Below are 53046 nucleotides of genomic sequence, written 5' to 3' on the forward strand. Positions count from 1 at the left end.
TCGCTATGGGGGATGGGGTGGAATTGTTTGTATTTGTGCTGTTACGCGATTCGGTGAATTCTGGATGCCATAGCTGTTTGTTTTCGTATAGTGTTTCTACTGATACTTTTGCTGTTTTGGCGATCGCTTGCGCCATCCCGCGAATTGTTTCTGGCATTTCTCCTGTTTTATTTAGCTCGTTTACGGTTGTTCGGATGCGTTCGAGTCTTTCGGCTTGTTTCTGGGCTTTTTGGGTTTCTGTATTTTCTTTTTCGTTTTCTGTTTGTTCTCCCTTTTTACTACCCCATGGGAAATGATGCTTCGTACACCATTTGGCGATGTCTTTGGCTTTTTGTTCTAGTCTCTTAATGTCTCCGCAAAATTTAATAAATCCTGCGGCGGCTCTTGCTGTTTTGATGATGTATTCGGCGATCGATTCGTCATCTTCACAGCCTAGGAAGACGCGGGCGTATTTGCCCATTAGATATAACAGTTGGTTGGATTGTCCCTGTCCTGTCCATCCTGCTTCGATTTGTTTTTCTAGGTCTTCTCGCCATTTAATTGGTTTGCGGTTGTCTTTGGGGGGTTGATAGTTGGCTTTGGCTTCGGAGATCGCCTGTTTTAATAGGTCAATGTCTTGATGTTCTTGTACGGTCAGCCATGTTTCGACAAATTGATTTAGATCTCGTCCGACGATCTGGAGGTCGTTGTCGAGTTGGTAACTGCCTGTTTGCAGGGGCAGTCTATGTCCGTTGTATTCTGAGTCGTATTTTTTTGTGTTGGGGAAGCTTTCGATTACTCCTGCGGCGATTTCGCAATTATTTTTTTGCAGGCTGGCTTTGATCGCGCAGGCGATGCCGAAGCTGGGTACTTCTTGCCATAGGGGATAGTAAATATGCAGTCCTTCGCTATGCGAACTCTGCACGATTAGGGGTCTGACTAGTCCTATGTCTTCTAATGCTTGTAGTACGGTTTTAAATTTCTCGTAGTTGTTGCTGGGGTGGTAGGGGCTGCCTTTGTCTATGTCGAGGAGGGCATATTCGGTTTGGTTGCCAAATCTTACGCCGATCAGCGTTTCGTTATCTGCCCAATAGTCGTACAATCGCCTTCCTGTAATCGGATAGCGCGTTTCGGTTTTCCATTCTGGTTTGCTCGTCCGATCTACATTTTTGGCATAGATAAAGTTCCACGAATAGGGGAAAAAGCTGGCAAAGGTTTGCGCTGCTAATTCGGTGGTGGTTAATGAATTTGGTTCTAAGCCTTTAGTCGTAAATTTTGAATCGACAGTGTTGCAAATACGATCTTTATGTGAGGTCATGCTTGTTGACCTCTTTTTTGCTTGTCACGGGCGATCGCTTTCCCGATCTGCCGAGGCAAGTCTCGCAAATTTAATGACATCTAGATTGTCCTGATTGTAAGGGTTGTAGGGGCTTCAATCAGGAAATGAGCAGATTTTTTGGGTCTATTTCAACGCTTCAATTCTAGTTTTTTGCTGAATTTTAAAAATTCGCATAAAAAACTGTTGCTAAACTTATATCTTGCGTTAAGATATAGTGAAGCGCTGAACAAAATTGCCTCGTCAAAGCAACATCTGTCCATTTCCGGATATTCAATTTAAAAACCTTCGGGTCATCAAAGAGCTAGTGGCTGGAATCACTGGCTTTTTTGGTGTTGAAGGAAAAAACTAGTTTAGTAATCTCCTATAGATAAAAAGCGTCACATTAATAATACACACTAAGCATACAGCGATCGCAGAAAATCTGTTGCATTAAATTTCAAAATTTTATTGTAGTTGGGGTCGATCCCGAGTCAGGATTGCCATAATGTCATCTGCGGTAATATTTTTGAACAAGGAGTACTTTCAGTATCCATGCCATTCTGGTTTTTACCACTTTACTGATTGCAATGACTTCATAGTGTTTAAGATAAGTTAAGAATTTCACTACCGTTAGAGGCTGAGCTAACAAAGACATTGATGCATCATCATGAATAATGTGTAGCCATAGCAATCTAAGAAGCACTGCAACTGGTGCAATTGTTATTGATGACAGGCGATCGCTAAACCGTAAGTTCTTCACAAAAAATAAGAGACGGTGCGATGCGCCGCTTTTACTTTTGTAGTAATAATTTTGCTAACTCAGAAAAACCAGCAAACTCAGAAGCATGGGTAACGTATTGGGGTAAATGCAGGATCTTGTCTTGATAGTGAAGCACATTTGCCACGCCGACCGAGATGGGAAATTTTACAGGATTAAACATAGCCTCGTCATTAGGGCTATCGCCAACAGTTAGCACTTTCTGTGAATTGAGTTCAGGAAAATGATTTTTGAGTACTATCTCTAAGCCAGTTGCTTTATCTTGGTGCGGTGGTTTGATATGACATTGGACATTGCTGTACGTGAAACTCCAACCCATTTGCTGACATTGTGAAGAGATTACTTGAATATCATCAGTCGATAAATCATTGACATCAAAAGTCCAATCAGTAATACGGAATTGATTATCAGTGGAAGTCTGAAGATGAGGAAATTTCTGCTTAATGTGATGGAAAGCATTTTCCAGTAGAATGCGATGTCTAGATAGGTTAGGAATCGAAGAGAGCAAATTTTGATGACCATTGGGCTGTAAAAACAAACCACCATTTTCCGCGATCGCCCCTGCCGCTGGTAAATAATTCACCAAAGCACTGACCCACCCCGCCGAGCGACCCGTCACTAATAGGACTTTGATTCCTGCTGATTGTAAATCAAGAAGAGTCGATATGAAATCGGAGGAGAATTTTCCATTGTGGGTAAGAGTACCATCAACATCGGAAGCAATTAAACGGATGTCGGACAAATCAGCTTGATTGAGATTGAGCAGGGTCATACAGAAGAAATGAAACTACAACCAGAATACAGCCAACGTGAAACTATTGGAAAATCTAGCGATTCGCCAATGAAGCTAAAACTACCATAATGGAGTATTGACAATCCCAGAATTTGTACCAACAATATTCTCAAACATGAATCCAGAGAAATTGATAAAATATACTCTCTAGATTGTCAATTTCCCCAATCTGTTGTATTCAATCCTAAGCACCTAAAGAGGAACCAATGAGAAACAATATCCAATCCAAGATTGATGCAGGCTATACCTATGACGAACTACTGAGCGAAGGACTAGCCAGCTTTGATGACATCGCCCGCTATGAATCACAGTATTCATTGTATGACGAAGATGCAGAACCAAAGCCCAAAAAGGTGAAAGTGAAACTGAAAACTCAAGCAATCAAACCGAAGAAAGAAGCAGAAATTGACTTTGACTTCTAGCGAGAAATTACAACATGGAATTTAGACAGATCGACCTGAAGACAGGGCAAGAGTTACCCTTGCCTCCGAAAACTGTTGAGCATAGCTACCTCGAACTGAAGATCGGAAAAGATATTGAGCCGAGTAAACTTGCTGTTGGCAAGATGTACGACGGCATTACCGAAAAAGACATTGAGCGACTTCAAGAGCAAGGACTGTACCTAATTCTTGCCAATGGAAGAACCGCTTACTTTGGCGATCGCGCCATCGCTGAAAAAGTAAGTACAGAAATATTTACTAATCATAGCGATGCTGTCGCCTATGGCAGTTTGCCAGTCTCCGAAGCTAAGACCTCTATATTTAAAGAGCAAGCCAGAATCCTAATTATCGATGATGAAACTCTGAATAAAGAACCAGCCACAGGAATCTACCAAGCAGACTGGGGAAAGGAACCCATTACCCTGAACAACGGCATTACTATCAGTGACAAAGCGATGGGACTCATCGCCAGCAAACTAGGAGACTGCTATAGCCTGATCTCACCAGACTTAGCATCCCAACTGCAAGCTGAATCAAACCGTCCATTTCAATATCGAGCTGCCGTACCTGAATGGCAGGGTGTCATCAAAGGCACATGTCGAGCCAGCTTGCTCTGTCAAGTCCTAGAAGTCGATGGAATTATTGCCAAATCGAGCATCAAAGGCGACAACAAAACCACCACCACAGGCATCCATGAAGTCAGCCTATTCTGGTCAAGAAAAGAAGATGCCAGATTCACCGAACAAAAACTGGGTACTCAAGCTCTCGTCTTCTTCCCCGAAGGAGTGCAAGCAGACGTACTCCCAAAGCTGAAAATTAAAGCCGAACGACTCGCCGAAGCCCAATCCGATCCGCGTAAGGTAGCGCAACTGTATATCGAGCGCCATGAAAAGCGCCAACAGCAAAGGCAAGAAGAAACAGCAGATCGCGATAAGATTACACAAATCATAGAGCCAGAACTAGCACTAGAACTGGGATTGAGTCCACAAGAAAACACAACAGCCAATGAAATTGACCGAGAGCAGGTAGCCTCACCTAACGAAGGATACCAAGATTGGCTTTATGACATCCTCAAAACTGACCTGATTGAAGGTGGTCATTGCCAAATATTAGAAATGGAAGACATCGCCAAACGACTGCGAGAATTCCTGCAAAGTGAATGGCAAGAAGTAGCCACAGGCGGCGTTTACGTCCCTAGTGGCATCGCCCAACCCCACAACCAACTGAAAGAAGGCGAAGTCAGTTTTACAGGACTACCCGATGGAGCTGAAGTTGCTATCTATCGCAGTCCTGTCGCCAATGCCGCCAACTTTGACGTATTTACGAATAACCTTACGGTTCTGCGTGAATTAGATCCCGAAGCCTATAGGCAGAGAGGAGTCTGCTACCTCAATCCCAACGATGCCAAACGACTAGTTATCGACTTTGACGGCGATCGCGTGGGGATAATTCCCAGCCAACTAACTCCTTTACAGCAAGCCAGTTCCCAGAAAATTATTGAGCAATATCCAAACCTAATCCAAGAGATTATTGACAAAAATTTACCAGAGAATAAACCAATTCAAGTCGAAAAAGAAAAGAAGATTCCCCGCGATGTTGCTAATGGATTTGCTACCCTAGCCAGTGCAGCCGTGAACGCTGCCGATAATCCCACAGGAAGAGTTGCCAATCTAGGCATGAGGCTAGAAGCCTTGCGCTGGGAAACCCAATATATCCAAGAACTCGAAAAAACCGAATACTTGCAAGACATTGGCAAACACTTCCAAAAGCTACTTGCAGAAGACCGAGAAACTAAGAAACCCTTTCGTATTCTCAATGAATCGTGGCGCGACCAGATTGTCGAAATCAGTCAAATTGCCAGTACCATCCAAAACCTACCCGAACCAGAAAAAGCGACTGCTGTAGCCCAAGGTTTAGCCAAAACCGAGAGATTGCTGTGGAATCTAGAAAGCTTAGCAGCAGTGAACTTACAACGTGCTGTCGATACGCCCAAAAGTGCCAGAAAAGTCAATGAAGATGAATTTCAATTCTGTCAGAAAGTCGCCAAATACAAACAGGTGGAATGGATTAAAGACAAAGACAATAGCTATGCTTATATCGGCACTGAAGGCATCAAAACCAATACCCAAGACCCAGTAGGCTGGATGGTGGAACAAGCCAACCAGATTTACAAAGAACATAGTTTGATTGGCGATCGCAACTACAATCGCTTTGACCATATCTTTCCCAAAGACAGCCATACCGCCGCAGATAGTGAATGGGCAAAGGGCATCGCTACGCAATACAACAAGCTCATCTCTGAAGCCGCCGCCAGTCGTAGTCGTCTAGAACATGAAGAAGGCATAGCCCTTACTGCTACTTCTAGCAAAGGCAACAAAATCGAAATCGTCAGTGTAATTAGTACCGACCCCGATGGCGAGTCCCCAATCTGGGAGATGGCAAGGAAAGGAGAAACCGTCGATATCCAGATAACAAAGAATAAGGACTGGAAGACCGAAAAACAATATCCCTATAAAGCCGTCGCCCTAATCGATCAAGACAAAATTGATGTGGGCTTAATCTCCCCAGCCACCTTAGCCGCCTATGGTAAAACCATCGAAAAGGACAAAATCTTTGGCAACCTCAAACTAGAATTCCAACTAGGAATCTCCAAAAACGACGTTGACGACAAATTTGCGGCCGCCGAGAAATATCTAGAAACTCAACGCGATGCAATTCCAGAAACCGAACGCGAACGCCGAGCCGCCGCCCTATGGTATAACAACAACCGCGCGATCGCAGGCAAGATGTTTACGGAAGTCGTAGCCAATCGACTCCAAGAACTACAGGTAGAAAAAATCAAAGTAATTGGCTTACAGTACGAAACCAACGAACTCAAAGATAAACAATGGCAACCCCACGAATCCCTCAATTGCCGAATGGCAATCGAAGCTAATCCCCAAAGTCCGATCTATGACAAGAGGGTAATTCAAGTCCAGACAGGCGACCAATGGAAAAATATGGGCGTTGTTCACAATGACGCAGCCTATATGCCCATTGGCAGTCAGTTCACTGCAAACATCAATATTTCCGCCAGCAAGAAAGATGCAGACTTAGCGATCGACAAAAGTACGCTCAAACTACCTGAAATATGGCATGGATTATCACCAGAGCGAGTCAAAGAAGCAGTCAACCTCGATGCCATTGTGCCGCAATTGAAAGAGGCGATCGCTAAGGCATCCGCAAACCAACCGACCATGACTGAATTTGTGGAAAGACTTGCTGATGAGAATGTTGGTCTAAAAGCGCAAGTGCAAGCAGGAGGCAGAATTAATGGGATTACCTATCTCTATGAAGGACAGGCTGTAAAAGCAAGCTTAGTCGAGATGACATGGAAGAATCTTGCCGCGATGGGAGTAAAGTACGATCCTCAACGAGATCGAGAGGCTCTGGCTAACCCAATTGCTATCGCCACGACAGAGACTAATACTCAAGCTGAAAGCCCTATGGAGACGCAGAAAAGCACTGATACAAATCCCCTCGAAAAGATTGAATCGCAACTGCGGGAATCAGTGCGTAGCCATTTTGGCAAGGATAAAGCCATGGCAGAAATCGCCACTCAATTTATCGGTAAAGCTGCCACACCAGAAACGGTTTATTCCAGTACGAGATTATACGAACAAGCATGGGGAGAACTGGCGAATACAGGCAAATATAAATCTGAAGATGCGATCATGGTCAGTGGGTCAGGACCTTGGCGAAGAGAAAGAGACGAACGCACCAAACCACAGATTGAGCAAGATCTGCATCAAGTATTTACCAGCCATTACCAACCATTACTAGACCAAGCGATCGCCGCAGGTAGCCAAATATTAGTGGGCAATGCTAAAGGAACAGATCAACTAGTAGTGGCATATTTGCAGGAAAAAGGCTATGCACTCAACTGGCAGCCCCAAGGCTATTACCAAGGTTCAACCTCACAGCAAGAGAAATCATTACATTCAGAACAGCCAGTAAAAATCACAGGAAAACCCGTCAAGATGGTTTATCCCCTCAAGATGCATGGAGAAGTCAATCCCTTGCCAGTCAACACCTGTATCGAAGCCATGCGCGGACATGGTAGATGCCATACGACTCGGAGATATGAACCCTATGTCGCCTATGGATTTAAGGAAGGCGACATAGCGATCGCGATCGCAGGAGAGCAGAAAGTCGCCTTTAAAGTGGGCAAACAGTACAAAATCACCCCAGAAATGCTGAATGATGCAGCCTATCAACAGCAATGGTCGCAGATGGAAAAGCATAGCGCCAAGGAACTAACCACATTTCAAGGACATAGCAACACATGGGGAATGCACTTTCAGCCCTTGGGAGACTATGTGGATGGAAAGATCGTGCCATTCCCGATAGAACCGATCAAATCCGATAACAGCATCGTTACCGATATTCAGCAACTAATGGAATGGAGTCGAACTGCCGAGTATTTGGGCAAGAGCGAGAAATATATAGACCGAATTCAAGAGCTGATAGCAGGCGAGAGCATCACCGAAAAAGCACAGCAAGCAATGGACAAAGATCATCAGTCATTAAGCCAGCATGTCGCCACGCAATGGCGGGAAATCTTAGCAATCAAAAGTGACTATGTAGAATCACAAGATGGCAAACTTGTATTTGAGCGCAAGGGCAACGAAGGTAAATATCGAGCCACATGGGAACAGGACACCGATACACTGACATTGGATACTAAAGTTGTGCATGAAGACAAATTTCAATATTCACCATTGTTGGTACAGCAAGGATTAGAGGTTACCCATAGTCAAGTAACCGTGAAAGATGCAAAAAACTGCGATCGCGCTCTTCAGTTAATTGCAGAGAGTCAAAAGGAATATCAGGAGTCCCGATAACACAGATATTATGCCCAGATTCATTGTTTATGGAAAAACAGTAAGAGCGCTTACGCTTAAAGTCCGCGACCAATGACGTAGTAGGAATAACTACCGTGAAAATAGCAATAGGCGCGATGACAGGCAAGACACAGGTGCAGGTATATCGTTCGAGAGCCAGATGTCTGAAGACCACAAAACAGCAAATCGATCTTGCCAAATCGATGCAAGCAAAAGTAACAGACTTTGGCAATGGAACAAAACTGCTGACCTTCAGAGATGGCACAAAGCGGACAATCCAAAGCAAGGATTTACTCCTAGATGCAGTACAAGAGAGCGTTCAGGAATTAGGAGAATACCTCGCTAAACATCCAGACCAAATCTCAAAAATAGACCCAAGCATCTTGGAAATGTTGACCTATGCCGAGTATTTCGTCAAAGCCGCAATGAACGAATACACCACAGATCCGCAACATTGCCGCGAAGTTGCAACAAGACATCTGGAAACCTTATCCGAAGACTATCCCCAGATCTTCTCTAAAAAAAACGCAGCAAGAGAATTGAACTAAAAATCAGTCTAGCGATCTCGCTTAAATTCGAGTGAATTGACAAAGATCTGACTTACCAATTCCCACACAAGTATTGAAGAAAATCAACAAATTATTAGGAAAAACTATGAAGCCACCATCAATTTTTAAGATCGCCATCGAAGCACTTGTGACTGTGAGTCTGATTGCATTACTGGGATTATTGACCGCACTAACCTATGCCCTACTATCATTTCTAGGGACTGAACCCACTGATCAATCCCTTCTAACTTCTCAAGGGCAAACACCTGAAGCCACAGTCAAGCATCTAACAGCCACAAAACCAGAGCTACCAGATGCAATGGAAGCTTTACCATTAGCAAAAGCAGCACCAAAACTGAAAGCTACGGTAAAGGAAGTAAAGACTGAAATCATTGCCGAAGTCGCTACCAAGCCACTCACGAAAATGACCGTTCAAGAACTAAGACCCCTAGCCAAAGAACGCAGAATCCCTAACTGGCGAAAACTGAAGAAGAAAGAATTGCTCTTCTACTTAACCGCCTAGTTTCAAATAGCAATCTTGTCAATGTAGATATCTATCAAAAAGAAATCTACATTGACAAGCAAGAAGAACGCTAGCGCGTAAAGTCCGTGAGCGATTGTCAACCACAAATTAAAATCAGGAGACTAAAAACATGGCTCGTCAACTAAGATTCGATACCCCTGAAGAACTTGCCGATAAAATCATTGACAAGCTGAGTCAAGCAGAACTGCACGTAACCACCAGAGCCTTGATTGTCCATATCAACGCGCAAATCCCAGTCAAGGAACTGGAAAAGACAGTCGCAGCCAGCAATGCAGTAGTTGAAACATCTCGCAAATCCAAAGCCCGTAAACCACAAGTTAGCACAGACAAGATGTGGCTGTATCAAGCAAAGAAGGGATGGGCTTTGGCGAATATCAACCTGCCAATTGAGAAAGTGATTCAACGCTTGCAGAATCATTATGGCTGCAAGATTCTGGCAACCAAAGAAGGCAAGATCAACTTTCTGCCATCAAAGCCCACAACAATTGACGAACTGCAAAAGAATGGATTTGTCGTTTATCGCCAAGACCTGAACAAGAAAGCAGCCTAGTCCCCATCTAGAAACGAAAATCAAAAGCGACTAGATCCAAATCGTTGGATCTAGTCGCTAAATTACTTTGAGAACAAAAATAAATGCTAACGATCGCCAAGACCAACCTCGCCACAGGAGAGATCGTCGATAACGAGCTCCAATTTCGGGACACCCTCCTCGAAGCCCTGCATCCAGACATCAACCTCAGCATCGGCAACATTTCCACCTACTTACAAAAGATTGCCAAAGCCGAAAGCATCGCTAAAACCAGCAAATCCGCCAGCAAACGCAGTACAGCAACTAAAAGCATCGCACCCTTGAAGAAACAAGCGATCGCCGCCTTAACCAAAGGGCTAGGCAAATACCAACTAGCAGGAGCGTCGGGAGCCAGAAAACATGGAGACTTCTTCTTCTGCCAAGGACTAAACCCCTTTGCCACCTATTTCCCCAGTGCGATGGGACAAATCAACTACGGCTCCATCCTCATGACCGAATGCCTGAAAATCTATAGCATCGAACGAGTAAACATCCTCATTGTCCAAGACAAAGAACATCGCACCGATGACTGTCACGGCAAAATCAGCCATGAACTTCTAAACCAACTGCGCCAAAGCCAAGACTTTGTGATCCCAGCCAACACCCCTTTCCAGTTTCGAGCAGGAATTGCCCATCAATGGGTTGCCAAAGGAACCTTACAACTCAGCCTAAACTGTCCCGCAGGAATTGACTTAATCCTGCCTCTATCATGTTTCAAAGGACACAAGCCCAAACTAGGTATCCACAAACTCGCCAATCTGAAACTTGGAATCGTTAACTTTGCCCAAAAACGTAGAGTCAAGACCTCCTATACCGTCTGGCAATGGTTTAGTCAACAAGCGATCGCCCAAGATGTCTTGCCCACCACTCAACAGAAAGCGGAAACCCTAGTGGCTGCCCAATCAAACATTCAACAACTCTGCCAACTGATCCAAACCGAACAGTGGGTGAAAACAGATGAACCTGAAGAAGAACGCGAAGAAGAAGCCGACGGCAAAATCCTCGCGGAGATCCTCAAACACGACATTCACGGACAACTGCTAGAACATCCCTATGTGGTACGAAAGATTGAAGACTTAGTAAGAAGACGTTGGTTAACCCTTGCTACCAGTGGCGGCATCAACTTCTCTAGCTTCATGGCGCAGCCCTATCCCGAACTAGGAGAACTAGAAATGTGCATCCCTGAAATGCCCGAAGGCGAATATGTCGGCTTCCGCTATCCCATCCGCGATCAGAACGACTTGCAAATCTGGACAAACAAACACTTTAAAGGACTCAACCAACAGGGAACCATGTATGTCAACCCAGACATCGCGCGTGACTATTGCGGTATGGACTTTGATGGTGATACTTTCTGCGTGAAATCAGTTAAGAAACTACCAGAAATCGCCAAAGAAATTCGTCAGCACCACCTCAAGCCCACCACTTACAAACCCGACAAAGTACCAGTGCAAGGCACATTAGCGGAAGTCGCCTTAAGATCTACTGAAAACCAAATTGGATTGATTACCTATTACCTAGCCACAGCATGGGCAACAGGACAGCATCAATATATTGCAGGTTTAGCCCAAGAAGTCCAAGTTGCTGTAGATCGGCTCAAATCCGACCTCAGCCATAATCAAACCTTTCTCGATGAAGTGGGCAAAAGCCTACCAAAGTTAGATTGGCTGATCGATCGCAAGATGCAAGGAGTCTATGGTAGCTACTACGACGCTAAACAGAGATGTAAGATGCCCGCTAGACCAATGGAAGCAAACGGAGAATACACCGATGCAATCTCTCTACTGATTCAATCAGTGAATACGATCTGGCAACCCGTAGATTTACACGAACGTACCCTACTCGAATTCCGCGAACTATTTATCAAACCGAGTGAAACCCTCTACAAAAGAGCGATCGCCCGTCGCGATGAATATACCAGCAAGATTAGGGAAGCGATGAAACTATCAAGCGATCGGGAATCTCGCAAGAAAATCCTCAGAGCCGCAGTGCAATGGGCGAAAGGACTAGGTGAGAAGCTACGACAGAAAAGTGAGCAAACAGCGCAAACCTGTGCTGCCGCTATGTGGCAAGCCAGTCACAACGGCGATCATGGCACTGCAAGCGTTGTCTTCAATATGTTCCTACCAGAGATCTGCGATCGCCTCCATGACAACCAACTGATGCGTTTGCAAGTAGTGGGCGCACAGTATGGAGAACTCGCATCAACCAAATGGACAGGAAATGGAGAACACGCCTGTATTCCCATTCTTGTATCTCAACGCCAAGAAGATGGCAGATATCAAATTGAAGTCATCCGTAAAAGCAGGAAAAAGCCATACCTGCTAGGACTTGTCGCCAAAGACTCCGCCAAAGTATTGGTTGGAGAATACACAGCTTCGCTGAAAACACATCAAAAGACCATAGTTTGTGAACTGGTCGCTGCATAAAAGCAATACATCCTTAGGCTATAGGTCAAGGATGTATTGCTTTTATCTTTGCGTAAAGTCGTCTAATCAGAAGAGCAAGGTAATGCGTCATGAGCGATGGATTATACCTTTCGGGCAACGTGAAAAGCTGATATGTAATAGAGCGTCAGGTAATCACGATCATCTTGATGAAGCATCCGATATAGCACTTCTCTCAATTTTGTAAATAGATTATTTCTAGTAGTCTCTTCCAGCGCAATATATGGCGATAAGGTACTCAATAGCAAGAGATAGTCATCAAGGCTGTATTGAACTTCGTTAACCATAGATTCATAAGATAAATCTTCAAAATATCCTGAACTTAGAATATCTTGGCTAAACTTCTGGAAATGATCTTGATGTGTAAGCTGATCTTCATATCTAGCATAGATAGGAACAGAAGGAGCAAGGGTCTGATAAACTCTGTCAACAATTTGGTAAGTTGTATAATCTAGTTGAGGAGGTGTATTCCATAACAAAACCAAATATCCATCCGCCTTTAGGGCTTCAAAGGACTTGAAGTAAGAGATCGCAGGATCGATCCAATGCCAAGATGTTGCTGCTAATACTGCATCAAATTCATTCTTTGCAATTTCCCATTCTTCAAAGGAAGTATTAACAATTTTCACTTGCGGATATGCCGCACAGTTTTGTCTAGCTAGTTGGAATGCTTCTAAATTTGGCTCTAGACTAAGCAAAGAGAATCCTAATTCAGCAAAAGAAACTGTAGCGATCGCAGGTCCGCAACCAATCTCAAGAATATTTGATTTGGGGGGCAATCGTGTTAGTTCAATAACGCGAGAAATAAGTTCAAGAGCATATCGGGGTCTCACCCGATTATAAGCATCAGCCACCGAACTATACCAAGTTCGCTTGGAATCTATGCCTTTTCCAACATAATCTTTAGTTACTTCTGCCCAACTTTTATGATTAGGATTTGCGAGAATATCTTCTTGGAACGAATTGGGCAAATTAGTCATAAAATCCACTTGGCGGTTAGTAACGATCTTATGGGGTCAGCTTACCATCTGTGAGAACAACAATGAATTATGACTAATGTATTTTTGGCTAGCGCTTGTTCGCAAGAACAAAAACTAGTGAAAAAGCCAAAAATGTACCAACCAATATTTGAGATCACGCCAGAAATTGAGCAGCATTTTGATAGCCCCCTGCGAGTAAAAGCCGAAGCAACCGTCGAGGCGATCGCCCTAAGTAAATCAATATCATCAGCAACAGCAGAGCAACAAGTCTCTCTTGCCAAAGCATCAGGATGGGGAACCCTCACCGATATCTGGGTAAAGACTAATCATCAAGGAAATACATGGCAGCATCGATGCCATGAAAAACTGAGCCAACTATTGACCCAAACTGAAATCCAAGCCGCAAAATCTGCAACCGCAACCGCTTACCAAACGAGCTTTGAAGTCATCCGCGCCATGTGGGATCTTCTTAGCAAGATCGGCTTTACGGGTGGAGCGATCGTTGAGCCAGCGTGTAACACACTCTCCTTTATGGGATGTCAGCCCGCGCTGATGAGAGAGAGATCGCAATGGGTCAGCATAGAAATAGACCCAATCTTTGCCCAAATCGCGAGATTGCTATATCCAGAATCCCTGATTTACGCACAGGGATTTGAGACAGTGAGCCTAAGTGACAACAGTTTTGACCTAGCGATCGGCAATGTTCCCTTTGGCAATTACAAACTCTACGATCCGCGCTACGCCCACCTGAACCTAAGCATCCATAATTACTTTCTAGCCAAATGTACAGATTTAGTGAGGGAAAATGGGTTGATAGCCATGATTACCAGTTGTTTCACCCTTGATGCAGCCAATACCAGTTTTCGGAAATATCTAGCCAGTAAGTTAGAGCTAGTGACCGCTATTAGATTACCAGATATAGCTTTTAAGAGGTTTGCCAACACGGAAGTGGTTGCGGATATCCTTGTTTTCCGCAAACTCACAGAAACTGAGCTGAGAGCCACGAATCAGAAAAACTATCAATATCCTGATTGGGTAAAGACAGTTCCATCAGGCAAACATACAGTCAATCAGGAGCCAATCATGATTAACCAATGGTTTGTAGAGTCAGCCTAGCGGCTGATCTAGAGAGTAACCACACCAAAACTACCGAGCGAGTCAATCCTATTAAGGATTGACTCGCTTTTTTAATTGAGAACAAACCCATGTCTATAAGCCCATTCAAATTCCGCAATATTCTCGGAGAACTGACCGTATCAAAACTATACGGCGGAGAGCACTTAGGAGTAACAGCCCCAGCAAACTTTGACCTACGCAAAGAGATTAGCAAGATTGGAAAAGCGATCGCTAAATTCTATGAACCAGCAGTAACTCAAACCAAAATAATCCAGATCCCCCCACAGTTACAAAAAGTGCTGCCAAATGCCTTTTGTGAACATGAAGGACAAATCTATCGGCGCACCGACTATCAGCTAGAACTAGTTGCAAACCAACAACAACGCATTCGCGCCGCCATGTCTGTGGCAAAGATCCTCGACCTAGTGCTGAGAATGCAGCAGTACGAAGACGAAAAAGAACTAGCCAAACTGCGCCAAATTCTCAATCAAAAATATGATGAGTTCGCAATTAGATTCGGGCATTTCACCAGCAAGGAGAATCTCAGCATCTTCCAAGAAGATCCCAACTACTATCGATTGAGAGCATTAGAAATCGACCGAGGCAAAGCAAAAAGCCCCGCTAAAGCCCCTATCTTCCATCAAAGAACAGTCAGAGCGACCCCAAGATATCGTGCCGATAATGCCAAAGATGCCCTAGTCCAATGTCTGGATGCCAAAAGCTTTATCGACTTGGATTGGATCGCTAACCTCATCGACCAAAGCATTAGCACTGTTATTACAGAGCTAGAAGGCGATATTTTCTACAACGGCACAATGCCACCAGCAACAGTACAAGAAACCACCAATGCTGAATGGATTACCAGAGAAGAATTTATCAGTGGCAACGTCGTCGCCCGACTCAACAAAATCATCGCATGGAAAGAAAGCGGAGTACCCAATTGGCTGAACATTGATAAATACCATCACACAATTAGCAGCAATCAACCTGTCCCCTGTTTACCTGAAACCTCAGACGTAGATATCAAAGTACGCTGTGCGGTAAAGCTAGGCATCAACGTCAATGCGATGACACCAGACGAGCTAAAACTGCTGTTACACAACACGATCCGCGTCAGACTAGGCACAACATGGCTCCCCGAAGATGTCATCAAAGAATTTAGCGAACAACTACTGAGCCATGCAGGAACCAGCACCGTTAAATTCCATCATGACCCCGCCAACATTTGGGTAATCAAAGGTGACAGCAAACTTGTGAGTTCACCTCAAAACAAAACCGAATGGGGAACCCCTAACCACACTGCCCTTGAATTGATAGAACACGCGCTCAACCAAAAAGACCCAAAAATCTATGACCATATCCAAGACAAGCATGGCAATGTCATCAGCATCTTGAATGTGGAAGCCACAACAGTATCACGGACAATGCAAGACAAAATTCAAACCGCTTTCAAAGCATGGATTTGGAGTGAAGGCGATCGCGCTGAACAGCTATGTCTGCACTACAACCAATACCACAACCTCTATCGCGATACCGTGTATGACGGCTCGCACCTAACCTTCCCCAACATGGCTCCCGACTTCGAGATGCGAAGTCACCAGCGTAACTTTGTGCGTCGAGTGGAACGGCAAAGAGCATCTTTCGCTGCCCATCGGGTCGGTTACGGTAAAACCGCCACGATGATCGCCGCAGGCATGGAACTAAAACGCAAAGGTATGGCGCACAAAGTTATGCATGTAACCATGAAATCGATCTTGCCAGGATACAGCAAAGAATTTCGTCGACTGTACCCCGAAGCCAAAATTCTTGTACCAAACACTCAAGAATTCGCCAAAGATCGCCGCCGCGTTCTGCTGAGTCAAATCGCCACCCACAACTACGATGCAATTATTCTCACCTATGAACAATTCTTCAACCTGCAAATCAGCGAATCAACTGAACTGATGTTTCTCGAGGAGCAAATGTCGGCGATTAGTTCCATTTGCGAAGCAACCAATAAAGATGAATCCAGACAAGTATTTCGCAGTCTTGAAGTGATGCGGAAGAAAATCTCATTACGCATCCAAGAAATCGAAACCAGCGATCGCAAAGACCGCGTGATTTACTTCGAGCAACTGGGTATTGATGCGCTCTTCCTAGACGAAGTACAGCAAATCAAACGATTGCAAATCCTCACCACCCAGCACAATGTTGCGGGCATTCCCACAGGTTACAGCCAACGCGCCCATGACTCCTTCATGAAAGTGCGATACCTACTAACCAATGGTAAAAGAGTAATCTTTTCCACAGGCACACCCCTGAGCAACACGATGGCGGAAATGGATGTGTGGATGCGCTATCTGCAACTAGACCTGCTGCAACAGCAAGGACTAACGCATTTTGACAGCTTCTGCTCAAGATTCTGTGAAACCAGCACTGCTCTAGAAATCAGTCCCACAGGCAAACTGAAATCGAAAACCCGCCTACGTGAATTCGTGAATATGCCCGAACTGATGGCGATGTGGTGTCAAGTCACCGATATCCAGACCTCCCCCCTTGCTGAAGTCAAAACCCCTAAGCCCCATTACCATGTGATGTCCTGCAAACCATCATTAGAGCAAATTGCCTATATGGACAAACTCTGCGATCGCGCCGAGGCAGTGGCAAAACGTAAAGTCAAGCCCGAAATTGACAACATGTTGAAAATCACAGGTGATGGAGCCAAAGCCTGTATGCATACCAAATTGGTATCACCCAATGCAAGCGAATGGATTGATAACAAACTGCTCGCCTGTGCGTGGAATGTCTGGCAAATCTGGACGATTACCTCGATCGCCAAAGGCACTCAAGCTATATTTTGCGATCGCAATGCACCTAAGAAAGACAGGTGGAATAGTTATAGCTATATCCGCGATACCCTCGTGATGCTGGGTATACCTGCCGACCAGATTGCCTTTATCCATGATTACGACACGGATACCAAGAAGGCAAGACTGTTTGAAGCCATCAACGAAGGTAGCATCAGGATTGTCTTTGGTTCCACATCAAAACTGGGAACAGGTGTCAACATGCAAAGCAAACTCATCGCCTTGCACCATATCGATTGTCCGTGGCGACCATCGGATCTCGAACAACGAGAAGGCAGAGGAGTCAGACAGGGTAACGAATGGAGCGATGTGTTTATCTTCCGCTATGTCACCGAAGGTAGAAACAACCAAGCAGGATTTGACTCGTTCCTCTGGCAAGCGATTGAGAATAAGCAGAGGATGATTTCGCAGGTGATGTCGGGAGATCGGACGCACCGTACCATCGAAGATATTGATGAGACTGTTCTAAACGCTGCCCAAATGAAAGCGATCGCATCGGGCGATCCGCTGATCATGGAACGGGCAACCCTCGAAGCCGAATTACAAGGACTAGGAATGCAATTGCAAGCCTATAACGACAGGCAATTTAGGGACAAATCCAAGATTCAGTACCTCACTGACATGGTAAATACCAACCATCCTGCCCAAATTCAACGCATTCAATCCGACCTAGCCATAGTCGCCCAAGCAAATCTGAAGCAATTTATCAGCGATCGCGGAGTGATGATAGATAAAGCCGTGCTCATCGACCATCACATTACCGAACAAGTGCAAAGGTTGAAAGAAAGCTATCGATTGACCCATGTTCAAATCGGACAATTTGCAGGACTGAATGTATTTCTGAACAGATTTGGCTCAGAGGTTAATGGGTATATTGGCATCAGCATTAATTCAGGCTATGAGTTTAATGCAGAGTGTCAACAGCCCCATAGTTCGCTGTTGCATGTGGTGAGAAATGCGATCGCCGCTAAGCTAACCACAGCGCAAGAAAATCTAGAACGCGACCGACAAGAACTGCCAATACTGCAAAATCGAGTCAGTCAAACCTTTGAGCAAGCGCAGGAATACGAGCAGAAATCAAATCGGCTAGGATTCCTGAAGGAGATGTTTGATGCGATCGCCCATGAATCCCCTGTAGACGATAGTGTAGCTGACTATGGTTTAGAAGGAGAAGACTTGGAAGAATCGCGAGAAATCTTCTGGGAAAGAGACTCTAGGGCATCTCAATTAGAGCCACCATCAACAGCGATCGTGGAAGTACTGAGGCAGAGACAGTTTGAGGATTGGGTATCAGGTGAAACTGAGAACTGGCTTGAGCAAATCGCGCAGCTTGTGGGAGATCTTGATATTCCAGTGAGTGGTTTGCAGTTTGCCGAGTCGAATGTATTCAAGCCATTGTCTGAATTTACAGTAGTAGGTAAACAACTTATGATTCCACAAAGGAATGCAAACGAGCAAAGAGAACAACTAACATTGTTCTAAAATAGAAGTTTTAGAGGGTGTTTAAGGCGTTTTGATTCTGTTTTATCCCTCTAATTCTGGGGTAGAGGACAAAAAATGAGTTTAACTGAGGATTTCGGTATAGGCACTTCTTAAACACACTCTAATACATCTGATACCCAAGACAAATACATGGAAAAAGCTAATTGCTGTCCATTATCTAATCGATTTGCCCAATCAGATATTTCTTCAAGATTCATCGATAATTGGAGCTTCTCATCTCTACTACAATCAGCCGATGGTAAAATTTGTTTGTGCATCTCTATCAATATCTTCATTGCTGTAACTAAATGGGTGCGTTTTTCTTGTTCAATAGGGGATAGCTCGCTAAAGCAACTTATAATCTCAGTTTCTACATTAGATATGGACTGAAAGGTTTCACTTAGAGGCGTGGCTAGTTGCTGAAGATACTGCTGAAGTATCTCATGTCCTAACTCGTCTAGTTCTGGCAATCTCTCAAAGTCTCGAATATGGGAAGCTAAGATTGATAGAGACGAAATAAGTCCCATTAGCGTTTGTGCAGTTTTTAGCCGAGAATGGCTCCATGTTGAAAGTCCTAGTTGAGAGAATGCATTCGATGGAATTACGACTGTTAGAAAATTCCACCGATTTAAATCATGATCAGGATCTACAGAGAATAAAAGCGATGAAAATCGCCAAGCTGTTCCATCCAGAGATTTACTTTTTATTAGTGGCACAATTACAATGTTTGACCATGTAAAATCAATTGCATATCGCCGTGACTCATTACTAGGAACTGAGATGATTGCCTTTTTTATTGCAATTACTACTGTTTCAATAGCACCATAGACTGCAAAGGCATTTTCACTATCAATTTTTATCCAAAGTGTGTGCTCATCTTCCCACTTTACATCTTCAGAAAAAACACTAATTTGGATATCATTCGATGAAATTGATCTTAATTCTTTGTTAATACTTTTTCTAATCTCTTTTACTTTCTCGCAGAAAATTTTTTGACAATCTTTTTTGGAGCTTAAAAATTTCTGATCGGGATGAAATGCAAAAAAATACCAGATGTTCCATACCTCTTTGAAGGTTTTTACTTCTAGAAGTTTCAAATGTCTCAAGCTGTCCTTATTTACAAACTGAAATAGGAGATTATCAAATTCATCTTGAAAATTAGTTAAACTCTTTAATACATCTCCTAAATTTACTGTAGATAGATGGGCTATCTGGCGTAAGTTTTTATTTACAAGTTTTGCTAATTCTTCAAGTCTGTGATAATCATTACTCTTATCTCTAATATGGGGATGAAAATTTAGAATCCATTCCGACTGCTCAAAAAAATTGGAACAATGACTGACATATTGACTAAAGACTTTGAGATAAGGCTGATATTTCTGGAGAACTAGGTTCTGAGATTCTTTTTTCTGAGTTCCTTTGACTTTAACATTCATATCAATACGCTCTGAGACAAAACCCCACTCATCAACAGCACAACTTGGTAGCAAGGGAGAACACAGTAAACTTTTTTTGCAACTATTCCATAAGGCTGATTTAATATCATCACCTAGAATTCTTATCTTTTTCTTTTGCCTAAAGTAATTTTCTAAGCCATTTCTAAGTTTCTGTAGTACCTGTATTATCTCTTGTCGTAACTCAACAACAATATTTGCATACTCTTCTAGTGTCTGAGTGCGAAGATCCCAGTCCCCCAAAGCCATAAAATTAGAATTGAGCGAAACTAAATCCTGTAATAAGAAATCAGAATGCAGAATGTCTTTTTCTGTCTCATCATGCAATTCAGCATTAATCCAAATCAAATGTCCATATCCTTTACTTCTATAGCGCTCACGATCTGGGAAAAAACGTCTGATTAGTTCCAATCGCTTCATTGATGCGCTCATAAAACTTTTTTGAATATCTTGTTGATCTATTTGAACTTCAGAAAATGTATCTAAACTAAATAAATCAACGATAAAGTGTATACGAATCTTTTGCCCATCATCTTCTAGTAAGACTGTTTGGGTTTCCTTTTTAAATCGTTTTATTAATCTTATGTAATTTGTATTCAGCCATGAATGATAATCTGCTTTATTTATATAGAATAAACCTAATGCTATATTTGCTAGAATTTCCAAAGATAAAGTATCAATAACAGAATTTAAATCCATTTGAGCCAGCCAATCAGAAATTGGCAAAGATATTTGCAAGTGTCCCACCCAGACAAGAACTTCTGCCATTTTTGTCCAATCCAGATCACTTTGAGGCGATATGGGTTGCTTATTTAGATGTAATAACCATTTAGAAACACGAGTAAATATTTGTTTTTTGTTTGTTTGACGACTTCGGAGAGAAGCTATGTGAGCAAGTCCATCTTCAGGCATCAAATGAGATAAGTCCGACACCCACTCATCAGCTATACCTGTTTTAGCATCTGCGATATCAAAGTCAAGTACTAGTGACCATCCATGATGAACTTTTTCATAAGCCTCCAAAATTAATTCCTTATTTGCTTCAACATATTCTTTGATGCCAAGCCAGATTAAAGCATTTATAACACCAGCGATCGCAGTCCATTGTCTAGGTTGATAATTATCGAGAACGGACAATAAAGGCTCTAATTCAAATCGATGACGTGAAAAAGCATAAAGTAAAAAACTACCCATATCTTGTTCAAAAATGAAAGTAAGGCAGGTGCTTGCACTATCCGCCCAAGGATAAAATGTTGGATCGGTCAGAATATCAGCCAAAATTGTTGAACGAATAGGATGTAAGCCTCCTACGATTGTTCCACCTTCACTGGTTCTCAATAAGTATTCTTCCTCTAGAAGTTCTAGTGTTCGTTGTGGTGAAGGTAACTGAAGAAAGCGTACTAGTTCTCTTAGCTTTAAACGCGCTTCAAAAGCAGAAGCTACCGAAACGAGTCTAAGGAGTTCAAGTTCCTTATCAGAACATTGACCAGATCGTACTTCATCTTGAATTCGCCTGATTTGTTGCTGTAATCGTTCTCGTAGAGAATCACCTTGAGTTACGAGATAAACAAATTCCATCAGTGGTCCACGGCCACCAAAACGATTCCAAGCATCCTCAAAATCGAGAAATCGATCTGGTGTCTCTACCTCAACTAAAAACTTGTAGATCTCTTCTGCCTCTACTCGATCAAATTTTAGCTCAACCTCCGCAAACTGAATTTCTGTACCAGATATGCTAGCTCTACGAAAGTCTTCTTCTCGAACTGTAACTAAGATTTGGATATTTTTGTGAGACGATAGCTGCTTAACAAGTTCGTCCCAACCTATATCGTTCGGTGAAACATCTAGGTATACCGATAGCGGTATACCAATTGCCTTTGCTTGTCCTGAAAGTGCAGTGGCAATGTTTACAGCCTGTTGACGGTTCTCAATAAGTCGAACTTGAAACCGCCATTGATCTGGGAAAAAATCATGCAAATACCGATACGCAATTGTTGTTTTTCCTTGACCAGAAGCCCCATGAACAATAACAACTTGCTTTTCCTTAAACTTTTGAGCAATCTCATTGAGTTTGCTAATGCGAGGTTTATCAACAGCCGCAAGAATATGATCGTACCGTGCTGAAATTCCACGATAGAAATCATTCGATAGTTTTTCTCTTGTTTGAGTATCTACATCTTTATTTTCAATTGGAATAATCGATCTAAACCACTCACTATGATAGGCATTTCGCTCAGAAATAAACCTTCCTACATCATTGATTCTTTGAATCACATCTTTTCGAGTGATCTTGCTTTTGTTTTCCGCACAGCGATATAGCCAAAAATTGAGCATATCGAAAGCAGGAATTGGATCGATTCCAGTACACAAATTTCCCAAAGTATTAAAAATTTCTTTTTCTAGCTCTGACTCCACCAACGAAACGATCTGTAAATGATCAATAAGTATTCGAGCTTTTGCTTCTGATAAAAAGCCTTTCTCAGATATTTTTCGCGTAACTGCTACTCTGTGGGAGCTATCTTCTCGCGTAGCTTGAAACAATTCAACCCCAATTTTTCCAAAACTAGCAATTCTAATGCTCATTTCAGGATAGTCACAGAGTAATTTGTCGGCTCTGTAGACAAAAGAATCAGCCTTCTCTGGAGAAAGCATTGAGAGAGTCAGATCAGTACCATAAGCTTTAACCTGAATAGTCTCCAGTAGATGATCGCTCATATCCCAAATAGCAAGATCTTCTGCACCTTCAGGTTGGAATATTAGATCCCCTCTCTCGTTAGGTTCAAGGACACGAGCAAGAGTGTAGAGAGTTTGGAGTCGATAACCACGATAGGCAGGTGTTGCATCAGACATATAAGAAAATTCTCATACATTGCTTTAATATATCTAGAGAGCAATGCTATTACAACAGTAACATTTTTCATTTTATAATTTTTTCTTGCTATGAAAGCTTTTCACTCAAGCTCTTTCGTAGTTATTTAATTTCAGGAAGTAAATTTGCTAAGCGTTAATATTTGAAAACTAGTCTTAAGGTTTTACGATAGACGGGGAAACTGATGGGGCAATGAGTAGATGTGTCAAAATTCCTTAGCAGGAGTTTTATTGAACATTAATTTGAGGAAAAGGATTGAAACAATGAGCTTGAAATACAATCTGTCAGATTTACCAACTGGAAGTGAATCAAGGCAGAGCCATGTAGAATTCATTCGCGTGAACCTAGAGCTACTGCTAGCAGTAGCATGGCATGGCTACGAAAGCGAGGGAAGAGGAGCGATCGTCATCGATGTCAGCAAATCCAAAGAATCGCAAATCGGCATCAGCCCCTATCAAAAATGGCTGAACTCCGAAAGCTATGGCTGCTACCTAAGCCAATCCACAGCAGAGCGCATCGCCACCGAATCAGGATACCCAAATCCATTTCAAAAGGAAGAGAAGAGGCAAATCAAAGAGTACAAGCCAGAAAATCAAGTCGTAGTCTGCTTTATCCGCACCGATGGCGGCTTTAGCTCCTATGTCATCGCCCATCCATTCCTGACCGCCAAACAAGCCTACGAAGCTAATAAAACTAGGCTTCAAGCCGAATTCGCCATAAATAAACCCGAATAACCCCAACCCCAATATTCAAAACCCAACAAGCCTCTCGATTTAGATCGAGAGGCTAATTTGTTATGGAGTCAAATATGACTATCCAAAGATACAAAAGCGTATTGTGTGGACTATTGCTATTAGCGATCGCCATCCATCCAGAGCAGCATCACGTAGAAGAAAAGCATCCCAAAATCGTCCATATCCAAACTCGTCGCCAGCGCAAATATTGGCGAAAGAAGCAGAAGAGTATCAGTGCGTAGAAGCGATTGGCTGTTAGCGATTAGCCAAAAGCTAACAGCTATTTTCGAGATCCAAAAATATGACAAATAGTTACCAATTCGGTGAATCTTTTAATCTCGCAAAGATTGAACCAGAAATCCAAAAAGCAAAAAAGCTAATCGCTTTTCTACAATCCAAACTCGGCAAGAGTATCAGAAAAAAGAAGACCTCTATCGATCTACAAATAGCTAAAAACCATTTGCAGATACTATTACGCGATTGTGAAATAGCAACAAACGTAAAGCCAATTATCAAGGAGCAAAGCTTGAATGAAAAATATCAAAGGCAACATCCATCAAATCAAAACCATGCTGAAGATTTGCAGCAAATATCATTGGGAATTGAAAAAGATTATTAGCTCTCGGAGCAAAGAAGGCTCTTACCTATTTGTAGGAGATATTCGAGCAGAATTCAAATGCCATCACGATCGACCAACTCACGCCAAATTTGACCCATCATTGACAATTCGCAGTGACGGTACGGTAGATCTCAACGAAAACCTGTTTAAAGATTCTCCCTATACACAAGAGATCAAGAAACTGCTAGAAGCAGCCCATGTGAGTACCGAACCAACCAGAAAACTAGGGTCGGGAATCAAGTAAACAGAAGTCAATCAGAGCCATCCCAAGCCCCAAAGCAATCGCTACCGAATTCACTACTACCAAACAATCGCCTAGCGGACTGCAAAAGGCGATCGCTCATCTATATCTAAATTAGAGGATAAAAGCCATGAACACAGCAGCGATGATCGCGACCCAGCAAGCATTGATCGACAAAGGAGCCGAATACTTAGGCGACCTAATCGCATGGTCAATCAGTGCCGAGACCAGACTAAGTGAAGCCACCTTGAAACGAGCCGCCGAGCAAGTCAACCTTGACTTCAGCTACCTTCCCGAAAGCCCCAACAAACTAAGCGCCTTCAAAAATGCCCGCACCAAAACTCAGACCCAACTGAGCAACCACAATCTCTTAATCCGTCAAATCTCCAATAACGGCGTATTAGTCTATGGATTCGTACTAGAAAACAAGAACGAGAAAGACAAAAAGCTGCGGTACAGCCAACTCGCCTCCTATAGCTTTGATAAAAGCAACGAGACGAGCAATTGGAACCGAGAAGACTGGAGCCATGAAAATGAATCCCTGATTGATATGGCAAGAACCACCTTCGACAAATGGTATGCATGGAGCCAAGAAATCACCAGCAAAGAAATCCGTGCCATGCTGACGGAGTTCGTCAAAAAAGCAGGAGTGCCATTTCGAGAACGAGGTGGCACATACTTTGTGGCAAGAAGCTATCGGTTAGAACTAACCGCCTTCCGTGAACTGCTACCCCTGATTCACAGAGAAAACAACATCCGATGGATGCCGATCGCAGGCATCGGCGATATGGACATCATTGCAAGGCAATCTCTGGAAAAAGAAGTGCAATCGATGTCCAGTTACCTAGACGAACTGCTAGACCCACAGAAAGTATCAGAGACAAAAGGCAGCACCCTGAAAAACCAACTCAAAGTATATCGGGAAGTAGAAGACAAAACCAAAATGCTATCCGAGCTATTGCAATTTCGCTCCGATGCACTGACCGACAAACTTGCCAAACTGCGCCAACGTTGTCTGAATGTACTGGACGAAATCGCGACCACTACAGCAGTTGAAATTTCAGAAGAGCAGCCCAAACAAGTAGAAGAAATCATTTCTGAACTAGTAGAAACCAACCTAGCAGAAATAGAAGAAGTTACCGAAGACAACCTATTCGATCTCGGCTTCTAGCGAAGGATCGCGGGAGTAGCCAACGCGCTACTCCCCATCACAAAAGATAAGAGGAACTCAACAATGATCGCAACCGAAATCGCCCAGACAAATGGACATATCACAGCATTGACCGTAACCCAAAAATCATCATTAGCAAAATTGCAACAACTGCGAGAAGAATTGAAAAGCGTGTACCTAGACCGCAGCGAAGCGATCGACCTAATCTTGGTAGGACTGCTATCGAAAATGCACGTTTTCCTAGGAGGCAAACCAGGCACAGGCAAAACCGAACTCGCGAAAGCCGTTTCTGATGCAATCACAGGAACCACCTTCTTTCATTACCTGATGACCAAAACCACCGTCGCCGAAGAAGTCTTAGGAGCGCCCGACCTCGCCGAACTGCAAAAAGGCAAATTCGTGCGCGACACCGAAGCCATGTTACCCGAAGCGCACCTAGCGCTCATGGACGAAATCGGCAAAGCAAATAGCATTGTCCGCAACTCCGCATTAGGACTGATGAACGAGCGAGAATTCCTCAACGGTAAAACCAAACTGCAATCACCATTAATCACCATGATTGGCTGTTCCAACGAACTCCTAAATGGAGAAGAAGACGGAGCATTCTGGGATCGGCTGAGCCTGAGATATATGGTCGATCATCTAGGCGATGAAGACCTGAGAACCTTACTGCTCCGAAAGACTAGCAACATTACAACTCCTCAAATCACCACCATGCTGAGCCTAGCAGAACTAGAGCAAATGCAAACCGCTGTGAAAAACGTGACATTCCCCGCCCCAGTCATCGACTCCCTGATCGACCTACAACGGGAACTGAAGAAAGAAAACTTCATCGTCAGTACCAGAAAATACGTGCAGATTGTCACCATTCTTAAAGCCTATGCCTATTTGCAAGAAGAACCCGAAGTCAGCGAAGACAGCTTTGAAATTCTCAACCATGTGATCTGGAATCATCCTAGAGAACAAGCGCTGATCAGAAAAATCGTCGCCAAAGTTGGCAACCCCGTGAATATCCAAGCCCAAGAAATCCTCGCCGCCATCACCGAAAAGCTATCAGACTTGGGCAACTGTCCAGTTTATGGCACCAAGAAACAGCAAGACGATTGGGCAACTGAAGGCTCTGGAGTATTGTCCGATATGCGAAACATGATCGACAGACTGCAAAACTTGATTGCTCAGCACCCGAACAGGGCAAAGAAAGCCCAACAAGCGATCGCCGAAATCGAAGCCAAGAAGAAACCATTACTAGCGAAAGTCAGTGAAATCATGTACGGCGCATAGAAACAATCAACAGAGAGCAGATTACCTGCTCTCTCATCTTTTTCAACTTAATAGAGAATCAAAATGCAAGAACCCTTAGTGTATGTGATCCCGAAATGGACAGAGTTATGTGTAGATGACTTCAAAGAAAAATCATCCAGACTGAGCGAAGTGATTGAAGAAGGCGAAAGCAAAGTCTACAACTTTGAAACCTTTGTCAGCGAAACCTATCATCGCCTGTACGATCGCCAACCCAACCGACTTGAAGACAGCGCCATCAAACCAGAGAACAAAATCTGGATCGCCATACATCAACAGATGAGCGAACTAGAAGTATTTCAGCAATTTAGCAACCGACTGAATGGCGATGAATTTCTCTCAGGTATTGGCGCAACCGCCCTATGTATCGCGATTGTCGAAATGCTGCCCGAACCAACCGAACCACTAGAAGACCCAGAAGTAATCAGAAATCAGCTTCGGGGTATTTTTGAAGCATTGCAAGGACAAACACCCAATGCTGGGCTAATGCAAAAGATTCAACAGTTAAAACAAAAAGGACTAGAAGCGCGACTAGCAAGTGAAGCTTATGCTGATTCCATTAGCAATGCCGCAATCGAAACCGCACTGCTAATTGGCATAGCCAAAGCCGAAGCAGAAATGCAAGCGATCGCCGAAAGTCTATCAGCCTATAGCGGCAGCAGCAATTACAGCAACGAAACCCAACTCAAAATCGCCGATAAAATCCATCTCGCCCAGCGCCTTCAAGCATCGCCAAAACTGCAAGCGATCGCTGAACTCGCAGGCAAGAAAATCGCGATCGCTGCCAAGATGCAACGCAGCAAAGTCAAAGAAGGACGAACCGAAATCATCGGCGTAACCACAGGCAACGACCTAACCCGACTACTGCCTTGCGAGCTAGTCAAGCTTACCGAACCCGCACTATTCCCCATATTCGCCAAAGGCTATATTGAGCGATCGCTCCTGCAACGAGAGCTAATCAGCCGCGAACCTTTAGCCAGAGGTCCAATCATCATTTGTCTAGATTCCAGTGGATCAATGCAAGGTCAAGCAGAAATCTGGAGCAAAGCGATCGCCCTAGCCCTATTAAGTATCGCTGTGAGTCAAAAGCGCCATTGCCGCATCCTACACTTCACAGACATCGTGGAGCGGATCGATGACTTTGCAGGCGAAATCCCCGATACCAATCGTGTGATTGACTGCATCGAAAAGTTCTACAACGGAGGCAGCACTAGTTTTACAGCCGCCCTAACGGGAGCATTAGTATCGATCCAACAGCACGAACAAACCAAGAAAGCCGATGTGGTATTAATCACCGACGGACTAGACAACCCATCATCTAGATTCATGGAGCAATGGCAAATAGACAGAAAAAAGTATGAATTTAGCTGCTATGGCATCCTGATTACCAGTGGCAACCTTGGCAACTACGAAAGCACGATCAACAAGCTGTGCGATCGCTATGTGGAAATAGACGACCTCACAGATGACAGTGAAGTATCCGACTGTTTATACAGCATCTAAAAAACATTTGCAGCCAGAGATAGGCGGCGCGATGCGCCACCTATCTCTGGCTTTTCCTCTAGCGAGGTTCGCAAGGAAAAATTCCAAGTATTTATCAAACCCACTTACTCAACAAGGAGCAATATCTATGACCTACTCATTTCAGCAAGCAACGAAAGAAAACATCAAACTCCGCATGGCACTGTATGGCCCCCCAGGCTGTGGCAAAACCTACACCGCTCTGCAACTAGCAACAATACTGGGCAAAAAGATTGGACTGATTGACACTGAATATGGCTCTAGCCGTAAATATGCCAACCTGTTTAACTTTAAAGTGCTAGAACTAACCAAATTTGGGCCAAGCCAATATTACAACGCTATTGAAAGTGCCGAAGAATCAGGATTTGATTACCTAATCATCGACTCGTTATCCCATGCTTGGTATGCCGAACTAGATGCAGTAGGTAGTGACGTGAGGAACTGGGCAAGAGTACGTCCAATCGAACGGCAACTATGGGATAAAATCATCAGTTCCAGTTGCCACATCATTGCCACAATGAGATCCAAAATCGAGTACGACTACAACACAGTCGAAGTTGGCGGCAAGCAGAAAATCACCAGTGTCCGCAAGATTGGCACAGCCCCAATCCAAAAAGAAGGCAGCGAATTTGAACTAGACATCTGTGGCTTACTAGATGACCAAAATACACTGACGATCTCCAAAAGCAGATGTCCTGAAATCAGCAACGGTATTTTTCCAAAACCAGGAAAGAAGTTTGCAGAAATGATTCAAACATGGCTCAGTGATGACACCCCAGCGCCCAGCCATACTTTTGTCCCAGTGATCAATGTCCCTGTTAATCCCGTTGTCCAGCAACCACAGGTACAACCAGAACTAGCAGCAATCGCCAGTCGTAATGGTCATACAGCCGAACTTGCCAGCACTAATGGGCATCTAGCCACAGCCGTAGAGACAAAACCAACCATTAATACACAGCCCAACTCCAGTAAAACCGATAATCCAGCCAAAGCCGCCTTCAAAGCATTATTAGCCATCACCCAGCAACCAATCAGCAAAGTGATTGAGACTAGCATTGATCTCTATGGAGCTGATCCAAGTGGCACAAAGCCCAAATTCAACAGTGAAAACATGACCGCCGATCAAATCAAAGATGTCTGTGAAGCACTGATGAAGGAATGGTTAGGACTAAAAGGATATACATCCGAACTAGCCCAAAATCTGATTGAGATATCGACTTCGCGCTATCCAAGTCAATATGCAGAAATTGCCAAAGACATCGCCAGTCAACTGGAATTCTAGCAAGAGCCAGTTTAATTAACAATAAGCAACAAAATCGATGATTACCTCACAATCATTGGTTTTGTTGTAGGTATTGCTAAAAACAACCCAAGAAGAATATGTACAACCACATCTCAACCAGAGCCGATGTCAAGGTGGGAGAGCACTTTGTGGTATGGCACATCGGCGGCGAACCCGAAACCAGTATACGCGAAGTCACCAAAGTTGGCTTTGGCTCAACCGATTCCGCCTTTTCACTAGAAGGGATATCAGGTCGTTTCCACTTCGACTACTCACTGGGCAGAATCAGACATGACCTTGAACTCCAGATCGAAATTTATGTTTTATTCGATTCAATGGAACAACTTAGGCTAGAACAACGCCGCCGCAAATTGGCGTACCACATTAGGCAAGTCGCTAAGAAGCTCTATGGCTTGCCCACATTGCCCTATAGCACTCGCCAACTTGAAGCGATCGCCAAAGCATTAGAATTGAAGATATGCTAATCAAAAAAATGGCTAGTGCAGCCTATCCTTACCTGTTCAGTCTCAAGATTTTTTGAAGATACGCTATCGCGTAGAAGTCCATGACCTGATTCCTAAATAGAAGGAAAAAACTCATGTGTAATTCTACTAATCTCGTAGTCCTCTCTGGTTATGTCGGTAACGTATCCGAATTGCGTCAAACCAAAACCAGTGGCAAAGACGTACTAGACTTCAGCCTCGCCGTACAGCCCAAACCTCGCCGCGACAAAGAGGGTAATTGGCTCGACCAAGAACCGCTTTGGGTAAAAGTAGTCTGCTGGAATGGAACTGCGGAATATGCCGAAGAGCGAGCAGAATCTGGACGCTTTGTCGAAGTTACAGGAGTTCTGACTCAGCCTGAAGAATACAAGTCCAAGAAAGACAAGAAGCATCATGCGCGGACAGTGATTCATGCCCAATCTCTGAACTTCATTGATGTTGTGAGAAAGTCTGCCGAAGACGAAGAGTATGAAGAATCACCCATTTACGATGATGACTTCTAGTGCGATTCGTTTCATACAAATATCAGTATAAAAGCTGAAAATAAACATGAAAGCTAGGTCTATAAGGAGACCTAGCTTAACTATTCAAGTGATGAAGGTGCAAGTCCCTCCGTCTAAACTCAAGACTGAATCCTTATCTGCCCACACTGAGTAAACTCGATTTTTACAGGGTGAAGCTGGGAACAGGGCGCAATCAGACATCCGTTGCAGATGACACTGGCGCTAATAGGGAGTTTCTAAGATGAAACAGAGCCTAGAAAAGCAACCTACGTCGAGGCAGACGCAACATAATGTCTGACCACGCCAGAGATATAGTATCCCGCCGCTAAATTAGAAGTTAAACGGCATGAGTAAGGGGTTCTGGCGGTTGAATTGGCTACATCTAAGGGAACAAACAATCACATGGATGGAACGAATAAAAACGAATCTAAGGTCTGTAAGTTGTCGAACTTATGGTAGACCAGACGAGAGGATTAATCCCTTAGATTTGGGTAGGATGCGGCGTAATTGCTGCAAGGTATTCAGAATACACAAACTAGAGAAGATCATGGTTAGACACGATATTAATATCAGTGAACTATGGAAAGACATACCTTGGAAGAAATTTCGGGTTAACCTTTTCAGGCTACAAAAGCGCGTGTATAAAGCGGTACAAGTTGGAGACATGAGGAAAAGTCGGTCAATCCAGAAACTTATTTTAAAATCTCAATCGGCTAGATTACTAGCGATTCGACAAGTTACGCAGTTAAACACTGGCAAGAAGACGGCAGGTATAGACGGTAAAGCATCGCTTAACTTTAAAGAGAGATTTACCTTAGCTGAGAAATTAGCCAAAGAATATGCCAACTGGAAGCATCAAGGCTTGCGAGAAATTCCCATCCCAAAAAAAGACGGGACAACTCGGATGCTAAAAGTGCCTACAATCGCGGATAGAGCATGGCAATGCCTAGCAAAATATGCACTCGAACCAGCACACGAAGCGACTTTCCATGCAAGAAGTTACGGATTTAGAACAGGACGTTCGGCACAAGATGCCCAGAAAATCCTATTTAATAGTCTAAACAGTCGTTGCAATGGAATAAATAAAAGGGTAATCGAACTCGATATTGAAAAATGCTTCGACAGGATTAACCACTCCTCAATCATGGAAAACTTAATAGCACCCACAGGGCTTAAGCTTGGAATCTTCCGATGCCTTAAAGCGGGTGTAAATGTAGGTTTTCCAGACCAAGGAACGCCACAAGGCGGAGTAGTTAGCCCACTGCTAGCCAACATAGCACTCAATGGGATAGAGGATATCCATAGCTATAAAGATACAAACGGAATAGCTACCCCATCTGTAAGATACGCAGATGACATGGTCATAATCCTACGCCCAAAAGACGATGATGTAAAAATACTTGCGAGAATCAACGAATTTTTAGCCGAAAGAGGCATGAAGGTTAGTGAAAAGAAGACGAAGATTACCGCAACGAAAGATGGTTTTGATTTCCTCGGCTGGCACTTCAAAGTCCAGAAAAACGGAAAATTTAGATGCACACCCTCAGTGGACAACTTCAAAGGTTTCCGTAAGAAAGTAAAAACCATTGTCAACAACTCGAACTATGGCGCAACAGTAAAAGCGATGAAACTAGCCCCTGTTGTTAGAGGTTGGAGAAATTACCATAAGAACTGCAAGATGGATGGGGCTAGGCATTCGCTCTACTTCATCCGAAAACGAGCTTTCATGGTTTTTAACAAGGAAACTAGACAAAATCGCCATAGCAGTAAATTTTTACTGAATAAGGCATTCCCTTCTGTTCCCTACTCCGAAAACAAACATATCAATGTTAAAGGTAATAAATCACCATACGACGGCGATATGGTCTACTGGAGCGCACGTAATAGCAATCTCTACGACAATACAACTTCTAAAGCTCTTAAAAAGCAAAACCATTCATGTCAATCCTGCGGATTAAAATTTGTAGGCGATGAAAAAATCCATCTGCACCACGTAGATGGAAATCATAATAATTGGAAGCAAAATAACCTCGTAGCAATACATGAGAGTTGCCACGATTATCATCACATGAGCCAAAGCGCAAGCTAAGAATATCGGGAGCTGGATACACGGAAACGGGTACGTCCAGATCTAACTGAGAGGGGCGGGGCATAATAGCCCCCCTCGACTCAACCGTTGAAAAAGCAGAGAGCAATATTGATAGATATCTATCAATATTGCTCTCTGCTTTTTTTAGTCGCTATCGCTCAAGGCTCTTGCCCAGCTAAGAAAAAGAGAAAGTAACTATGATTTACACTCACAAAGGCTATCAATGCTTGCTATCGACTCGAAACACCAATCAAGGAACTGAATGGGTAGCTCAAGCCAAGAAATATTCGATCAGCATTGAGCAGAAAGTATTTGCCCAATGGCTTGGGACAAAATTGATTACTAGTTTTGACAAGGAACAGACTAAACAACACTTTGTTGAGATAGTAGAATTATTCTTGCAAGAACATGTGGATATATTTCCACTGTATCCACGACCAGAACTACCCGACGCGACCATCGAAGCAATTCTGGATGAGCGAGTGTACCTGACTGTAAGCAATAGCGGTAGATATCACACCGCCAAGTTTCGAGTGTTTACAGAAGAACGTCTGCGAGTATTCCCAGCACGTATCCCGATTCCAGTTGGCATCAAGTCTAACGCGAAGCCAAGGTACAGACAACTTGCCGCCTGATCGAGCAAACTAACAGCAAAATCCTCAACTATGAGGATTTTGCTGTTTTTTAATTCAATTAATGCTTATTAAAAGCGGCTAGCGCCAGTGCTAACGAAGATAGCCATAATTTCATTAGTAAAAAAGCCATGACCAACCCAGCGATTGATCTAGACAAAGACCGACTAAAGCTGTGCATTGAAATATTGCCAGAAGCCGACTCAACCGAGAGAATGGTCATAATATCCATTTGCCGAGAGCAGGGGATGCCTCTAATTCGGACGATAAGTTTGAATGAACTAGCACCAATCCCATTACCTTTAGCCGAGGTAATCCAAGCCTATGCCGCCAGTGAGTTAGCAAATCAAATCCCGACCATTGAAGAAGAAAACCTAGAACCAATCGCCATTACCAAGAGATATTTAGTATCCTCAAAACCAGAACAGATGACCTTACTATGAGCGAAACAGCAATGAACTATAGCATCAAGATTGAAGGACAGACGATTCCCGTACCACCTGAAATCGGTAGTAGTGATGAACAAATTAGGGCAACTCTCAGCCTGTATTTTGAAGGCATCAAGAACTCGAAAATCGAAAGAACCGTGCAAGCCAACGGCGATATTCTCGTTGATGTCTGCAAACTCGCAGGCACAAAAGGTGCAGTATGAGCGAGACAGCGATCTCCAGTTTGATGAACGCACCTGAAGAAATCAACCCCTTGCTAGAAATACTCTGGGAGATCGAGCAGTACCAAAAGCAAGGACAGCAGTTAATCGAGCTAAATGAAATCGGACTAGAAGACCTTACAGAAGCAACAGCAAAATCGCAAGAACATAGCCTTTCCATCCAAAGGACATTAGACAACCTGAAAAAAGCCAACCCGATCGCCGCACCGATGACAATCCGAGGATTCTGAGATGGACAAAACCAAATTCGAGTGGTTAGCAGCACGCACCGCCGACAAAGCCGTGGAGTACATCGAAGCAATCCAGCAACGAGAGACGATGCTACAACTGTATCAACATTACTATCCAGACGAATATCAACAATCCAAGGCGAGTATTCAAGTTGCTAGCCTTGAAACCTATAGTGAGAAAGAGATAGAATTTCTGACCTTATTAGATGAGCAATTCTTCCCATTACCCCTGTTGCTAGCAGAATCAGAACGGATCTCCTACATCCCCGTAGAGCCACTTGGCACTTCATGGTATTACGATAACTTTGAAGAATTAGGCGCAACCGAGAAATTCTTGATGAGCCTAATTCATGGATTGGATAACGACCCATGGAATGACCTAGAGGAAGAACTAGGACAAGACTTACCCCCTGCGGTGAGTTACATCAATTACCAAAAACTAAGCCAAGCCGTTAAAAAGGTAAGAGGAAAAATTACTCTGTTACCCACAGCTATAGATATGCTCACCCAATCCACAGGCAATCTATGGCTGGACATCTCCTATGAAAATGACATCATAGACGCTCATTGGACAGTAGAGGTCATAGACACCTTGAGAGAATACTATGCAGAAGCCCAAACAATCATGCAAAAGTATCGAGAATTTATCGAATGGCTAGATCAAGATACCGCTAACTGTATCAAAGTGGTCAAGCTCTGGAACCGATGTAAAGAACCAAATCCCGAAACCCACCACTATCTAGCAGCATGAGGAAAAAGAAATGCTAACCCTAGACCCACTGCAAGATGCCCTGAAGCCCGATGGCTATCCATTAATCGAAGCAGAGGCAAAACTTCTATTTCTGAAAGGAGGACATTACTGCTTTCAATATCGACAGGGAGAAAAAGAAACCTATAAATTTCTATCCCCTGACACAGTAAGAGCCGCCTTTCAACACGAACGCATCGACACAGGCTGGATACCTGACGGCGTAAAACGCATGGGGATCTGCCGTCAAGGACAATGGTATGTAAAGTTTATACCACCCGCAAAATCGACATTCACTTTCACCAACATAGATAGCAGTGGAGAGCCAATCTCCCTAACCATTCCCATGATGGGAATAGTATTTATGCTGTGCGGTGACACTTGCTATATCTGGGCAACCAAGCGAAAAACCTTTGCCGCCGAAGCGCCCATTTACCATGTTCCATTACCAAATATCTATGGAGATGGCAGGATCTGTATGGGAGTTGAGAATAACCTCAGCAACTATGCAGAAGGGATCGAGCGACTATCCAAAGCATGGGAGATGTTCGTGACAGCACCATTCAACAATCATCTCGTGAACGGCAAATCCAATACCCATCCAGAAGACATCCGCGAAAAACTGATCCAATTGCAGAAATCCAACCGCTACCCCATCAACGATCTCGTCCAATGTGGCAGTTCCGTGCAGGTAGCGATCAACATGGTAATCAACCGATGAAATTACTAGAACATGTTCAGAAGCACGTAGCTACAACAAATCCCGCTGTGCAAAAACACGTAGCAACCTCGAATTTTGTATTGCCAGCCGCGCACAATCCCCCCCTAATTCAACACATCATCGCCACAAATCCAAGCCTACCTGAAATTGCCCCAACCTCAATGTATGAGTATGTCTATGGCAGTAATGGCACATTTGTGAGAGCCAAGAGACAAGGATTAGAAGCGATCGCTCCCGTGTCCTATTACAAAACCAAAGGACTAAGAGCAATATCCGCATTCGTGCAAATGACCTACCCCGCAGTCCCCCTATTTCTGGTGGAGCAAATGCTCGAAGCCTCACGCATTGCCTGTGATGCCAACAATCAACCAGTAGAGATTGTATTCCATCTATATTTTGACAATGGAAATTGGCAGCTCGCGATTCCAGATCAAGAGCAAACAGCTACATCCTGTAAGCCATTGGACAATAGTGCGAACAGCACCTACAGCAAAGCGATCATCGAAATCCATTCCCACCATGGCATGAGAGCCTACTTCTCAGAAACAGACAACCGTGATGAGACAGGCTTTCGGATCTATGGAGTAATTGGTGAAATCTTCTCCAACCCACAGATTAGAATGCGAGTAGGAATTTACGGACATTTCTACGAAACCGCAACCACAGGGATCTTGGAGTTACCAGCGCAATTAACTGATTGCTTAGTGGAGGATTGGTAATGTCACATCTATCAATACCCTTTGTCGAAGCCGTCCCCATCCTGCTCCCAGCCTATGAAAAACTAGACCTAATTCTCATCGGCTGCGGTGGCACAGGCGGATGGTTAGCCGTGAACTTGCCACGCATCGCCTATTTACAAAAACAGGTCGGGAAAAAGGTATCAGTTACATTTATCGATCCAGATCGGGTAGAAGCAACCAATATTCCGCGCCAAAACTTTATTCCCAGCGACCTTGGATTACCCAAAGCATCCGTTCTCGCGGCAAGATACGGACTTCAATGGGGCATTGAAATCAGCGCCATTACCTCATCCTTTAGAGCAGAAATGGCAATATCCCGATGGAAACACCTGACAATTTGTATTGGAGCCGTGGACAATCCCGAAGCTAGAGCAGAAATAGCCAAAGTTTTAGAAAATGGAAAAACAACATTCTGGTTAGACTGTGGCAATCACTACGAATCTGGGCAAGTACTCCTCGGCTCTAGAGATACAGTGGAAAGTATGAAAGGAGCCTTTCATGTCCCCACATTTTGTACGGCTCTGCCATCACCAGTCCTACAACATCCAGATTTACTGGTGAAGCAAGAGTCAATGCAGCAAGTACTATCCTGTGAAGAATCAGCGATCGCCAATGCTCAGTCGATGTCGATCAATCACCGCATAGCCGATGAAGCATTAGATATGCTACTACGCTTACTAAGCGGAACCCTGACCCGTTTTGCTACCTATGTAAATTGCAAACATGGCAATGCATGGTCTAGATTCAACACCCCTGAAGAAGTAGCAGCATTGATTGGCAAGCCAAAACAATACATGAAAGCTAAGCCTCAACAATAAAACAAGCAGTCCGAGCTAATCCGATAAAAAAGAGCAGCGCGGACTGCTTATCTCTTTCCTGATCGAGCTAATCTAGTCGAAACAAGGAATTTCATCTAACCAAGGAATACTGCATAGCTTCAGAACAACATCAGCACTAGCATATTGCACGATTACATCCCAGTTCTCGCAAGCAATGATGCGATGGCGGTTGGATTTGAAACTTAGAGGAGGTCTGATAACTCTTACTGATACAGGAATTCGTTTTTTACGAGCCGCCACAATCACTTGACTAGTGCAGGGGAAGCAAATATCACAAAGGATGGGATAGTGAGGATCTAAACAGAGAAAATCAATAATTTCGATCACAATATCCTGACTGATACTAACGATTAAAGAATCTTCATCAGCGAATAAATCCCGTACAAGATTAGCTGAACGAGGAGCAACCCCACCCAGAAGTTGAATATTGTTAAACTTACCGACTTCGCTAATAGCAGTAGCGACGAAAGCTTGAGCATCAGCGCGATGTTTCTTGATAAACTGAGCCGTGACATTGATATCGATAGGCTTAGAAAGCTGAGAGTCAAGAAAGGTAGTAAAAGGTTTGAGTTGCATCTGCTTAATTGCCAACCGATCTTGATGATACTTATAAAAAATTCGCGGAAAATGTTCACGCAGAAAATCAAATCGTTGCTCTTTTTGAGCAACGAAAATATCGGTCAATGTACCCATATAGGACTCCGTCATAAAATTTCTAAACAAGGATTGCCCCACCTCAAACCTTAGAGATGATATATCTCCCTAAAATGACTGATTTTTATATGATAGCTTGCCGTGAAAACATCTGGGTTACTCGATAACTCTGAAATTACGGGATGACCTGAGAGCAAGTCAAGAATAATTTTGAATTGAACATGACTTGGAAGTTGAAAAACAAGACTGATAGCTGTTTTTTGAGCTTGTACAGAGGGTGATAAGGGGAAATATCCGATGTGAGTAAATGGCGTAGATAAGTGACTGTGGCAATCAGCCTAGTCCAAATCGCAAACTTGCCGTTTCTTGCGATCGCCCCCTCACTATCATTTGTTATAAGGGGGGGGCGATCGCAAGAAACGGGTTGAGCAGCCGTCACCTGTTGCCGAGATACCGAGCGTCTTTCGAGAATTGCCAGCAACTCTTGCCAAGCCTCAGCATCAAGCCAACAAACATTAATCATGCCCTCATCGCCATGAATGCGCTTAGAGCAGATTTTGATACCAAGCTGATTACAGAGAATCCGAAAAATCCAAATATTGGTAGCATCTTGAGGAACATTGAAGCCCAAGTACCTTTTGATATCCGTAGCAAACTGCCGACAAAGACTACCTAAATCCTCCAGATCTGCATCAGTGTATTGAACCTCAGGATTGAGTAACTCCTTCAAACCCAAGCCCGATCTGATATAGCGTCCCAATTCATTACAAGGCTGATCTGGCAGGAAAATACCCATGCCAAACTTCGCTTGACGAGTAAACGCACGAACATCGGATTCAATGGCAAGATCCGATTGAAACAAAGCTTCCAATTTGAGAATCTCCGATCGGCGTTGCCCATCGCGATCGTATTCCACCAATTCAGGAGAAACTTGATTGAGACAATAAAACTTGGCGATCGCAGTTTTTTCTAGATCCAGTAAATCTTGATACGACTGAGACTCATTTGAGATTAATTTTTTTTGTTCGGAGGGAGATAGGATTTTTGCCCTAGAGACAGCTTGGTAACGCTCTTGCCTCGTCTGAGCTAGAGCCTCCTTGATCGACTTGCCAGAATCATCATTACCGATCGTCACGACCGTAACCTGATTGCCCTCAAACACAAGGCGTTCGAGCAAATAGTCTCGCAAAGACCACATCGCCGCATTGGTTCTCGCCTCAACACTTGCCCAAAGGTCAATGTGAGGATTGTCTAGAGAAGCATGATCCACGATAGGTAGTAACGAATCCCCTAAGCCCGCACGAATAAGACTAACCTCGCGATCCCAGCGATTTCTAAGAGTATTTTTGAGATGCATTGGAGAAGAAGAACGATCAATTTTGCAGAAATTAATACCACGTTCGGCACACCAAACCGTGCGCGGGACATTATCCCTGACCCGAGACAAAGCCTGACTTGCATCAGCATCCGTGACCGTGCCATAGAACAAACCATAGACCTTATGAAAGCGCTTGACCTCAATCGAAACACCCGTACTCATCGAAGGCGTGGCAATGATCACATCGTAATTGAATACCCGTTTATTGATATTGCTCATAAAATCTGTTTCGTGCCGACCGCCACTGGTATCAGAATTAAAAAGCAAGACCCTAATCTTGGGACGAATCGCCCTAATTTTTTCAACCAACTTAGCGATCGCCTTACTACTAGACTTACTATCCGTCGCCACAAAAACACGATTCCCCCTAGTTACATCCGCCAACAACTCCTGAATAATCGGCACATCGTTATTTGCCACAATGAAGCGAGCGGGATAACCTTCAGGTTGAAATTCGTTCTTAATCAAAAAGACATCAGCACCATCACCACGCAAAGCTTGGAGATAGTTCAAGCTAATATCTGAGAGATCGGCATCAGCAACAATTACCCGTCTCGCGACTTTCACCAAAATATGCAAACGGGCAAGCAGCGCAGAACGTTTGCCATCCTTATTACAGGTTGAACCTGAAATCAAATGTCTAAGCACCTGTTCCACCTCATCAATGACGAGATCGCAATCCACAAATTGACGGGGATCGAAAGCAAGTAAGCTATCGACACAAGCGCCAACACGAGCAGAATAAGCGGAATCAGTAATAAACTGTCCATCAGCCATATCGAGATCGCCTTTGAAATCCGCATTCATCACCTTACAGAGATTGCGAACCAAACTGACCCGATGACCGAGCAAAGCCAACTTATCCGTACCCGCGACTATCGCCGCAATTGCTTTCGTCTTGCCAGTCCCCTTAGCCGATTGCAGCGCCACAATTCCAGTTTTGGGGATGTAATCGGGGATTTGATATTGATCTAATTGAAATAAAAGGTTCATGGATAGATTTCTAGAAGGTTTAAACGTAAGTTGGCAATCTTGTTGATGTTCCCAAGCATAGGTATTTAGGGAGATCGCCGCCAAGTAAACCTGATGAAAAGCATCAATACCGCGCTCAACAATGAAATCATCAACTCCAGTTTTATCAGTACCCTCCAGCAAAGGAAGCTCAATTACCTTAACGAGACAATCAGCATCCGCAAATAGCTTGCCAGTCTTGACCGTAGCAAGAAAAACATCATGCTTAGTTTTCTCCTTAGTTTCGGCATCAAAGCAGAATAAGACCTGACGCTTGGGATTCGCGAACATAGCCAGATAGGGTTGCAGAGCCAACTTGCCATCTGTCCCCTGTATCCGTCCCATCGTAATCCCACTTAAAGCGATCGCCACATAACCCTGAGATAATAAGCAGCAAGCCTTTTTCATACCCTCACAGATGAAGATCGGAATTTGAGGATGAGTAGCTACCCAAGCCCAAAAATTAGCAGAATCAGGTAAAGCTGAGAAATCAACCTCAACTCCATAGCGATCGGCTACCTTTTTCCAAATTGATTGAGGAACTAAAGCAAAACCACCAACCTGTCCGCGTTTAACAGGGTTCTCATACTTACGAGGTTTCCCCTTTTTGTGATCGATTAGAGGGTTGCTAAGCTTGACTTGGAACACTTCAGGCTTTTCGAGAATGGGATTCCAAGAATGAATGAGCGCTCCAAACAGCTCTGGACGCTGTTGTTTACCAGATTGCCAGACAGTCCGCCACTTAGCAGGATTCCAATTCAGAGCCTCATGAATGGGGTAATTGACTTCACCACCACTTTCAATAATTTCATCTGCTATGATTTCTACATTAGCAGTAAAAAGTTCAGGCTCTACAGTACTGCCATCAATCCATTCACGATAAACTAACTCAGAGAATAAACGTAGATCTAAAGTTGTTGATTTCATCTTTAATATTAAAGAAAATAACTACAGTTTTGTTAAAAAATGTTCAGTTTAGCGTTTTTTGAGATAAAAAATCAGATCGACCGCAACACCCGATAGGGGGATAATTTCAAAATGTAGGTGAGGATCTGTAACTAGAAGTAGCGATCGCCGCCGCATCAACCTGATACATCTGAGTTAGGCTATACAGAGTATCTCCCGTTTGGACTTGGTGTAATTTAGCACCAACATTTGGAGAGCCTTTCAGACTAATATCCGATCTTGCTAACAGATTGGGAATTGTCTCAGCTTTTGCAGGAGATAACGCACCAAAACCATATCCAGCAAGAATTTCAGTAATTCCTACAGATCTAAAAACACAGTCTAAAAATGTTGTGTTTTGCACAAATGTTTTTATAAAATGTGAGATCATAATAGCGCCGATATATTCTGTCTAAATTTGCATCTATCGTTATTTCTGACAGAATTAATTTAATAGAGCATAGTAGAAAAAGCGATTTTTGGGAACACTTTTACCTAATTTTAACCTTGTATGTATATTCTCCATATTCCGTAGATATCGTAAAACATCAAAAAATGCACTTGAATATTGAGAGTCAGTTAATGAAAAAGCAAAAAGCAGACAAGCAGAAAAGTCCCAAAGCAAAGACTTCAAAGGTGAAGGCTCCTAGAGTTATGCCCGATGTATCAGAGTATATTAAGCTGTACAAAGAGTCAAACTACCCAATTCGAGACATCGCAACACACTATCAGGTATCAGTTTCGACGGTATATAACGCGATGGTTGCGTCTGGTTTTAGTGAATTTAGACCCAAGCACGCGCGTCTGAGTCATACAAGGATGTCAAAAGAAGAACAGGCGATCGCCCTATACCAAACAGGAGTGACAAGGACAGCCGTAGTCCAAAAACTCAATATCTCAGCTAAGACCCTCAACCAAGTCCTAGAAAAGCATGGCATCCCCATCCGCCGAGGGATCGATTTAGTCACCTCCGCCAATCGCGCCGCCCAGTATCACAAAGCCTATAACGATCACCACCTAAGCCTAAGAGAAACCGCAGAACTATTTGGAGTCTCCCACCCAATTATCCTGCGGGAACTAAAGCGCAATGGCTACCCAATTAGGCAAAGCGTAGACTCCAAAAATCGTCCCACCTTTAAGCTAAAACACAAGCTGGGAGGCATAGCAGGATTACCCACACCAAAACTAACACCCAAACAAAAAGAGCGTCGTCAGATCTTGATGCGGATCAGGCAGAGACGCGAAGATAACCAAAAGCTCAAGCGCCTTAAGAACTACAACCGCGCCAAAGAATATTGGCAACTGATAAATGAAGGCGGGTTAGACTTTGAGGAAGTGGGTAAACTATTTGACCTGTCAGGTAAAACCATAGAACGGGTAATTGTCCGAGCAGGAATCGACATTTCCGAAATAGCCCGCAGAGAAAAAGCCGCCGCATTCAAAGAAGAACAAGCGATCGCCCAGAAATATTGGGAGCTATATAGCAAACCGATGAGCCTAGACGAAGTGGGCGCAGTCTTTGGACTGAGCGATTCCACTGTTAGAGCCGTGTTAATTAGACATGGATATGAAATCAGGAAGCGAGGCAGGATTGAGAACAGCGATCGCAACCAGATGAAACCAAGGCAACCGAAACCAAAAAAAAATAAGCAGCAAGCCATCATCCCAGCCGAAAATATGCAAGCAACGGGAAAAGCATTAGATATGCTAATTTCAAATACAAAGGTTAAGTAATCTGCATTATGAATAGCTTTTGCTGTAAATGTTACTTGTTTACAAAAACATATTAATCAGATTATTGAACATAGTGTTTTTTTGATTAATGATATGCGTAACCAAAATCAACGCTGATCTTCATATACCCTCTGGGTTTCAGCACCATACCTAGAGAGGAACTAACATTTAGGGTGTCTCTATATTATTGACAATAGTAACGATAAATCAATGGTTTTAACCTTGCATTATTGAGAATACAGCTATTTTTCGAGAGTCCCTTCAGTTGATTTTAAAAAACACTATAACCAATTCATTGGCTATAGTGTTTTTTCGATTAATGATCGGCGCAATCAAAATCAACGCCGATCTTCATATACTCTCTGACTTTCAGGCAAAACCCAAAGAGCGCACAAACCTTTAGTAACGTACTTACCATTAAGAATAATCAAAGCATCCTTGAGGTTTTGCTGGTCTTGCAGACAGGTCTTTAAAATGTCTCGATTCCAGTCCACGAGGTTCTTTGCCATTTTGCCATTATCACTAGCTAACCAGTCTAAATCCTTTACTGTCTGGGGATTGAGACTAGGCTGAGGAGTTACTACTTTAGCGATCGCCAAACCTGAAACCAGACCCGCCGCTAAGCCAATCATCAACATCCCTGCACAGAAACCAATGAAAGGTAAGCTAATCGCCCGCCAATATCCTTGGGATTCCTGATGCTGTTTGTTTTTGATGATATTAGCGATCGCCTGACTAATCGCTACCTCCTGCTCCTTAACCGCAGTCTCGCGCAGAGTCGCCAGAAAGTCACGAAACTTTTGGATACCAACATCGAAGCCCTTGGCTAAGGCACTTTGGAGTAGGTTGGGCGCAGTGGCAACTGTCGCGGCTACCTGAGCATTAGACAAGAAAATCGCAATGTAAGGATCGTTCTGGGGAATGCCAGACTTAGCCACAATCTCGTAAATTTTGGCTTTGACAGTGGGATCGTAGTCATGGATGGCAATATCCAGATAGGTTTTAGGTTGAGGATCACTATTCATACTAGGATTTAGATTCTTTTTTCTGGACGTTTTGAGGCAGGAGATTGGTGGACTCAAAGGCTTTGTAAGCATCTCTGAGGAAGGTTTTGATCTGATTCCTGCCAATGATGCCAAATTCGGAGTAGTTAGAAGCCTCCTCAAAGGTTAGGCGTTTAGCATTGATTTCAATGCGCCTACCATCTCCTAGCTTTGGGAAATCAATCACAGCTACACCATATTCGGCGATCGCCTTCTGGATCGCTTCATGCTCGTGGAAATAACCCCATTCATCACAACGACCCCAGTTTTTGATAAACACATGGGTGATGTAGCCTTGGTAATGTTCCAGAGACTCGATGAATAGCTCGATTGAGTCACTTTCCCCATCACTGACGAACCACTTGGTGAAAGACACGCCATGCTCTTTGCCCAAGTCTAGCAAGCCTTTGGTGTTAATCCATTGCGATACAGCACGATGAGCTTGAGCGGGTAAATTGACCACAACCGTTTTCTTGAGTGCATAGTCAAAAATTGAATCAGGGACATCCGCCATTTTTTCATTTTCAGAGAAAAAAGCAGCCTTACTGTCTTTGTAAATGTTGAGGACAGTGGGATTACTACGATCCGCTTCAATACCAGCCAACGGGATGGCACGATCCTTGAGGTATTGGAGCATGGTACGCGCAACCCAGCTTTTACCCACGCCACCTTTTTCACCATCGATCAGGTTAATAATTGCCATAAGTTTGCTTCCTAATAACGATTGTAGTGTTTCAAGATTTTCTGTTGTGCTAAGTAGTCATCATCGTCGTCATCGTCTACAGGGACAGACTTGGGGACAATACTTTTGGGCTTGCTAGACTCAGCCTGATTAGTCTGTTTTAGATCCGAATTCATTCTGGTAGTCGTAGGTTGAACGTCCTTGGTTAAGCCAATAACATTCTGATTAATAGGCGGTGAACTAGGATAATCATCCGAAAACTTTGCGGGTTCTGACGGCAAAATTGACAGAGTAGGAGCACCCGAAGCTTTTGCGGCTTTAGTAGCATCGCGTTTGGCTTTTGCTGCCGCCTTTTTATTTTCCACATCGATCTTCTGTAAATACTTTCGTACTATCTGTCCAGAGATGGCAATGTGTAGTTCATCGGCAAGTTTGTTGCTGACTTCTTCATAGGTATATCCCAGAGCGATTAGAGATCTAATCCCACTTTCCAAAGCTCGGATGATGTCGAGTTTGGTTTTGGGGTTGTTTTTCTTCTGAGGTTCATTGACCCAGCGCTCTGATAAAGCTACTAATTTATCCGTATCTAAGTCCGCTAACGATGAACGTGAGGGATCTTCAGTCATTGTTTTAGCTGTTATTTAGTGGATGTAAATTCCTAAACTGTTGTCAAAAAATCCCCCAACATGGAAATCTTTGACCCAGATTAATTTCTATATTGGTTTTAATACCTCCCAGTTTATTACTTTTTTCAATCATACCCATTGCTAAAGAATATTGGTTTGCTTTGCTTAATAAGATTTTTACAATTTGTTAACGACCATGTAATTCCTGTCAATATCTGGCATCTCAGAGTTTAGTTTGCCAAGAAAGTATTAAGTCAATCCTTGTCTTAGATTATTTTTATACTCAGACCTTAATTTCTATGTCTTAAGTATTATTTTTGAGTGATAATTCTGTACGGTTTGTTTACCAAAGCTGTACCTTTTATCGTTCCAAAATGATTCCAAAGTTGTACTAAAATGATTCCATAGTTGTACGGATCGATGACGCAGCTACAACGATTTTGCGTCGTTTGATGGGGATGCGTCGCGTGTAGCAAGCTATGTTGCTTGTCGGACAAAAAAATCGCTATCGCTCAATTTTTGTTCGACGGCAACATTACGCTTGCCAAAGGGGAGTACCCCCTTTGGAATCCCCCCAATCCAAATGATAAAAAGCAAAGAAATTCAAAAAACAAACTAAATACAGAATTAATACTTTAAAATTTAAGGGTGTGTAGGTAAAGATTAACTGTAAGAGTAACTGATAGCTGCGGCTTATCAAATTCTTTGTGATTTGTATATATTTTTGACAACAATTAAGCAGGATAAACTTTAGGAATAACAGCAATGACTTTATCCGTTAAACTGACAGTGCGAATGACTGAAGATGCGAAAGCTTCATTAGACAAGAAGGCAAGTAAACTGAAGGTCAAGCCAAGTGAGTTTGTTCGATTTGCAACTGATAATTACGATCCACAGACACTACCAGTTCAACAGCCCAAAGTTGATTGGGACACATATCACCTGCTTGGGGAACTTAAATTTGAGTTGAATAAAATTGGGACAAACATTAACCAGTTAGCCCATGATGCAAATCTAAGTTTGTTGATGGGGAGTCCAATGCAACCCCAACTTGATGAACTGACTGATTTATCTAACCGTATCAATCAAGCTATTGGTTTGATATTTGGTGTGAGGTCTCAAATTATAGAGATAGCAGGTTTAACCTATAAAGCAGAAAAAGAGGATGATTGGGAAAATTAGCAAAGGAAGTGGCTTTCGGGGATGTCTATACTATGTACTGGGCAGAACTGGAGCAGAAATAATTGATACGAATATGGATGGTGACAGTCCACGCAGTCTAGCAAATGAATTTGCAATATCTCGCCAACTTCGCCCAAAGCTGAATCAAGTAGTTTGTCACGTAGCACTTAGCCTTCGTCCTGAAGAGCATCTTAGCAATGCTTCTTGGCAGAGAGCGATCGCCCAATATCTCAAAGAAATGGGCTTTACCAATAATCAGTATGTGGCTGTAAAGCATACTGACAAAGAAAATCACGAACACATTCATCTCGTGACCAGTCGGGTGCGGATGGATGGCTCAGTGGTTTCTGACAGTTGGGATTGGACGCGCAGCCAAGATGTAATCCGCAAACTAGAGCAGAACTTTGGACTAGCGGCTGTACCATCAAGTTGGGAGAGCAATCGCCAAGAGCAAACTAAAAGTCAGATAGATAAGGAATTAGAAACGGGCAAAGCCACTGTAAAGCGTCAACTTGCAGACAAGATCGATGCAACTTTGGTAAATACCACTTCACTACCAGATTTTATTGAGCAATTAAATCTTGAAGGGATTGAAGTTAGGGTTGACCGAGATCGCAAGGGAAAACCGAAAGGAATTGCTTACAAATTTGATGGAGTGAGCATGGCTGGCTCCAGTGTGGGCAAGGCTTATTCCTTACCGCGTATCTTGAAACGGATAGAAAGTGTCTCTGAGCAGAGGATACACCCTAATATTTCCTCTATGGCATCTCACATATCGCAAGTAATCAGAGAGCAAGTAAAAACAGGGATGACCATGCCTCAGTTGATTGAGCAATTGAAACATTCAGGAGTAGATGCTCATGTCAAATACACGCGCACCAAAAAGATTAAAGGCATTTCCTATAGTTTGGGAAGTAACAGCATTCAAGGTAATGAGCTAGGGAAAGAGTTTAGCTGGGGAGGACTTCAGAAGTATTTACAGGTCAGTTACGATCCAGCACGCGATCGCTCGATTATTTTAGAGATGCAAAGTGCTGACCAAAAGGCGATAAATCAGCTTGCAGATTCGGTTCATCAAGCCGAACAGGGTTTATCAGATAGCTTGTTAAACGAGCTTGTGATTGAGTTAGAAAAACAGCGATCGCTTAAAGTCCGTAAACCAGACCAATTTGAAAATATTACTAAAGCGGAAATCTCCATTAACTTAGAGCAGGGCAGAATTGATGGCGCTCAGATGATTGCAGCAATCTGTCATCAACTCCTCAACGAGCTAGTGGCTGACAGTTTTGGAGAAGTGGGTAAAAATTCTTACGGTATCCTACGAAGTGGAGATAGTCTCACCGTTGAGAGATTAATAGGCGATCGCCAAGTTATCTTGCAAGCTGAGGGGCAAGAAATTAAATTAGTCAACTTGAGTGAATTGGACATTCAAGAATTTGGTCAGGCTTGGCAGCATCGCTCTCAAGCACAAAAACAAAGTATTGATTCACAACCCAAAATTGGTTGATCTATGATGAGCTGCTTTGCAGCTAGTCAAGGAATGGCGATGATTCGCGCTGCCATTTCTTGACTAGTTCTATAATATTACTAATCAGAATAGTTCTAATGACAGTCAAATGACCTCAACACAAAATAAATCTGTCCAAGCTGCCCAAGAAGAATTTATTCCCACAATGCGCGAGTTAGTCAGAACCTATCAAACATTTTCGGCTTATTCCGAAACCCATATCCGCCAATTTGATCTTACGCCTGCTCAATTTGATGTGATCGCGTCCCTTGGTAATACTGATGGCATGAACATGGGGGAGTTAGGCGAAAAAACTTTAATTACTAAAGGGACTTTGACTGGGGTAATTGATCGCCTAATCCAAAAAGAATTAGTAACTAGAGAAACACCTCTAGATAATCGTCGATGTGTGAATGTGCAGTTAACGCCAAAGGGACAAGAGGTTTTCGAGCAGGTCTTTCCAGTCCATATTGCTCATATTAAAGAAAGGTTTGAGAAACTAGAACCCTCAGAATTACAGTTACTCAAAGTTTTACTCAACCGTCTTAGACAGGCTTTTTAAATTTGAGTGGCAGCACAAAGTGCCGTTACTCATATTTTGATTTTTCATTGCATCATCCTGTTGGCTTATTGACAACTTAAGCTACAGAAACTAACTTATAAATATAGTTCTAACTAGAACTATTCTAAATAAAACATAGCTTTGTCAACATTATGGACAGCTTACCCACAATTTTTGTATCCCACGGTGCGCCAGATTTACCGATTCGGGAGGGTGCGGTTAGGGATTTTTTGCGATCGCTGCATCAGCAATTTCCTAAGCCCAAAGCAATTTTGGTGATCTCGGCACATTGGCACTCTGATTCCCCAATGGTGAGCGCTGTGACTAAGCCTAGAACTATCTATGACTTTTCAGGATTTCCCAGCCAACTCTATGAATTGAACTATCCTGCATTAGGAGCGCCAGAACTGAGCGATCGCGTAGTTAAACTACTAACACAGGCAGGTATTTCCTGTGGAACTCATCCCAACAGAGGCTTAGATCATGGAGCTTGGACACCCTTGTTTCTAGCATATCCAGCCGCCGATATTCCCGTGACGCAGCTATCAATACAGTCCTACCGCGATCCTCTCCATCATTGGCAAATAGGACAAGCTTTAGAATCTTTACGCCATGAAGGTGTGTTGATTATCGGCAGTGGTAACGCCACCCACAATATGTACGCTTTTAATGAATCCTACAATGCCGAACCTCCTGATTGGGTGCGTGTTTTTGATCAATGGCTTGCCCAAAACATTTCTGAAGGTAATCAGGAAGCATTACTGCAATACCGACTACGCGCCCCCTATGCCAAAGAGAACCATCCCACAGATGAGCATCTAATGCCTTTATTTGTGGCGATGGGGGCAGGAGGTGCGAAAGGGAAGCAACTGCATAGTAGTTATATCTATGGTGTTTTCAGTATGGCAGCTTATGCATTCACAAGTTGAAGTGGGTGCAAAGATTTCACTTCAGTAGAATTCAATAAAATTTAGGAGTAAATAAAATGGCACTTGGTCAATTGGTTGATGGCAAATGGACAACAGAATGGACAGAACGCAATGATAAGGGGCAGTTTCAGCGTATGTCCACACACTTCCATCAGTGGATTACCGCAGATGGTTCCAGTGGCTTTAAGGCAGAATCTGGACGCTATCATCTCTATATTTCCTTGGGATGTCCTTGGGCACATCGCAAGGTGCTGTTATGGAAGTTAAAGGGATTAGAGAATATCATCAGTCTATCGATAGTTGATCCCGTGATTAGCGAGCAAGGCTGGCAATTTTCTGACTATGCAGGATCTATTCGCGATACGGTGAATCATGCCGATTATTTATGGCAAGTATATGTCAAGTCTAATCCGAACTATACGGGACGGGTTACAGTGCCTGTATTGTGGGATAAGCAAACCAATCAGATTGTCAATAATGAATCGCGGCAAATCATCCAAATGTTTAATTCTGAATTCAACAAATTCTTGGATTCAGAATTTCAGAACATCGATTTTTATCCGCCACATCTGCGTGATGAGATTGATCGCATCCTTGATGACATCTACCAGCCCATCAATAATGGTGTATATCGTTGCGGATTTGCCACTTCTCAAGGAGCCTATGATGAAGCTGTCACGGAGTTGTTTCAAGCCTTAGAAAAATATGAGGCACTCCTCGGACAGCAAAAATATCTATGCGGCACGCAAGTAACCCTTGCAGATTGGTGTTTATTTACAACTCTATTTCGATTTGATTTAGCTTATTACGGATTATTCAAGTGCAATGTTAAGCGCTTAGTAGATTTCCCAAATCTATGGAACTATTGCCGCGATTTATATCAATATAGTGATGCTCAATCCGTTTGCAGTATCGACCATGTGAAGCGGCTCTATTATGCAGGTCTACCCGAACTCAATCCATCTCGTATTGTCCCAAGAAGTCCAGCGATCGATTTTGGGCAGTTGCATAGTCGTCATTTGTAGCCTGCTGCTTGCAGCCTATCCATATATTACAAAACAGAGATTGCTCATCCATTGTAGTTAAACCGCGTTTGTTTAGAATTAGTGAGATGCCAATTTAGATAAACGTTTGGCGAGATAAGTATATCTCTGCCGATCGCTGACTTGTTTTACTGCCAGCCCGATCGCCTTCGACTCCCCGACGATGATGGCAAGCTTTCGCGCACGAGTTAGACCTGTATAAAACAAGTTACGAGATAGCATCAGAAAATGCTGCATAAATAGAGGCACGATCACCACAGGATACTCGCTGCCCTGCGCCTTATGGATCGTCGTCGCCCTCGCCAGAGCAATCTCATTGAGATCGGCATGATCGTAAGTCACTTGCCGATCGCCAAATATAACCGTGACTTCTCGTTCCTCCAAATCTACACCCGTAACCGTACCAATGTCACCATTGAAAACCTCACGGTTATAGTCATTCACCTGCTGCATAACGCGATCGCCTAAGCGGAAGATTGTATTCCCATACTTAATTTCGGGCTTCATCGCATCGGGAGGATTGAGTAATTGTTGAAGAACAACATTGAGATTGCGCGTACCAACATCCCCTCTAGTCATCGGACAGAGAACCTGCATATCTTGCTGAGGGTCAAAGCCCAGACTGGGTAACAACTCCGTAATAATGTCACAAATACCCTGCTGACCAGCTTCAGCATTGGGCATTTCTAGCCATAGACAATCGGACTGGGGTTGATTAGAAACCTTTTCCATGTTTGGAAACTTACCCGTGTTGATACGGTGAGCATTCTGAATAATTTGACTTGCCTGAGCCTGACGAAATACTTCAGTGAGAGTGATTACAGGAACTTGCTGAGAATCAATTAAATCTTTGAGAACATTGCCCGCACCGACACTAGGAAGTTGATCGGTATCGCCGACAAGAAGTAGTTGAGAGCCTAATGGAATCGCCTTAACTAGAGAAAAGGCAAGAAACAGATCCAGCATTGATGCTTCATCAATACCGATCGCCTGAGCTGTCAAAGGATATTCCTGATTGCGTTTAAAGCCCATTGATTTCGGGTCAAACTCTAGAAAACGGTGAATTGTCTTAGCTTCACAACCTGTGACTTCCTGTAATCGTTGAGCCGCCCGACCCGTTGGTGAAGCAAGGGCAATCTCCTTACCCATCGCTTTCCAGAGCGCAACAATCGTGCGGGTGGTGGTAGTTTTACCTGTGCCTGGCCCACCTGTGAGAATTAACACCGATGAAGTTGCCGCCATCTCCACGGCTTCCCGTTGTTTGGGCGAGAGTTTGATATTTCTTTGGGTAGTGTAGCGATCAATCCAAGCGCTAATACGCTGAGGATCTGGATGATGTTTATGTTGCAATAATTGATAAACCCGTTCAGCAAGATTTTGTTCCGTATGGAAGTAAGTGGGTTTATAGCAGATAAACTCTCCTTCTAATCCTTGCATCACCAAGCGATCGTTGATGGAGAGATGGAGAACAATCTTAGAGATGGTTTCAGGATCTGGTTGATAGTCTTCGAGAGCAAGCAGTTTGATGGCTTTCTCTTCTAGTTCTGGGCGCGGTAAATAGCAATGACCATCTTCAGCAGCTTCCCCTAAACAGTGAAAGATTCCCGCAATACTGCGAAATTCGGAGTTAACTCCAATGCCAATATTTCGAGCGATCTGGTCGGCAGTAAAGAAACCAATGCCATAGATATCCGTCGCCAGTTGATAAGGATTTTCGGAAACGGTCTGAATGGAATCATTACCATAATGCTTGAAGATCTTGACTGCATAGGTGGTGGATACTCCATGTCCTTGCAGGAATACCATGACCTCCTTAATCGCCTTTTGCGTTTCCCAAGCAGTTTTGATCATCTTCACCCGTTTCTTGGCAATGCCAGGAACTTCAATCAGACGGTCAATCTCATTTTCAATGATGTCAAGGGTATCTAAGCCAAAACGAGTGACGATACGTTTAGCAGTGACTGGTCCCACGCCTTTAATCAGTCCACTGCCCAGATATTTCTCAATTCCTGTAATCGTGGCGGGTTTAGTTTCACGGTATTGAGTGACTTGGAACTGGTCGCCAAATTTAGGATGCGATCGCCATGTACCTTCTAGAGCGAGAGTCTGTCCTGCTTGGATATTGGCAAAGTTACCGACTACGGTGATTAGGTCTTGAGCCTT

Annotated in this window: 43 protein-coding genes and 1 pseudogene; 33 read left to right on the forward strand and 11 right to left on the reverse strand. The window is 43.4% G+C overall.

Annotation, left to right across the window (positions count from 1 at the left end; all coding sequences use genetic code 11):
• Together AC805_RS22110 and AC805_RS22115 are read right to left on the reverse strand one after the other, a co-directional pair.
• A pseudogene (locus AC805_RS22110) lies at positions 1-1297 on the reverse strand (hypothetical protein); the annotation flags it as partial.
• A 791-nt stretch (positions 1298-2088) separates the two neighbouring features.
• Positions 2089-2847 carry an HAD family hydrolase gene (locus tag AC805_RS22115; protein ID WP_055077413.1) on the reverse strand — a complete coding sequence of 253 codons (759 nt, stop codon included), beginning with the start codon at positions 2845-2847 and terminating at the stop codon, positions 2089-2091.
• A 227-nt stretch (positions 2848-3074) separates the two neighbouring features.
• Here AC805_RS22115 and AC805_RS22120 point away from each other — a divergent pair, with 227 nt between their 5' ends.
• The 6 genes from AC805_RS22120 (at position 3075) to AC805_RS22145 (ending at position 12280) form a co-directional block, all read left to right on the forward strand.
• Positions 3075-3290 carry a hypothetical protein gene (locus tag AC805_RS22120; RefSeq protein ID WP_055077414.1) on the forward strand — a complete coding sequence of 72 codons (216 nt, stop codon included), beginning with the start codon at positions 3075-3077 and terminating at the stop codon, positions 3288-3290.
• A 14-nt stretch (positions 3291-3304) separates the two neighbouring features.
• Positions 3305-8191 carry a hypothetical protein gene (locus AC805_RS27030; RefSeq protein ID WP_055077415.1) on the forward strand — a complete coding sequence of 1629 codons (4887 nt, stop codon included), beginning with the start codon at positions 3305-3307 and terminating at the stop codon, positions 8189-8191.
• A 95-nt stretch (positions 8192-8286) separates the two neighbouring features.
• A complete protein-coding gene (locus AC805_RS22130; RefSeq protein ID WP_156341535.1) occupies positions 8287-8739 on the forward strand; it encodes a hypothetical protein in 453 nt (150 codons plus the stop codon).
• Positions 8740-8845: 106 nt separating this feature from the next.
• Positions 8846-9262, forward strand: a complete 417-nt coding sequence (locus tag AC805_RS22135; protein WP_055077417.1) for a Rho termination factor N-terminal domain-containing protein — start codon at positions 8846-8848, stop codon at positions 9260-9262.
• Between the two features lie 130 nt (positions 9263-9392).
• Positions 9393-9833, forward strand: coding sequence for a hypothetical protein (locus AC805_RS22140; protein WP_055077418.1), 441 nt, complete (start codon positions 9393-9395; stop codon positions 9831-9833).
• Positions 9834-9916: 83 nt separating this feature from the next.
• Positions 9917-12280, forward strand: a complete 2364-nt coding sequence (locus AC805_RS22145) for a hypothetical protein (protein ID WP_055077419.1) — start codon at positions 9917-9919, stop codon at positions 12278-12280.
• Positions 12281-12381: 101 nt separating this feature from the next.
• On the opposite strand, the gene AC805_RS22150 is transcribed toward AC805_RS22145, so the two are convergent.
• Positions 12382-13278, reverse strand: a complete 897-nt coding sequence (locus tag AC805_RS22150) for a class I SAM-dependent methyltransferase (RefSeq protein ID WP_055077420.1) — start codon at positions 13276-13278, stop codon at positions 12382-12384.
• A gap of 132 nt (positions 13279-13410) precedes the next feature.
• On the opposite strand from AC805_RS22150, the gene AC805_RS22155 reads away from it, so the two are divergent.
• The gene (locus AC805_RS22155) at positions 13411-14394 is read left to right on the forward strand and encodes an Eco57I restriction-modification methylase domain-containing protein (protein WP_231664156.1); all 984 of its coding nucleotides are present in this window, start codon (positions 13411-13413) and stop codon (positions 14392-14394) included.
• 89 nt (positions 14395-14483) lie between these two features.
• Complete coding sequence (locus tag AC805_RS22160; protein ID WP_055077422.1) at positions 14484-18722, forward strand: DEAD/DEAH box helicase family protein; 4239 nt, start codon at positions 14484-14486, stop codon at positions 18720-18722.
• Between the two features lie 110 nt (positions 18723-18832).
• On the opposite strand, the gene AC805_RS22165 is transcribed toward AC805_RS22160, so the two are convergent.
• The gene (locus tag AC805_RS22165) at positions 18833-23026 is read right to left on the reverse strand and encodes a hypothetical protein (protein ID WP_055077423.1); all 4194 of its coding nucleotides are present in this window, start codon (positions 23024-23026) and stop codon (positions 18833-18835) included.
• Between the two features lie 282 nt (positions 23027-23308).
• On the opposite strand from AC805_RS22165, the gene AC805_RS22170 reads away from it, so the two are divergent.
• From AC805_RS22170 to AC805_RS22255, 19 genes are all read left to right on the forward strand, one after another.
• Positions 23309-23779 carry a hypothetical protein gene (locus AC805_RS22170; protein ID WP_055077424.1) on the forward strand — a complete coding sequence of 157 codons (471 nt, stop codon included), beginning with the start codon at positions 23309-23311 and terminating at the stop codon, positions 23777-23779.
• Positions 23780-23853: 74 nt separating this feature from the next.
• A complete protein-coding gene (locus AC805_RS25890) occupies positions 23854-24021 on the forward strand; it encodes a hypothetical protein (RefSeq protein ID WP_156341536.1) in 168 nt (55 codons plus the stop codon).
• Positions 24022-24080: 59 nt separating this feature from the next.
• A complete protein-coding gene (locus AC805_RS22175) occupies positions 24081-24398 on the forward strand; it encodes a hypothetical protein (protein WP_055077425.1) in 318 nt (105 codons plus the stop codon).
• On the forward strand, positions 24382-24642 hold the full coding sequence (locus AC805_RS22180) for a hypothetical protein (RefSeq protein ID WP_055075511.1): 261 nt from the start codon (positions 24382-24384) through the stop codon (positions 24640-24642). The genes AC805_RS22175 and AC805_RS22180 overlap by 17 nt, the downstream gene beginning before the upstream one ends.
• Before the next feature lie 127 nt (positions 24643-24769).
• Positions 24770-25810: a DUF6744 family protein gene (locus AC805_RS22185; protein WP_055077426.1), complete on the forward strand. Its 1041-nt coding sequence runs from the start codon at positions 24770-24772 to the stop codon at positions 25808-25810.
• Between the two features lie 63 nt (positions 25811-25873).
• The gene (locus AC805_RS22190) at positions 25874-27091 is read left to right on the forward strand and encodes an AAA family ATPase (protein WP_055077427.1); all 1218 of its coding nucleotides are present in this window, start codon (positions 25874-25876) and stop codon (positions 27089-27091) included.
• Between the two features lie 63 nt (positions 27092-27154).
• A complete protein-coding gene (locus AC805_RS22195; RefSeq protein ID WP_055077428.1) occupies positions 27155-28612 on the forward strand; it encodes a VWA domain-containing protein in 1458 nt (485 codons plus the stop codon).
• 127 nt (positions 28613-28739) lie between these two features.
• Positions 28740-29912, forward strand: a complete 1173-nt coding sequence (locus AC805_RS22200; RefSeq protein ID WP_055077429.1) for an AAA family ATPase — start codon at positions 28740-28742, stop codon at positions 29910-29912.
• A gap of 98 nt (positions 29913-30010) precedes the next feature.
• A complete protein-coding gene (locus AC805_RS22205; RefSeq protein WP_055077430.1) occupies positions 30011-30397 on the forward strand; it encodes a hypothetical protein in 387 nt (128 codons plus the stop codon).
• Between the two features lie 113 nt (positions 30398-30510).
• A complete protein-coding gene (locus tag AC805_RS22210) occupies positions 30511-30918 on the forward strand; it encodes a single-stranded DNA-binding protein (protein WP_055077431.1) in 408 nt (135 codons plus the stop codon).
• 547 nt (positions 30919-31465) lie between these two features.
• Positions 31466-33007: a reverse transcriptase domain-containing protein gene (locus tag AC805_RS22215; RefSeq protein ID WP_055077452.1), complete on the forward strand. Its 1542-nt coding sequence runs from the start codon at positions 31466-31468 to the stop codon at positions 33005-33007.
• Between the two features lie 197 nt (positions 33008-33204).
• Complete coding sequence (locus AC805_RS22220; protein WP_055077432.1) at positions 33205-33642, forward strand: hypothetical protein; 438 nt, start codon at positions 33205-33207, stop codon at positions 33640-33642.
• A 128-nt stretch (positions 33643-33770) separates the two neighbouring features.
• Complete coding sequence (locus AC805_RS22225) at positions 33771-34082, forward strand: hypothetical protein (RefSeq protein WP_055077433.1); 312 nt, start codon at positions 33771-33773, stop codon at positions 34080-34082.
• Positions 34079-34291, forward strand: coding sequence for a hypothetical protein (locus tag AC805_RS22230; RefSeq protein ID WP_055077434.1), 213 nt, complete (start codon positions 34079-34081; stop codon positions 34289-34291). The genes AC805_RS22225 and AC805_RS22230 overlap by 4 nt, the downstream gene beginning before the upstream one ends.
• Complete coding sequence (locus AC805_RS22235) at positions 34288-34539, forward strand: hypothetical protein (RefSeq protein WP_055077435.1); 252 nt, start codon at positions 34288-34290, stop codon at positions 34537-34539. The genes AC805_RS22230 and AC805_RS22235 overlap by 4 nt, the downstream gene beginning before the upstream one ends.
• 1 nt (position 34540) lies before the next feature.
• Positions 34541-35290 carry a hypothetical protein gene (locus tag AC805_RS22240; protein ID WP_055077436.1) on the forward strand — a complete coding sequence of 250 codons (750 nt, stop codon included), beginning with the start codon at positions 34541-34543 and terminating at the stop codon, positions 35288-35290.
• Positions 35291-35300: 10 nt separating this feature from the next.
• Positions 35301-36008: a hypothetical protein gene (locus AC805_RS22245; protein ID WP_055077437.1), complete on the forward strand. Its 708-nt coding sequence runs from the start codon at positions 35301-35303 to the stop codon at positions 36006-36008.
• Positions 35960-36727: a Mov34/MPN/PAD-1 family protein gene (locus AC805_RS22250; RefSeq protein WP_156341537.1), complete on the forward strand. Its 768-nt coding sequence runs from the start codon at positions 35960-35962 to the stop codon at positions 36725-36727. The genes AC805_RS22245 and AC805_RS22250 overlap by 49 nt, the downstream gene beginning before the upstream one ends.
• On the forward strand, positions 36727-37566 hold the full coding sequence (locus AC805_RS22255; protein ID WP_055077439.1) for a ThiF family adenylyltransferase: 840 nt from the start codon (positions 36727-36729) through the stop codon (positions 37564-37566). Before AC805_RS22250 ends, AC805_RS22255 begins: the two co-directional genes overlap by 1 nt.
• A gap of 72 nt (positions 37567-37638) precedes the next feature.
• Here the strand turns inward: AC805_RS22255 and AC805_RS22260 are convergent, their stop codons facing one another.
• The 3 genes from AC805_RS22260 to AC805_RS22270 all read right to left on the reverse strand — a co-directional run bounded on the left by AC805_RS22260 (position 37639) and on the right by AC805_RS22270 (position 41939).
• Positions 37639-38295 (reverse strand): hypothetical protein, encoded by a 657-nt coding sequence (locus AC805_RS22260; protein WP_055077440.1) that lies wholly within the window; start codon positions 38293-38295, stop codon positions 37639-37641.
• Positions 38296-38416: 121 nt separating this feature from the next.
• Positions 38417-41557 (reverse strand): plasmid replication protein, CyRepA1 family, encoded by a 3141-nt coding sequence (locus tag AC805_RS22265; protein ID WP_055077441.1) that lies wholly within the window; start codon positions 41555-41557, stop codon positions 38417-38419.
• 106 nt (positions 41558-41663) lie between these two features.
• Positions 41664-41939 (reverse strand): LysM domain-containing protein, encoded by a 276-nt coding sequence (locus tag AC805_RS22270; RefSeq protein WP_156341538.1) that lies wholly within the window; start codon positions 41937-41939, stop codon positions 41664-41666.
• 218 nt (positions 41940-42157) lie between these two features.
• Between AC805_RS22270 and AC805_RS22275 the strand changes: the two genes are divergently transcribed.
• Positions 42158-43309, forward strand: coding sequence for a hypothetical protein (locus AC805_RS22275; RefSeq protein ID WP_156341539.1), 1152 nt, complete (start codon positions 42158-42160; stop codon positions 43307-43309).
• Between the two features lie 338 nt (positions 43310-43647).
• Here AC805_RS22275 and AC805_RS22280 read toward each other — a convergent pair whose 3' ends face one another.
• The 3 genes from AC805_RS22280 to AC805_RS22290 are packed head-to-tail and all read right to left on the reverse strand — an operon-like array spanning position 43648 to position 45660.
• Entirely contained in the window at positions 43648-44334 is a 687-nt protein-coding gene (locus AC805_RS22280; protein WP_055077444.1) for a DUF6753 family protein, read from the reverse strand.
• A gap of 1 nt (position 44335) precedes the next feature.
• Positions 44336-45055: a hypothetical protein gene (locus AC805_RS22285; protein ID WP_055077445.1), complete on the reverse strand. Its 720-nt coding sequence runs from the start codon at positions 45053-45055 to the stop codon at positions 44336-44338.
• Positions 45056-45066: 11 nt separating this feature from the next.
• Positions 45067-45660 carry a hypothetical protein gene (locus AC805_RS22290; RefSeq protein WP_055077446.1) on the reverse strand — a complete coding sequence of 198 codons (594 nt, stop codon included), beginning with the start codon at positions 45658-45660 and terminating at the stop codon, positions 45067-45069.
• A 765-nt stretch (positions 45661-46425) separates the two neighbouring features.
• On the opposite strand from AC805_RS22290, the gene mobC reads away from it, so the two are divergent.
• The 5 genes from mobC (at position 46426) to AC805_RS22315 (ending at position 50865) form a co-directional block, all read left to right on the forward strand.
• Positions 46426-46842 carry a plasmid mobilization relaxosome protein MobC gene (gene mobC / locus AC805_RS22295; RefSeq protein WP_009625122.1) on the forward strand — a complete coding sequence of 139 codons (417 nt, stop codon included), beginning with the start codon at positions 46426-46428 and terminating at the stop codon, positions 46840-46842.
• Entirely contained in the window at positions 46826-48349 is a 1524-nt protein-coding gene (locus tag AC805_RS22300) for a relaxase/mobilization nuclease domain-containing protein (protein WP_055077447.1), read from the forward strand. The genes mobC and AC805_RS22300 overlap by 17 nt, the downstream gene beginning before the upstream one ends.
• A 109-nt stretch (positions 48350-48458) precedes the next feature.
• Entirely contained in the window at positions 48459-48911 is a 453-nt protein-coding gene (locus tag AC805_RS22305; RefSeq protein ID WP_055077448.1) for a MarR family winged helix-turn-helix transcriptional regulator, read from the forward strand.
• Between the two features lie 152 nt (positions 48912-49063).
• Positions 49064-49840, forward strand: a complete 777-nt coding sequence (locus AC805_RS22310; RefSeq protein ID WP_055077449.1) for a class III extradiol ring-cleavage dioxygenase — start codon at positions 49064-49066, stop codon at positions 49838-49840.
• A 56-nt stretch (positions 49841-49896) separates the two neighbouring features.
• Complete coding sequence (locus tag AC805_RS22315) at positions 49897-50865, forward strand: glutathione S-transferase family protein (protein ID WP_055077450.1); 969 nt, start codon at positions 49897-49899, stop codon at positions 50863-50865.
• 78 nt (positions 50866-50943) lie between these two features.
• Here AC805_RS22315 and AC805_RS22320 read toward each other — a convergent pair.
• Positions 50944-53046 (reverse strand): ATP-dependent RecD-like DNA helicase (locus tag AC805_RS22320; protein WP_055077451.1); only part of this gene is annotated, 2103 nt, incomplete at its 5' end.

The organism is Pseudanabaena sp. 'Roaring Creek', from assembly GCF_001402795.1.
GTDB lineage: Bacteria > Cyanobacteriota > Cyanobacteriia > Pseudanabaenales > Pseudanabaenaceae > Pseudanabaena.

Excerpts from the sequence above, each read along its gene's own strand:
- AC805_RS22115 (WP_055077413.1), bottom strand. The coding sequence starts at position 2,847 with ATGACCCTGCTCAATCTCAATCAAGCTGATTTGTCCGACATCCGTTTA.
- AC805_RS22120 (WP_055077414.1), top strand. The coding sequence starts at position 3,075 with ATGAGAAACAATATCCAATCCAAGATTGATGCAGGCTATACCTATGAC.
- AC805_RS27030 (WP_055077415.1), top strand. The coding sequence starts at position 3,305 with ATGGAATTTAGACAGATCGACCTGAAGACAGGGCAAGAGTTACCCTTG.
- AC805_RS22135 (WP_055077417.1), top strand. The coding sequence starts at position 8,846 with ATGAAGCCACCATCAATTTTTAAGATCGCCATCGAAGCACTTGTGACT.
- AC805_RS22140 (WP_055077418.1), top strand. The coding sequence starts at position 9,393 with ATGGCTCGTCAACTAAGATTCGATACCCCTGAAGAACTTGCCGATAAA.
- AC805_RS22145 (WP_055077419.1), top strand. The coding sequence starts at position 9,917 with ATGCTAACGATCGCCAAGACCAACCTCGCCACAGGAGAGATCGTCGAT.
- AC805_RS22150 (WP_055077420.1), bottom strand. The coding sequence starts at position 13,278 with ATGACTAATTTGCCCAATTCGTTCCAAGAAGATATTCTCGCAAATCCT.
- AC805_RS22155 (WP_231664156.1), top strand. The coding sequence starts at position 13,411 with ATGTACCAACCAATATTTGAGATCACGCCAGAAATTGAGCAGCATTTT.
- AC805_RS22160 (WP_055077422.1), top strand. The coding sequence starts at position 14,484 with ATGTCTATAAGCCCATTCAAATTCCGCAATATTCTCGGAGAACTGACC.
- AC805_RS22165 (WP_055077423.1), bottom strand. The coding sequence starts at position 23,026 with ATGTCTGATGCAACACCTGCCTATCGTGGTTATCGACTCCAAACTCTC.
- AC805_RS22170 (WP_055077424.1), top strand. The coding sequence starts at position 23,309 with ATGAGCTTGAAATACAATCTGTCAGATTTACCAACTGGAAGTGAATCA.
- AC805_RS25890 (WP_156341536.1), top strand. The coding sequence starts at position 23,854 with ATGACTATCCAAAGATACAAAAGCGTATTGTGTGGACTATTGCTATTA.
- AC805_RS22175 (WP_055077425.1), top strand. The coding sequence starts at position 24,081 with ATGACAAATAGTTACCAATTCGGTGAATCTTTTAATCTCGCAAAGATT.
- AC805_RS22185 (WP_055077426.1), top strand. The coding sequence starts at position 24,770 with ATGAACACAGCAGCGATGATCGCGACCCAGCAAGCATTGATCGACAAA.
- AC805_RS22190 (WP_055077427.1), top strand. The coding sequence starts at position 25,874 with ATGATCGCAACCGAAATCGCCCAGACAAATGGACATATCACAGCATTG.
- AC805_RS22195 (WP_055077428.1), top strand. The coding sequence starts at position 27,155 with ATGCAAGAACCCTTAGTGTATGTGATCCCGAAATGGACAGAGTTATGT.
- AC805_RS22200 (WP_055077429.1), top strand. The coding sequence starts at position 28,740 with ATGACCTACTCATTTCAGCAAGCAACGAAAGAAAACATCAAACTCCGC.
- AC805_RS22205 (WP_055077430.1), top strand. The coding sequence starts at position 30,011 with ATGTACAACCACATCTCAACCAGAGCCGATGTCAAGGTGGGAGAGCAC.
- AC805_RS22210 (WP_055077431.1), top strand. The coding sequence starts at position 30,511 with ATGTGTAATTCTACTAATCTCGTAGTCCTCTCTGGTTATGTCGGTAAC.
- AC805_RS22215 (WP_055077452.1), top strand. The coding sequence starts at position 31,466 with ATGGTTAGACACGATATTAATATCAGTGAACTATGGAAAGACATACCT.
- AC805_RS22220 (WP_055077432.1), top strand. The coding sequence starts at position 33,205 with ATGATTTACACTCACAAAGGCTATCAATGCTTGCTATCGACTCGAAAC.
- AC805_RS22225 (WP_055077433.1), top strand. The coding sequence starts at position 33,771 with ATGACCAACCCAGCGATTGATCTAGACAAAGACCGACTAAAGCTGTGC.
- AC805_RS22230 (WP_055077434.1), top strand. The coding sequence starts at position 34,079 with ATGAGCGAAACAGCAATGAACTATAGCATCAAGATTGAAGGACAGACG.
- AC805_RS22235 (WP_055077435.1), top strand. The coding sequence starts at position 34,288 with ATGAGCGAGACAGCGATCTCCAGTTTGATGAACGCACCTGAAGAAATC.
- AC805_RS22240 (WP_055077436.1), top strand. The coding sequence starts at position 34,541 with ATGGACAAAACCAAATTCGAGTGGTTAGCAGCACGCACCGCCGACAAA.
- AC805_RS22245 (WP_055077437.1), top strand. The coding sequence starts at position 35,301 with ATGCTAACCCTAGACCCACTGCAAGATGCCCTGAAGCCCGATGGCTAT.
- AC805_RS22250 (WP_156341537.1), top strand. The coding sequence starts at position 35,960 with ATGTGGCAGTTCCGTGCAGGTAGCGATCAACATGGTAATCAACCGATG.
- AC805_RS22255 (WP_055077439.1), top strand. The coding sequence starts at position 36,727 with ATGTCACATCTATCAATACCCTTTGTCGAAGCCGTCCCCATCCTGCTC.
- AC805_RS22260 (WP_055077440.1), bottom strand. The coding sequence starts at position 38,295 with ATGACGGAGTCCTATATGGGTACATTGACCGATATTTTCGTTGCTCAA.
- AC805_RS22265 (WP_055077441.1), bottom strand. The coding sequence starts at position 41,557 with ATGAAATCAACAACTTTAGATCTACGTTTATTCTCTGAGTTAGTTTAT.
- AC805_RS22275 (WP_156341539.1), top strand. The coding sequence starts at position 42,158 with ATGAAAAAGCAAAAAGCAGACAAGCAGAAAAGTCCCAAAGCAAAGACT.
- AC805_RS22280 (WP_055077444.1), bottom strand. The coding sequence starts at position 44,334 with ATGAATAGTGATCCTCAACCTAAAACCTATCTGGATATTGCCATCCAT.
- AC805_RS22285 (WP_055077445.1), bottom strand. The coding sequence starts at position 45,055 with ATGGCAATTATTAACCTGATCGATGGTGAAAAAGGTGGCGTGGGTAAA.
- AC805_RS22290 (WP_055077446.1), bottom strand. The coding sequence starts at position 45,660 with ATGACTGAAGATCCCTCACGTTCATCGTTAGCGGACTTAGATACGGAT.
- mobC (WP_009625122.1), top strand. The coding sequence starts at position 46,426 with ATGACTTTATCCGTTAAACTGACAGTGCGAATGACTGAAGATGCGAAA.
- AC805_RS22300 (WP_055077447.1), top strand. The coding sequence starts at position 46,826 with ATGATTGGGAAAATTAGCAAAGGAAGTGGCTTTCGGGGATGTCTATAC.
- AC805_RS22305 (WP_055077448.1), top strand. The coding sequence starts at position 48,459 with ATGACCTCAACACAAAATAAATCTGTCCAAGCTGCCCAAGAAGAATTT.
- AC805_RS22310 (WP_055077449.1), top strand. The coding sequence starts at position 49,064 with ATGGACAGCTTACCCACAATTTTTGTATCCCACGGTGCGCCAGATTTA.
- AC805_RS22315 (WP_055077450.1), top strand. The coding sequence starts at position 49,897 with ATGGCACTTGGTCAATTGGTTGATGGCAAATGGACAACAGAATGGACA.